Genomic DNA, 57671 nt, shown 5'->3' with positions numbered 1-57671 from the left:
GCTTTATTATATTGCTGAAGCAATGACGCGCTGGATGGCGCCAGTATTATCATTCACAGCTCAAGAGATTTGGGCTGAATTACCAGGTGAACGTGAAGAGTTTGTATTCACTGGTGAGTGGTACAAGGATATTGAAGCCTTCACTGCAGATACTGAATTAGGTGATGAGTACTGGACTCAAGTTCTTGCCATCAAAGAACAAGTTAACCGCGCATTAGAAGTTGCTAAAAAAGACAAGCTTGTCGGAGCATCATTAGCTGCAGAAGTAACGCTGTATGTCAGTGATTCACTAAAATCAATATTAGAGACGTTAGGTGACGAATTGCGCTTTGTATTGATTACATCAGTTGCGAAGATTGCACCTATGACTGATAAACCTGATTCGGCGTTCGATTCAGAGCTTGATGGCTTGTTCGTTAGCATCGCAGCAAGTGATGCAGCTAAGTGTGACCGTTGTTGGCACCATTCTGATACAGTCGGTCAACATGAAGCACATCCAGAGCTATGTACTCGCTGTGTTGAAAACGTTGACGGTGAAGGTGAAGAAAGGAAGTTTGCTTAATGACTGAGTCAGTAAGTTCTCGCAATGGATTGTGGTTTTTACTCTTGAGTTTGTTGGTGATCGTTTTAGATCAAGCCAGCAAACTCTGGATTTTGGCCAATGTTCCACTGTATTACGATATCAATATTTTACCCATTTTTGATATTACTTACGTAAGAAACTATGGCGCTGCATTCAGCTTTTTAAGTGATGCTGGTGGCTGGCAACGCTGGTTTTTTACTGGCATAGCCGCGGTTGTTAGCGTGTTGTTAACCTACTGGATGTATAAGACCGATTGGAAAGAGCAACGTCAGTTGTGGTCATTTGGTCTGATTTTAGGTGGTGCAATTGGTAATGTGGCAGATAGGCTAGTACACGGTTACGTGGTCGATTTTCTCCATTTTTATTATCAAAACTGGCACTTTCCAGCGTTTAACGTAGCGGATATTGCGATCAGTTGTGGCGCGGCCTTACTGTTGCTCGATGGCGTTTTAGATATGAAAAAACAAAAGGTTGTGGCTTAGTGCCAGAACTCAAAGGTGTAATGAGTGAGTAATTCAACTATTCAAATGGGCAGTGAAGTGGTTTTTCACTTCACTATCAAATTGTCAGATGACTCAGTTGCTGACAGTACAAAAGTAAGTAACAAACCCGCTAAGTTAGTCATAGGTGACGGTAGCCTAACTAAAGGCTTTGAGGATTGTTTAATCGGTCTTGAAGCTGGCCAAGAAGCAGCATTTACATTGCCGCCAGAGCAGGCTTTTGGTCAACCTAACCCTGATAATATTTATTATGTAGACAGAACTAAGTTCACTGATGTCACGCCAGAAGTCGGTGCGATCATCGCGTTTACTCAACCAGATGGTAGTGATTTACCTGGGTTAGTGAGAGAGGTCGCTGGACAATCTGTGACTATTGACTTTAATCATCCATTAGCGGGGCAAACGTTAACGTTTGAAGTGGAAATTATAGAAGTTAAATCATTGGCGACAGAGGTCGAATAGGAGATTTTATGGAAATTTTATTAGCGAACCCACGAGGCTTTTGTGCTGGTGTTGACCGAGCTATTTCCATTGTTGAGCGAGCGTTAGAAGTGTTTCAGCCGCCGATTTATGTTCGACACGAAGTTGTGCACAATAAATTCGTTGTTAACGGGTTACGCGATCGCGGTGCCGTGTTTGTCGATGAGTTAGATGAAGTTCCTGATGACAGCATTGTTATCTTTTCTGCGCACGGTGTATCTCAAGCGGTTCGCAACGAAGCAAAGCGTCGAGGTTTGAAAGTGTTTGACGCAACCTGTCCATTGGTAACTAAGGTACATATGGAAGTGACTCGCGCCTCGCGAAAAGGTATCGAATGTATTTTGATCGGTCACGCAGGGCACCCAGAAGTGGAAGGCACGATGGGTCAGTATAGTAGCGAAGAAGGCGGGATTTATTTAGTAGAGTCACCATCTGATGTAGCGACACTTGAAGTCAAAAACCCAAATGAACTTTACTATTGTAGCCAAACAACGCTGTCGGTTGATGACACTGCAGATGTGATCGATGCTTTACGCGAGAAGTTTCCAAACATTGAGGGACCTCGTAAAGACGATATTTGTTATGCAACTCAGAATCGTCAAGATGCTGTTCGACAACTGGCTCAAAAAGTAGATTTAATGTTAGTCGTTGGTGCCAAAAACAGCTCTAACTCGAACCGTTTACGAGAACTGGCTGAAAAAGTCGGCACAAAGGCTTACCTGATTGATGATGCGACCAATATTGAACTTGAATGGTTAGCAGATAAACCAAACGTTGGTGTTACGGCTGGAGCGTCAGCGCCAGACGTATTGGTCCAAGGAGTGATTAGTCGCCTAAAAGAATTAGGCGCCACAAATGTAATGGAAAACCCAGGTAAAGAAGAAGATATCGTCTTTGCAGTGCCTGCCGAATTGAGATAAGCGAATATCGCTTATCTCTTCTTTAACACGTAGGAGATACAAAAGGTATAGAGTTTTTGTTTTAGGGACAGTAAAGTTTGCGAAGAAAAGTTTTTCATTGATAATTGATTATAGTACGATGAAAAATTATACAGAAAAGGTTAAGGGAACTAAGCTTAGTCTGATGGAATTCTGTCTGATTAGGTAGTAGGGCGGGCAATGAATATCTATACAAAAGGTCAAATATGGGCACAACGGGGTGTTGGGCTTATAGAAATTCTCATATCATTAGCCATCATCTCAATCGGTTTGATTGGGCTGGTTGGCCTACAATTTTCTGTTTCTACATCTAATCAAGACGCCTATGTCAAATCACAAGCAACACTCATTATTGAGAGTCTTTCCGACCGGATCAGAATTAACCGCCAATATCAAAATCGCGACGACACAACAGTACCAGCTTTAGACGCGACAGATAATGCTTACACCATTTTAAATAATTATAACTTCAGAAATTTAGATGCGTGTGATGGCAACGACTTCGATTGTTATTGCGAAGAACTTCCGGCTCCCCCAGCTGTTATGAACTGTCGAGATGAAGGAGCCGTCGATGCGGCGCTGTGTACACCTCAACAAGCTGCAGTTTTTGACGCCTATGAAGCCAGCTGCATGGCAGCAAGTATCATGGACAACATGGAGGTAGGGGTTGTGGCACTTAATCCAAACCCTGGTGCTGCTGGCGACCCAGTTGGACCAAATTCTATATTAACTGTTTATACCGCATGGCCTGCCACAATCTGGAAAAACCTAGATAAAGCAGCGAATGACATGTGCCAACAAATTTTAGATGCGCAAGGTATAGTGGGAGATTTTGAATGCGTATATATGGACTTAGTCATAGGTGATGGTCAATGATGAGACGGCAAGTTGCGGGTTTTACCATTGTCGAAGCGCTAATATCTCTAGCCTTAGGGTTGGTCATTGTTTCTGCTTTGTTACGGGTTTATCAAAGTAACAACAAAATGCAAACTTACAACTACGCGCTTTCGACTATCCAAGAAGATGGCCGCTATATTTTGTCTGTGCTTCGCCGTAGTTTGATAACAGCTGGTCATTACAACGAAGTGTCAAGTAACTTAAATAGAGATATCGACGTTGTGGTTGAGAGAGATTACATCAAGGATAATCCAATTGCAGTAGAAGGCGATTTTGTCGGTGATCCAACAGTAGGGTCAATTGACCGTGGCAATACCAATGGCGACGTTTTGACAATTAATATGATGGCCGCAACAGCATGTAATGGATCAAATTTTGATTTCGCTGCTAATGAAGAATTTCACGTTGTAAATCAGTACTTTCTAGACGGTGAAAGGCTCAGGTGTCGTGGTTATGACGGTAGGGGTCTACGCGGTCTTAAAGCGCCTCCTGCAGACCAACAAGCAATAACCTTGTTAAACAACGTTCATGACTTTCAGGTTTTATACGGGGTTTCCCAACCCATTGGTGGTGTGGAAACGGGCGCAGTTACGTCTTGGGTAACCGCCGATAGAATTGATTTATTTGACCGAGCAGACGGCAGTCAAACAGTGGTAGCGATAAAATTAGCTGTACTTATCAAAAATGACGATGACTTTTCAATCGATTCGACGAGACAGGTAAAGCTACTTGGCAACGCGGCGTACGATACACCAGATGATGGACTCTATCGTGTGTTTGAAACAACTATTTTGTTTCGAAATGCATGGTACCACTTAACGGTGGGGGGATAACAAATGACCTTAACTAAAAAACAAAAAGGTATAGCACTTATCATTGCCTTGGTTTTATTAACCTCCATGACGGTGGTTGGTGTAAGCGCAATTTCTTCTGGATTAATGCAAACCAAAATGGCAACAAATCAAAACATGCTATCTATGGCGTTTGATGCGGCTGAAGCCTCGGTCGAAGGCATTATGCATGAAGGGGGCTCAGGTGCGCTTCGCACTGGTGCTGTTGTAGATGGCGATGGCAATCCTAGATACGATGCATTAACGCAAGCCAGGACGGATGGTCAAGTTGGAGTTGATAACCAATTAGACATGAACGCACTTCCGACGTGCGATGAATTGGCTAATGCAATTTGGTCAGAACGAAGAGTCAATGCGGCAGGTTTGCAAGACGATCAAATTCACGATGGAGCAGGCTCCTTAATGAATGTCCCTCCGATAGATGCCTGGTCTAAATCGGCATTTGTAGGTTTAAAGAACTTAACAGACCCTGAGTCTGGCTTGGTTTCAAGTATTGTAGATACGGATGGAGCAAGAAATAGAACTCTCCTAGAGGTATTTGTTGTTAAAGGATGTGGTCACGTAGAAGGTAGTGCAGTAAATGCAACTAACCGCGCAATGCTTTCACGCCAAACAGTAGAAATTGGAGATAATTAAGCATGGTTCGGCATTTTTTCAAAAGACTCAGCGTTCTTCTTTTAGCCTCCGCATATTGCAGTTTCGCTTCATTTTCTGCGTTTGGTGATGACATAGAAATTTATTACGGTATTTCCGATCAAACCCAAGTAGTGAACCCCAATGTCATCTTCATTCTTGATACTTCCGGTAGTATGGGGTGGACAGACGGTGAAACAACTAGTCGTATGTACCGAACAAAAGAAGCCCTCAAAATCGCTTTAAACAATATCTCAGACGTAAACATTTCTTTGATGCGATTCAGTGATACTGGAGGCAGGGTATTGCTCCCAGCGCTGGATATCGACAGTGATTGGGATACTTATGAAGTTGTTCGCTCGATAAAAGGGTTAACTGACTTTGCGCTTCAATCCTCAGGAAATACCATTGTAACGAGTCGAGCAAACATTCCATTGGTTAATGAAGATTATAATTCACACCATGCATTGCGCTTTATAGATATGGATATCCCTAAAGAGGCGATCATCCAAAGTGCTCATATCACTTATTTTACAAATGGCGGCGCATCGACTCGTGATACGACTATTAGATTTATTGCTTCAACCCGAAATGATCCTGAGACCTTCGAAGAAGGACAAACTTTTAGTCGACTAATGTTTAACTTTTTAGGATTGTCTACCACTACGGACAGAGACTGTTCTAACCCTTCTCAAGCAATCTGTTGGACACCTAACGGCGATGGAGATTTGAGTTGGAACCCGGAAGGCTACCCAAATAATACCAATAACCTTGCTCCTTTGATTCAAACCGTTATTGATAATCCATTTTGGCAAACTGGCGATCCTATCGTTCTTTTTGGCCAAGCACTGAGTGACGATGACGATGATTATTTTGCGTGGAGTATTGGCGGTGCCGATGGCAGTGAGCGGAAAATGGCTCCCCAACTTCGAGTCCGTTATACCTTACCGGCAGGAGTTGAGCCAACTTATAAAGTCCGAGATAAATTAATTAGTTTAGTAGAAGAAGTCGTTGCCGAGGGTGGGACGCCAGTGGTGGACTCAATGTTTGAGGCATTTTCTTACATTAATGGTGAGCGAGCACCTTATGCATGGTTCCGAGGAGCTGGTAATAGGCTTGCAACGCTATCTAGACTTAGTCACCCAGATACTCTAAATAGCCCGACAGTTATCAATAATGGTGCTTGTGACACAGAACGATTGACGTCGACCGAGTGTCGATTTAGACAATATCAATCACCAGAATCTCTTACATATCAGTCACCCATTGATCCTGAGTTTGGACAGTGCCAAGCAAACTACATTGTACTGTTTAGTGATGGTCAACCCAATGCGACAACGTTAGATGATGAGATAGAAGATGCCATAGGACGAACCTGTTCAGGGGAAGGTTGTGCAGAAGTACTCGCTGACTATATGAGCGAAGTGCCATCTGAACGTGGTGATAACTTAAACTTTGCTCAGACTTTTACTTATACAGTTGGTTTTGAATCTTCTGGTTTTAATGATACTTATTTAAGAGAGTTAGCCGAAGCGGGTGGTGGGCAATTTTACTCTGGTAGTACGTCAGCCGAACTTGCTGAAGCATTTACAACTATCTTAATTGAAGCTAAAAAAGGCGCGAGCACCTTCGTAGCTCCAGGTATTTCCGTCAATCAGTTCAACCGTTTAACTCACTCAAATGATATTTATTACGCGCTGTTTGACCCCAGAACAAAAGAGTACTGGCCAGGTAACCTCAAAAAATACAAATTAATAGATAGTGTCGTTTTAGACAACACTTCTGCACCGGCAATAGCAACAGATGGCTTCTTTAGAGATGACGCACACGATTGGTGGTCTGATTCTGCAGCCTTGCAAGGTGCTTTTGTTGAGCGCGGCGGTGCCGCTTCGCAGCAAGAAGTTAACAGAACTGTTTATTCTAACTTGGCAAACTCTAGTACTCCAATTGGTAACAATGACTCTCGAATTACAGAAGAGTTATTAGGGATAACAGGGGAGCCAGACTCCACTCAACTTAGACGAGACCTCATCGATTGGATGCGTGGATATGATGTTCAAGATTTGGATAATGATGGTCAGACAAATGATCCTAGATTCCAGATGGCCGATCCACTGCACTCAGAGCCGCTGTTTTATCAATACGGTGACAAGTCTTCGGTGTACATCGGCACAAACGAAGGTTATTTATTATCGATAGATGCAGATACGGGAGAAGAAAACTGGGCATTCATTCCAGAAGACCTGCTAGATAATATTCACGTCTATTACGAAAATAATAATGTCTTTAACTCCAGAACCTATGGCATGGACGGCGCAATCAATGCTTGGTCAGAAGATGACAGAAATTATATCGTCGTAGGTCAAAGACGAGGTGGCAGTAATTATTATGTATTGGACGTAACAAACAGACTAAATCCTATCTTTAAATATTCGATTAAAGGCGGGATTGGGGATTTTGCTAATCTAGGTCAGTCTTGGTCAAAGCCAACAGTGACTGAAATCGATATCAATGGTACTAAATCCAAAGTGTTGATTTTTGGTGGTGGTTACGACACTAATCAAGATAGTAATACAGTAAGAGAGCAGGACAGCATAGGTAATTCTATCTTTATCGTCGAAGCTAAGACAGGTGCTAAACTTGCGGAAATTTCTGGTAAATCCGGTGCGACTAAAGTAATACCAGAAATGCAAAATAGTATCCCTAGCCGTATTGCTGTTATAGATCGGAATTTTGACGGTACGGTCGACCATATGTACTTTGGCGATACCGGTGGCCATTTATTCCGGGTAGATATTTACAACGGTAAAAGCAAGCCTAATTTATTTGAAGGTCAACGTATTTACACGACTTCTGAGCCAAATTCTGAAGTGAAAAACCGTCGTTTTTATTATGCCCCTGACGTTGCTGAAATTGTGTATAAAGGTGAGCATTATTATGCGGTTTCAATTGGTTCGGGTTATCGAGCACACCCTTTAAATGAGGAGATTCAAGACTCTGTATTAATGCTGAAAGATCATGGTGTTTTTACCATTGATGAAGGCAAGTACACGTTCCCAGAGTTTACAAATATTGCCCAAATTTCACCAACCACCTCATCAGTGACGAACATAAATTCGTATGATGGTTATGAGTTTAATTTTGTCGCTGGCGAAAAAGTCATAACAGGTGTGTCGATTATCAATAGTAAGTTGATCTTTTCAACGTATGACCCTAGTACCGCGGGATTGGTTGAAAATAGTTGTTCTGCAGCACAAGGTGGTGGGCGAGTTTACGCAATGACACTACTCGATGGTCAAGCCCTATTAGATAATAATAACGACGGCGTAATCGACTACAAAGATACTTATGTTGAGCTTGAAAAATCTGGTATTCCGGCGGAGCCTAGACTTATTATTACCGACCCAGACGCTCCGACTCTATGTATAGGTACGGAGTGCGCAGACACTATTCAGTCGGACGATGACGCCAATAGCTTTGAGCGCCTACTTGGCAGAATTACAGGGCCTAGAAGCCGATTAAATCAAATATTTACCAATTCATGGACCAGTGAAGTTGAGCCTTCAACTCAGGATGATAACTAATGCAGTACTTAAATAAACACAAACGCAAGCCAAACATTGGACTTAAACCAGGTAAAGCCTCTGGTTTTACACTAATTGAAGCCTTGATAACCTTGGCTATTGTCGGGATTTTATCTGCGGTTATTTACCCGTCTTATACTAGTTATATTGAGCGCTCCTATCGAATCCAAGCCCAAGCTGACCTACTCGATTTTGCCAGTGCAATGGAACGTCACAAAGCGACCACTTTCAGTTATACAGGTGCTGCAGGAAGCCAAGGCGCACCTCAAGATACTGGTAGTCCTTGGGTTTATCCTTCGCACTCACCTGCGGATGGTCCTGCGGCCGATAAACGATATGATTTAACAATTGAAGATATTGATAACAATGGCCGTTTTTATGAAATTAGGGCGACTTATTCAGGCCCAGATGCGTTAAATGGTAATGCGTCGGGTATGTTGAGTATTTTTTCTGATGGCCGCAAAGCCTATGATCAGAACAAAGATGGCAATTATCAAGCCGATGAATTTTGCTGGAACTGCTAGTATGAACCAACGTGGTTTTACGCTTATAGAAGTGTTAGTGACTTTGGCGCTGTTCGCAATGATCACTACTTCAGTTGCACCTTCTTTAGGGAATTTTTTTACTCGAAATAAGGTAGCTGCGACGGTCAATCACGTGAGTTCTGCATTACAATTGGCTCGCCATACGGCAATAAATGAAAATCGGTTTGTTGTTGTATGTCCAACGGTAGACATGGAGACATGTACAGGCCAAACGGATTGGAGTTTGACGAAAATGATCTTCGTTGATGAAAACGGAGATGGCGCGTTAAATGCTAACGAAGAGATTATTGGTACTGCCGATTTGGTAAAGGATTTTCATATAAAGTCGACGAGGAGTTCAGTTGTTTTTGCGCCAATTAGTACGGCCGGGGCAACGACTGCGACAATTTCGATATGCCAAAAAGAAGATATGCAAAGCTTTGCGAGGGCATTGTCGGTGTCTAACGTGGGGCGGGTTAGAGTCGAAAAAGACTCCGCTTTGATTGATTGTAGTTAACTAAAAAGACCGACATATAGTCGGTCTTTTTACATCTAAATATGATTTAGTCGAGGTTAATCGTAAACAGTAGGAATAGGCTGGCGCTTGTGTTGAGTCGCATTAAAAATCGCCACTAGCTTTTGCTCTACTTCAGCTGATACTGGTTTTCCTTCGAGGAAGTCATCGATTTGGTCATAGCTTAAACCCAACGCGTCTTCATCTTTTTTGCCAGGCGCCAAGTCTTCTAAATCCGCAGTCGGTGCCTTTTCAACTAACAGCTTTGGTGCACCAAGGTAGTTTGCGATAGCTCTTACTTGACGCTTACTAAGGCCAAATAGCGGAATTAAATCACACGCGCCATCACCCCATTTGGTATAAAACCCGGTAATGTTTTCGGCTGAGTGGTCGGTACCAAGTACTAGGCCACCTAAAAGGCCGGCAATTTCATATTGAGCGACCATACGAGCACGGGCTTTTACATTCCCTTTTACAAAGTCAACTTTGGCTTCTGCTAATTCAGCCTTTAAATCATCCGGTAATGCACCAAGTACTTCACTGTGAATTGCATCTGCACCGGCTTTTACATTTACAGTGACCACTTTAGTTGGCTGAATGAAGCTAAGTGCTAATTGAGCCTCATCTTCATCGGCTTGCACACCGTAAGGGAGTCGCACAGCGATAAATTGGTAATTACCAGGTTGCTGCTCGTTGAGTTCATTTACCGCTAATTGTGCCAAACGTCCACAGGTCGAAGAGTCTACACCACCACTAATACCTAACACTAAAGTTTTGGCTCCAGAGTTGAGTAGGGTTTGTTTGATAAAAGAGACGCGACGGGCAACTTCTGCTGCCGGATCAATCTCAGCTAACACTTTCATTTCTTCACGAATTTGTTTGGCATCCATAGATTTAACACTTCTAAAGTTAGATTAGTCAGCGTATTCTATGCGATTAAAGTCTAACCCTCTAGTTGAAATTTTAAATTGAGAGTCTGCCATGAAAAAAATCACCGCCATTATTAAACCATTCAAACTCGACGATGTCCGTGAAGCTCTATCTGATTTGGGCGTAAATGGTATGACAGTGACCGAAGTTAAAGGCTTTGGCCGTCAGAAAGGCCACACAGAGTTATATCGCGGTGCTGAGTATATGGTCGACTTCCTTCCTAAGATGAGAATAGAGATCGTCGTTGTCGATGACATGTTAGACCAAGTCGTAGAGTCTATTTTAGAAACTGCGCAGACAGGTAAAATTGGCGATGGTAAAATTTTTGTTGAACCAGTTGAGCGAGTGATCCGAATTCGAACGGGTGAAGAGAACGACGCTGCGATTTAAGTTGTTTTACGCCTCTGAAAATTACGCCTCTTAATATAAAGAAAAGCCCAACTACATATAGTTGGGCTTTTTTGTTCTAGTTTTCCTCTATTTATTTAGCACTAGACCAGGGAGTTGTCATTGGCTAACTAACGAGGATAAACCTTAATTACTGCTTTAGGATTACCACTTATTCAGTGAGTAACTTTTGACCTATGGAAATGGTTCGCGGTTTAAGAGCTTCTGGTACTTCACGTTCTAAGTTGATGTGCAACAACCCATTTTCCATTTGTGCATCAACGACTTTGATGTAATCACCAAGTTGGAAACGGCGCTCAAAGTTACGTTCCGCAATACCTTGGTACAGGTACTTCTTAGGCTCACTGTCATTGGCTTCAGGTTTAGTACCTTTGACAATTAGCGTATTGTGCTCTGATTGGATTTCCAATTCACTTTCTTGGAAACCAGCGACGGCCATCGTAATGCGATACTTATCTTCCGCAACAGACTCGATGTTATAAGGAGGGTAACCGGCGCTCTTGTCATTTCGATTAGCAGAGTCTAATAAAGACGCTAAATGATCAAAGCCAATGAATGAACGGTAAAGTGGAGATAGATCTACATTTCTCATAATGTCTTATCCTTTTATTTAAGCAATAAGTTAAAAAACTAAAATTAATAGTGTGGTTTTTCTTTCGAACAAACCTTGAGCCTGTCGGACCCAATTGGCGTCTCATCAGGCTCACTACTTATTTATGTTCAGACATTATTTTTTCAACTAAAAAAAGTGAAAAATTTTTAATAAAATTTTAAATCTATGATTTTATTTGTTTTTATCTTCTTTGGTGTTGTCACTTTCAGTGTCAGGTGTCGACTCTGAATCAATTACATTTTGTTCAGAGATGGCAATTAAAGCAGCCAGTGCCGCGTCGTAATTGGGTTGTTCTGATAGCTCAGACACAATTTCTTTGTAAACCACTTCGTTGTCAGGGCTGATAACAAAAACGGCTCGAGCTAGCAGTCCCATGTCTTTTATCAACAAGCCGTAATTCATACCAAACTCTCGCCAAACAGAGTCAGAATAAGTGGTAATACGTTCAATATTTTCAGCCTGGCAAAAGCGTTTTTGTGCAAATGGCAGATCGGCACTAATAGTGATGATCTCAACGTCCTGTGGTAACTCTTCCATAGCATCATTAAAGCGCTTGGTCTGTAGACTGCAAACTCCAGTGTCTAAACTGGTTACAGCACTTATTAATACAGGTTTCCCAGCGAAGTCGTGTTTGGTTTTTACTCTAAACTTATCGTCAACAACTCTAAAATCTGGCGCTTGTTGACCCACTTTTATTTGATTACCTAGAAGGGCAACAGGTTTGCCATTTGCTTTTACTGTGTCGTAATTTACTGGTAAATTTTTCTGGATGTCGTAGGCAAAAGAGCAAGATGTGAGTAAAATTAACGATGTAGCCAAAAGTTTTTTCATAAATAGACCAACGTAATGAGAAATATATAAATTTACTGGATACTATTGTTAACTAACTGCTATAGTTTTTCTATAAAAGAATTATAAATAAATGAATATCAATTGACTGAAAAAAGGAAGATTTAGTTAATGAGAAGGTCAACGAATCAATTATGAAAACGTCAGTAGTAATATGTGACGACTCGAACCTCGCACGAAAGCAAATGGCACGCTCGTTGCCGGATGAGTGGGACGTCGAAATAACATTTGCCGTTAATGGTGAAGACGCAATGGAAAAATTGCGAAAGGGCATGGGCGACGTGCTGTTTCTTGATTTGAACATGCCAATATTAGACGGTTACGGGGTTTTAGAGGCGATAAAGAACGAAGGGATCCCTGTTCTAACCATTGTCGTTTCTGGCGATATTCAAAAAGAAGCACACGAACGCGTGAAGAGTTTAGGCGCGTTAGATTTTATCAAAAAGCCAATTGATAAAAATAAACTACAAGAGTTGTTAACCAAGTATGGTGTTAACAGCGAGTCGGACCTTACCAAACACAAGCCGACGCTCGACACTATGATGGATGACGAAACGCGTGACGTTTTGCAAGAGGTGACGAACGTTGCAATGGGTCAAGCCGGCAGTCTATTAGCAGAAGTTTTAAAAGTCTTTGTTAAATTACCTATTCCAAATGTAAATGTATTGGAAGTCAGCGAATTGTCTATGGCTTTACAATCGGTTGAGTCCAATACGGCTACCTCTGGTGTGTGTCAGGGCTTTATTAGTGGTGGTGTCGCTGGCGAAGCATTACTAATCCTCAATGACTCTGGTTTTGAAGACATTGCTAAGCTGATGAATTACGAAGGCCAGATGAACGATAAGATAGAGCTTGAGTTGCTCATGGACATTGGCAACATTCTCATCGGTTCGGTTTTGAAAGGTTTGTCGGAACAACTCGATTTAAATTTCAGCCAAGGTCATCCAGTCGTTTTAGGTCAACACGCCAATGTTTCTGAGTTGATTTATACCAATTCAACACATTGGAAAAAAACCTTAACCATAGAAATCAGTTATGGATTGGAAGGCTATGATGTGACGTGTGATTTGTTGTTACTTATCACTGAGGATTCAATTCCGACGTTACAAAACAAACTCAACTTTTTATTTGATGTGTAAGTTATGAGCGAAACAGCGCAAATCGAAGTATCAGAAGTCCACTGGCTTTTAGACATGTTCCAATCGGTCGATGTTGGCCTTATTGTATTAGACAATGAGTATCGCATTCAGGTTTGGAATGGGTTTATGGAAAATCACAGCGGCCGCTCACCTTATGATGTTCGTAACCAGTCATTATTTGAAACCTTTCCTGAGTTAGATGAACCTTGGTTGCGACAAAAGACAGATCCCGTTTTTGTATTAAAAAATAGAGCCTTTACAATCTGGGAACAGACTCCGCATATATTCAAGTTCAAAAACTACCGGCCTATTACAAGTGTCGCGCCCTTTATGTATCAAAACGCGACCTTTATTCCATTGACCAATACCATGGGTAGTGTGACCCATATTTGTATCATTATTTACGATGTAACAGATGTGGCGGTATCTAAACTAGAGCTTGAAGAAGTTAACACTGAACTGAAGCGATTGAGTCAAACGGACAGGCTGACCAACCTTAATAACCGAGGTTACTGGGAAGAGTGCCTTAAAAAAGAATTCCAACGTCAGCGCCGAACACAAAACATCAGCTCGTTGTTGATATTTGATATTGACCACTTCAAGCAAGTGAATGACAACTATGGTCATGCTGCGGGTGACGAAGCAATACTGCACTTAGCGAAGATCTTAAAGAAAAATCTACGAGAGACCGATATCGGTGGTCGTTACGGCGGTGAAGAGTTTGCGGTGATTTTGCCAGAAACCGATGCTAAACACGCGGCAATTTTTGCGGAGCGGGTTCGTCGTAATGTTGAAGCATCAATGGTGGTGTTTAACGAGGTCGAAATTAAGTTTACGGTAAGCTTGGGTATTGCCGAATTTAATCGTGATTTCACCAATCATCAAAAATGGATAGAAGCCGCAGACTCTGCTTTATATGCAGCAAAGAGCAACGGCCGAAATCAGGTTCGCATTTACAAACACAACGGTTAACCGTTGGCTCGCTCTTGCTCCTTTGGAGTAAGAGCGGGGCACTCGCTTAATAACGTCAACTCACCATTCTCATCTTTATTCATTAACTGAACTTTAAAGCCCCATAATCGATGTAAGTGTTTCATCATTTCTTCGACAGACTGGCTCAAAGGTATGTGGTTGTGAGGCACATACTCTAGTGTTAACGAGCGGTCACCGTTGATATCTACATTGGTAATTTGAATATTCGGTTCTAGGTTACTCAAGTTGTATTGTGCAGCGAGTCGCTCACGGACCTCGCGGTAGCCTTGCTCGTTGTGAATTGCGGTCACTTCCAAGTGTTGGTTGGCGCGGTAGTCTTGTAAGTTAAATAATTTTAAATCACGCATCACTTTAGGCGACAAAAATTGCGCGATAAAGCTTTCATCTTTAAAGTTCTCCATCGCGTAATGAAGGGTTTCGAGCCAGTCTTTACCAGCAATATCCGGAAACCATGCGCGGTCTTCGTCGTCGGGTTCTTCACACATTCTTCGTATATCTTTAAACATAGCAAAGCCCAAGGCGTAGGGATTAATACCGCTAAAGCCTGGGTGGTTGTAAGGCGGTTGATACACCACACTGGTATGGCTGTGTAAAAATTCTAAAATAAAGCGCTCTGTAACAAGTCCTTCATCATATAAGTGATTGAGAATAGTGTAATGCCAAAAGCTTGCCCAGCCTTCGTTCATTACTTGGGTTTGCTTTTGTGGATAAAAATATTGAGAAACTTTACGAACAATTCTGATCAGTTCTCTGTGCCAGGGTAAGAGCAATGGAGCGTGTTTTTCGAAGAAATACAGAATGTTTTCTTGAGGTTCTGACGGAAAGTTATTCTGCTTTTTTCTGAGCTCTTTTTGTTGTGATGGGATGGTTCGCCATAATTCATTAACTTGGCTTTGCAGATATTCTTCACGTTCTTGCTGACGCTTTTGCTCTTCAAACATGGAGATCTTTTGTGGTCGTTTGTAGCGGTCGACGCCCAAGTTCATCAGTGCATGACATGAGTCCAAAATAGACTCGACCTCTTCAACGCCATATTTTTGTTCACATTTTTCAATGTAATTTCGAGCAAAAATTAAATAATCAATGATAGAGCTGGCATCCGTCCATGTCTTAAATAAATAGTTGTTTTTAAAAAATGAATTGTGGCCATAACAGGCATGAGCCATGACAAGTGCCTGCATCGTCATGGTGTTTTCTTCCATAAGATAAGAAATACAGGGATCAGAGTTGATGACAATCTCATAAGCCAAACCCATATATCCGCGTTTGTAGTTTTGTTCTGACTCGATAAACTTTTTGCCAAAGGACCAATGGTGATAATTAATTGGCATGCCGACACTCGAGTAGGCATCTAGCATTTGTTCTGAGGTAATGATCTCGATTTGGTTAGGGTATGTGTCGAGTCGGTAGAATTTGGCAACTCGCTCTATTTCATCTTTGTAAGACTGCAGTAATTCAAAGGTCCAATCAGGGCCGTCAGAAAGAGGGGTATCAGTGCGTCGTTTAATGTCTGTCATAACGACTCCTTAACTCGCTTTAGGTGCGAGTTGTTTTTTGAAAAACTCTCGGAAAATAGGGTAAATATCACTGGCTTTTTTAATGTTTTTGATCGCAAAATTCGGAAAGCGCTCCGTTAAGTTTTGATATTCATGCCATAGAGTTTGATGACTTCTGGTGGTGATTTCGATATAAGCGTAATAACGGCAATAACGCAGAATTTTGTTTTCCATTAGTTGTGCGCACTTAGGTGAATCATCAGCCCAGTTGTCTCCGTCTGAAGCTTGTGCTGCATAAATATTCCACTGACTAGGAGGGTATCGTTGCTCGACAATTTCATCCATTAGTGAAAGCGCCGAACTAACAATTGTCCCACCTGTCTCTTGTGAATAAAAAAACGTGTGCTCATCGACCTCTGTTGCCTGAGTATGGTGGCGAATAAAGACCACCTCGATGTTGTCATAACTGCGAGTCAAAAACTGATACAACAAAATATAAAAGCGTTTTGCCATATCTTTAGTTGCTTGATCCATAGAGCCCGAAACGTCCATTAAGCAAAACATTACTGCATTGTTATTGGGTATTGGGCGTTTATCGTAGTTGCGATAACGAAGGTCAAAGGTATCAATAAACGGCACTCGTTTAATTTTGGCTTCGAGCTCCTCAATTTGTTGGTTCAGCAGATTGATTTGTTGTTGATCAGGTGACTTTGAGGCTAGGCACTCTTGCAGTTGCGCCTTTAGCTCCTCCAGTGCTTTTCTTTTACCTCCAGTTAATGCGATGCGTCTTGCTTGAGCACCACGCAAAGACCGAACTATGTCTATGTTAGAAGGAATCCCTTCTGCTTTGTAACCGGCTCTTACCGTCTCGTAGTCGACTTGGGATTGAAGCTGGGTTTCTTTTAAGTTTGGTAATTCCAAATCGTCAAACAAGAGGTTTAAGTATTCGTCCATAGAAATAGAAAAGCTAAACTCATCTTGTCCTTCACCAGAGTCGCTGGCTTCTCCACCGCCACCACCTTGTCCTTGACCTTGAGGTCGAGGGATCTTATCTCCCGGAGAAAATTGATCATTGCCAGGTAAGACTCGATTGCGATCACCCCCTTGGCCTTGATGAAATATAGGCTCTTTGATATCGCGCGACGGAATCGTGATGTTTTCACCACTTTCAGTATCGGTCACGCTGCGCTGACTGATGGAGTCAGCGACTGCTTTTTTTATTTGGCTTTTGTAACGCCTTAAAAAGCGCTGACGATTAACGGCGCTTTTGTTTTTACCATTTAGGCGTCGATCAATAAACTGAGCCATGAACACCTCGTACGTTACCTAGTCCACATGAAGGTAGGTATTCACCTACCATTAACTTCACATGTGGGTATGTTTATTGTGACTTTCTCACTCTCAGGTACCATTCGGACAGCAAGCGAACTTGTTTTGGCGTGTAGCCTTTTTCGACCATACGATTGACAAAGTCATCGTGTTTTTTCTGGTCGTCGACGCTGGATTTGGCGTTGAACGAAATAACCGGCAGCAGGTCTTCCGTATTGGAAAACATCTTTTTCTCAATAACAGTGCGAAGTTTTTCGTAACTGCTCCAAGTTGGGTTTTTCCCTTCGTTATTAGCTCTAGCTCGAAGCACAAAGTTAACAATTTCGTTACGGAAATCTTTGGGGTTACTGATACCTGCGGGTTTTTCGATTTTTTCTAGCTCATCATTAAGAGCGGAGCGGTCAAATAACTGACCGGTCTCGGGGTCACGGTATTCCTGATCCTGAATCCAAAAGTCAGCATAAGTGACGTAGCGATCAAAAATATTTTGACCGTATTCTGAGTAGGACTCTAGATAAGCGGTTTGGATTTCTTTACCAATAAAGTCAACGTACTGAGGGATCAAATAACCTTTTAGGAATTCTAAATATCTGTCCCTATCTTCACTGGGAAACTGCTCGCGTTCTATTTGTTGTTCGAGAACATAAAACAAGTGAACAGGGTTCGCGGCCACTTCGGCGTGATCAAAATTAAACACTCTTGATAAGATCTTAAAGGCGAAACGGGTCGAAAGTCCTGCCATCCCTTCATCAACTCCCGCTGTGTCACGATATTCTTGGAAAGATTTGGCTTTAGGGTCGGTGTCTTTGAGACTCTCACCGTTATAAACTCGCATTTTTGAGTAAATACTGCTGTTTTCGTGCTCTTTAAGTCTCGATAACACACTAAATTGTGCCAGTATGTCTAGTGTGCTCGGTGCACATGGCGCCTCTAGTAGTTCCGAGTGCTCTAGTAACTTTTTATAAATTTTGACTTCTTCAGATATTCTCAAACAATAAGGCACTTTGACTATGTAAACGCGGTCTAAGAAGGCTTCGTTGTTTTTGTTGTTTCTAAAAGATTCCCACTCAGATTCATTACTATGCGCGAGTATCATGCCGTCGAAGGGAAGGGCTGATAACCCCTCGGTACCGTTGTAATTACCTTCTTGTGTAGCGGTCAATAACGGGTGAAGCACCTTAATTGGCGCTTTAAACATTTCGACAAACTCCATCAAGCCTTGATTGGCACGGCACAGTGCACCGCTGTAGCTGTAGGCATCGGGATCGTTTTGTGAATAATCTTCTAGTTTGCGAATGTCGACTTTACCGACTAAAGCTGAGATATCCTGGTTGTTATCGTCACCTGGTTCGGTTTTGGCAATACCAATTTGATGAAGAACCGAAGGATTTTTTCGCACTACTTTAAATTTGGTGATATCTCCGCCGTATTCTTTGAGACGTTTGGCGGCCCACGGCGACATGATGGTTTTAAGGTAGCGCTTAGGGATGCCATACTCGTCTTGTAGTATTTGACCATCTTCTGTGACATCGAATAAACAAAACGGATGGTCGTTTACTGGCGAGTCTTTTAGGCAATAAATAGGTTGGTGCTGCATTAAGCTTTTTAGTTTTTCTGCCAAAGAAGACTTACCGCCACCGACAGGACCCAGTAAATATAAAATTTGTTTCTTCTCTTCCAAGCCTTGCGCTGAATGACGTAAATAAGACACGATTTGTTCAATCGCTTCTTCCATGCCATAAAACTCTTTAAACGCTGGGTAACGAGCGATGATCCGATTTGAAAAGATTCTGCTTAAGACGGGATCTTGTGATGTGTCGACCATTTCTGGTTCGCCAATCGCCATGAGAAGCCGTTCGGCCGCTGACGCATAAGTTGAGCTATCGTCCTTACAGAGTTGTAAAAACTCCTCTATGGTGAACTCTTCTTCTTGTTGCGCTTCAAAGCGTTGTTGATAGTGGTCAAAGATACTCATAACGCCCCCAAATACTCGAAACTTCGAGCAATCATTTATAGTTAATTACAGTACGTATCTAACTTAAGGTTAGTTGATATTTAACAAGGAGAAAGTAAATTTAGTGATATTTTATCGACAAAAAAGGCCGCGAAAGCGACCTTTGGGAAAAATGAGAATTGATTAAAAATCAAAACGTTTATTTTTGATGACGTTGCTTTAACACTTCAATCACGTCATTGAGGCTTAAATCACTTGCCTGTAATAAAACCAGTAAATGATATATCAGATCTGCGCTTTCGTTCTTTAACTCTTCAAGATCTTTAACCGTTGCCGCTAATGCGGTTTCGACGCCTTCTTCACCGACTTTTTGAGCGATGCGTTTGATCCCACTAGCGTATAAAGACGCTGTGTAAGAAGAGTCTGCCGCAGCCCCTTTGCGACTCGCAATGACGCGTTCTAAATCAGCAATGAAACTAATTGATGCCGACGCTTCACTGTCCTGCCAACAGGTTTCTGTCCCAGTGTGGCACGTAGGACCGGCTGGCTCTGCAAGAGCCAACAAGCTGTCATTGTCGCAGTCAACGTGTAATGAAACCAGTTTTAAGACGTTGTCCGAGGTTTCACCCTTGGTCCAAAGTCTTTCTTTGCTGCGACTGTAAAAGGTAACTAAACCTTTTTCTAAAGTAACTTCGGCGGCTTGCTGACTCATGAAGCCTTGCATTAATACCTTACCAGATGTTGCATCTTGAACGATGCATGGAATCAAACCGTCGGTTTTGTTCCACTCCACTTGGGCAAGGTTTTGTTGAGTAATGATCATAATGTTTGTTATCCGTTTATGACTTTACTTGGTTCAAGATAAACTCAAGGGCGTCATCGATATCCAATAATTGTTTTTCGCCTGTGTGGCGGTTTTTGTATTCGATTTGGTTGTTATCTAAGTTGCGCTCACCAATAACGATTTGGTGTGGAATACCGATCAATTCCATGTCATTAAACATTACACCTGGGCGCTCTTTTCGGTCGTCGAACAATACTTCGATACCCGCTTCTTGTAACTTGTTGTACACACCTTCTGCAATCGCAGGGATACGGTGAGACTTGTGCATGTTCATAGGTACAATCGCAACTTGGAATGGCGCTAATGCACTCGGCCACTTAATACCAAACTTATCGTGATTTTGCTCAATAGCCGCGGCAACGATACGAGTAACCCCGATACCGTAACAACCCATTTCAAGGACCTGATGTTTACCAGACTCAGTTAAAACTCCGGCATTCATTGCTTGTGAGTATTTATTACCTAGTTGGAAGATATGGCCTACTTCGATTCCGCGTTTGATAACTAATGTTCCTTTACCACATGGGCTAGGATCACCTTCAACAACGTTACGCAAGTCCGCAACTTGGCCTAGTTCGACATCACGACCCCAGTTTATGCCGAAGAAGTGTTTACCTTCTTCATTGGCACCAGCTGCAAAATCAGAGGTAACCGCTGCAGTGCGGTCAACGATAACAGGAATCGGGCAATTAACTGGACCTAAAGAACCAGGACCGGCACCCATTACGGCTTTGATCTCTTCTTCTGTTGCCATCGTCAGTGGTTCGGCAACTTCAGGAAGATTTTCAGCTTTGATTTCGTTAAGTTCGTGGTCGCCACGGATAATTAACGCAATAAACTCAGCGTCACTTTCTTCAGTTGCTTTAACAACTAATGTTTTTACTGTGTTTTCAATGGCAACATCATAACCTTCAACTAACGCCGCAATAGTTTTGGCGTTAGGCGTATCTACTTTTGTCATTTCAATGGTTGGCGCGTCAGCAGTGTCTTTCAGCGCTAATGCTTCGGCTTTTTCGACGTTGGCTGCATAATCGCTCTCAGTTGAAAATACGATTGCGTCTTCACCCGAGTCGGCTAATACATGAAACTCATGTGACGCATCACCACCGATTGAACCGGTGTCAGCAAGTACTGGTCGATAATCTAATCCCAAGCGTTCGAAGATGTTGCAATACGCTTTGTGCATGCGGTCGTACGTTTCTTGCAAACATTCTTTCGTCATATGAAACGAGTATGCGTCTTTCATGATAAATTCACGTGAACGCATTACACCAAATCGAGGACGAACCTCATCGCGGAACTTGGTTTGAATTTGGTATAGGTTTAAAGGCAGTTGTTTGTAACTGCTGATCTCTTTGCGAACAAACTCAGTGATCACTTCCTCGTGCGTTGGACCAAGGGCAAAGTCACGGTCGTGACGGTCTTTAATACGAAGTAGTTCAGGGCCGTATTCTTGCCAACGACCTGACTCTTCCCATAAATCGGCTGGCTGAACAACTGGCATTAACATTTCGATAGCACCGGCTTTTTCCAGTTCTTCACGGACTACACGTTCTACTTTACGAACCACTTTTAAGCCCGATGGCAGCCAGGTGTACAAGCCTGAAGCTAATTTTCGGATCATACCTGCACGTAACATCAGCTGGTGGCTGATGACTTCCGCATCAGAAGGGGTTTCTTTAAGTGTTGCGATGATGTAGTCACTAGTACGCATTAGATTTTGCTCTCGCTGGTTATTCTCTTGTAATGAAAGCCATAAAAATAGGCTAGAATGGCGACGGATTCTAACAATCAAATGGCTTTGATTAAATAACTAATACAAAAATAAAGGGCTTTTTATGGTCGTCTGCCAATTGAGTTTTGTCTGTCAGCAAGAATTATCGTTAGAAACGGTACAAAATGCCATTTCTCAGCTTTTTGAAGAATATCGATATAACGGTCAGATCTTAGGTAGAGAATTTGGCCTTAGCTTAACCAATGATGCTTTTGTGTGCCGACTTGTATGCCCAGAAGAGACCTCTCTTCAATCCGCTAATGACAGTGAAGAAGTAAAAGACGCAAAGCAGGCACTTGCCGCTCTGCAAGTGGATGGTCCAATTGTTGAGGTAATAGGTTTGGAGAGTCAGTCAGATTTTTCGGATATGTGCGAACAACCACGTGGTTATGTGCTGTATTCGACGTTCGTGCAGTCGTGCTCTCCGGTTAGGTGCAGTGAGCACTTTATGCCAGTACCTCTTTACAAACTGCCCGCTGAAGTTCGATATGACCTGATAAAATGGCAAGAAAACCAAGCGGCTTGCGATCAATTACAAATGAACGCACTAGGCTCACTAGAGTCACGGATGGTGAATCAATTATCTGACCCTCACAGCGATTTAAATCAACAAGGCCGACGTTTAGCCAATGCGATAGAGCACACGACTGAAAAGCCGGTATATCAGTATTTATATCGCGTCGGTGGTGAGTCAAAACAGAAAGAGTTGGAACGTAAATGTCCAAGCTGCGGTGGAGATTGGTCGTTGCAAGCACCACTATTTGAGTTGTTTGATTTCAAATGTGATGCTTGTCGATTAGTGTCTAATTTGAGTTGGGACTTTCAATAAGTTCATTACTAAACGTTTTGTGAACAATAGCATGGCTGATAATTCCCGATTTATTTCGACCACCAAGAGTCATGACCTTGTTTTGAAAGATGAACGCCGATTTGTGATCATAACTTGGTTCGGGTGCGTCTGAAATTTGCCAGGTGCGGTTTGAAGCTTGATAACACCACACTTCGGTTGTGCCTTCTACAGCCGTTCCTTTAGCATTCATGCCGTTCAAATTGTAAAGCTCTGTCGCACCACCAACAAAACAAATTTGGTCGGTGTTTACGTCGCTTATTGCCGCCATTCTAAATCGACCGCTATCCCCTGGGTGCGCCCATTCTTGCCACGTAATCAGCGAAGGATTAGTAACGTCTATCTCGCCGATGAGACAGCGCTGGTTAATCGTCAGTCGCGAGGCAGTTGCAAATTGCTGCTGCATCGAGGCTCCGTCACACATCAAGATTGTATTATCTAAAATTCCCGCGGCATGACCAAACACGCCATTAATGGGCAGTGGACTGGCTTGGAACCATTCGTTTTTAAAGGTATCAAAGACCTGAACAAGATTGACTGCGCCTTCTTTGTGCCAACCAGATAGGGCATAGATATAACGGTCTCGATAGGTCACGAGTGTGGTATCGTCAACGGCAACTGGCAGGTCTTCTAATAGACTGTATTGTTGCGTAGCAGGATCATAAGCATAAAAGTCTGAGCGATTTTGTAAGTTAGGGGTAAATGCGGGCCTTTGTACTTGGTTATTTGAATAACCGCCGAGCAAATATACGATGCCGTTCACTTGTGTTGCCGCTGTAGCGAATCGACCTTTAAATTTATTTAAACTGGGGACGACGGGCAATGGTTGCCAATCTGAGCCCTTAAACTCTTGTTGTTTTAACTCGACTATATCATTCGCAATACTTGCATCATTTGCTTCGACATTGGCAGCGGTGTTTGAGTCTGGTTGGTTTACACTATCTTCAAAATCAGTAGAAATCGACTGCTCTGAAGGAGGTTGAGTACTCAGCTCTGTATCCGGAATAATGTCCAGGTTTAATGTAAATCTCGGTGTGGCGTCTTTTTGTTCTGATGTCTGGTCACTGTTTTTTTCGCGTACGGATTGTGTTGAAACCATAGTCAACTTGGGGAATTGTGCACCAATTTCAACGAGTTCTAGCTTTTTTTCGGAGTTTTCTGTTAATCCCAAAAAAGTTAAAACAGTGGCAGAGGACGATTGCTCTTCTGTGTGATTTGATGGTTCGAGCACCAAGGTAGCGTTGGCCGTAACCGGGAACGGCAAATCAGGCAACACCTTTTGTGTATTGTTCTTTGCACTTACCGAGAGACTCAAGGTTGCGATAACTAAAGTACTAATTACGCTTGATATTGCGATCTTTTTAGGCCTTTTCAATGTCAACTACCTCGCACAGGTTTTGTTTGGTGATTGGAGTATTTTCACTCGACGGATTCGGATCACAATTTATAACCCTCCAGGTAATATTGTACTCGTCGAGTAAAATGCCATAGATTTTGTCATCCACTTTGGTGCGTTTGTACGTAGGGCGAGGGTCTTGTTCTAATACTTTTTTCACCAGCGTTACAAAGGTATCAGATAAGTGATGCGTCTCTACTTTTTGTTCGGCCAAGGGGGACAAAACAACGTTTAACAACGCCTCAGGTGCAGACTCTGCCATTTCCGATGACGCACATTCAATAGAATCGGCATAGGGAATATATGGCTTAATATCCACAATCGGCGTGCCGTCGAGTAAATCAACCCCTTCAACGAGGAGCACAGGCTGGTTATTTTCGGATTCGACTTTGAGTAATCTCACCACAGACATACCAATATTATTGGGTCTAAACGTACTTCTTGTTGCCAGTACCCCCACTTTTTCATTGCCACCTAAACGCGGAGGCCTAACTTGAGGTTTCCAATCTTTATCGAGGTGCTGGTCAAATAAGAACAATAACCACAAATGGCTGTGCTGCTCAATTCCTTTTATCGCATCCCAACTTAACTTAGGGTTTGTAAACCTCAAACGCCCTTGTGCGGCCACTAAATTAGGCTGTCTTGGAATACCAAACTTTTCTTTAAACGGCGTTTGGATTGTCGCTATTGGCGCAATAGTGTGGGTTTGTATCATCTTGGTTTTTTGAACCTTTGTTGATTAAAAACAAGAAAAGTAGGGTAAATTACACAAACGGTTGAATAACTTTGTTTAAAAGCGTTAGTCTAGTATTTGTGAGCGTAACTTAGACGATTGCTCATTCTACTTCTATATTCATAATAATAAAAAAGAAAGTATCAACACTTATGTTTAAAACATTTTTTCGTCCAGCAACCTTGTTAATGAACAAGCTACGGTTTGGGTACAAGTTTACCTTAATCGTGCTTTTGTTTTTTGTACCATTAATTATTTTGGCCATCAATTACGTCAGTTTGGTCAAAAAAGAAATCGTTCACAGTGAAAACGAGCTCGAGGCTGTAGCTTATATTAAAAAAGTTGACGCCAAACAGTTCGAATTAGTTCAATTAATTATTGATGATATGCATTGGCGTTCTGGGCAAACCATTCCTCCAAATCAAACACGTGCAATTGATAATTATATTGAGAGCTTAAATACGTTGATTGTTCCAGAGTTACTTGGCGAGCAAGCAACGAAGCAGTTTAAGGCCCAGCTAGAAGAGTTAAAAACAGTCATAAAAGAAAAAACGAGCACCGTGGGTTCAGCCCAGTGGCGCAGCCCGACTGATAAAATGCAGCACCTCAGTGCAATTATTGAAGAATTTAATAACACTTATCCTTTGTTAGCCAATATCAAGGGCTTAACGAATGACCCTGACATTGACACGGTTTTGTTATCTAGACTTCTTATTGAGAAGCGCTTGCCAACACTGAATGTATTATTACGAGGGTATGGCTTATCAATGTATGCTGTCGGTGAACCTCAAGTATCATCAGGCACTTTTGACAGTTTAAGTTTTATTTCTGACGACCTTGCGGCCGAGCTAAATACCATCCAAGAACTTAACAACGTGGTGAGAGGACAGGACAAGCGTTTGACCACCTTGGTCTCCGCAGATGTGGAGAACCTTACTTTGCTGGTCGATAACGCGCTGATGTACATCGAAGAGCAGTTCTTAATTGCAGATGATATTGTCCTCACTCAAGCGCAGCTAACTGAACACGTTAATAATGAATTAAATGCTTTTTATGCCGGAAAAGCAGCTTTATTTGATGAGTTCGAAACTCGATTGGAACAAAGAGTTTTTGTTAACACTCGTAACTTTTATATATTGATTGCGTTGGTGTCAGTGTCTTTACTGTTGGTGATTTACCTTTTTGTCGGTATGAGTTTGTCCATTTCGATCACAACTAAGAGCCTAACTCGAGTGGCCAGAAGTTTAGCTGACGGCGACACAACAGTCAGCGCCAAAACCTTGACTAAAGATGAGCTCGCTGAGGCAATTGACGCTTTCAATCAGATGGCAATCAATGTTCATAACTTGGTGCAAGCTGTTCAATCAGCATCACAAGGTGTAACTAATCAAGCCCAAGCCGTAGAAGAGTTGTCTCATCAGACGGGGCAAGCTGTCGCATCGCAATTAGGTGATACCGAAGCCATTACTCATGCTATCGAGGAGTTGCTGGAGGCAGTCTCGGTTGTATCAGAAAATACGTCAATCGTAGTGAACTCACTTAACAGTGCGACAGAGCAAACTGAAAAAGGCCGCGAAACACTTGCAGATGCGCGTCAAGCAACCGATGAGTTAGGTAGAGAAATAAAACATTCGGTTGAGGTTATTCATCAATTATCGCAACAAAGCGACAGCATTAACCAAGTGCTAGATGTGATCAAGGGCATCGCTGAACAGACTAATTTGTTGGCATTAAACGCAGCTATCGAAGCGGCACGAGCGGGTGAACAAGGTCGTGGTTTCGCTGTTGTTGCGGATGAAGTGAGAGGACTGGCAAAGCGCACACACGACTCTACGTCTGAAATTCAAAGCACGATTTTGACCCTACAAGACGGTGTGCAAAAAGCAGTACAAGCGATGACACGTTCTGATCAACAAGCGACTCGAACCATAGAAGAGTCAGCAAAACTAGAGGAGGCGTTAGACCACATCAGCGCGTCCGTTGCCCAGATCAATGAGCAAAATACGGCAACAGAACAAGCTACACAGCGTCAACAAGGTTTAGCGTCGAAAATAGAACAGAGCCTAACATCAATTAGTGAGGTGTCTGGGGTTACAGACCAAAACGTAAAAGACTCTATTGAGGCGACCAATCGACTGGGTAAGTTTGTTACTAAACTTGAATCTATGTTGGAGAAATTTAAAACCTAACCGAATGATTAGGTTTTACAGTAGCTAAATATCTAAGAGGAAAAGGGCAGGGCGACTAACGTCCCGCCCTTTTTATTAATTACTAAGGCAGAGCCTTGTTCGTACCAATCACCCACGACCATTCGTTGTGAGCCATTGGCAAGCTTGTGAAGGTTGGGACGGTGTGTGTGACCGTGAATTAACCAGTCACATCCGGTCTCTTTGATCACTCGTTCGACTTCTCGTTGGGCCACGTCCATAATCTCTTCAGACTTGTAAGCTTGGCTCTGTTTGCTTTTTTGACGAATGTCAGCGGCGATTTGACGGCGCTTTTTCAGAGGCAACAGTTGCATAAACGTTTGCCACCACCATGAACGACTTTTCTTTCGAAACTTTTGATAGTCGACATCATCAATACAGAGCTGATCACCGTGCATAAATACAACGGAATGGCCGTAGAGGTTTTGTTGATATAACTCTGGCAATAACGTCATACCAGCGCGCTCACAGTATTTTTTACCTAACAAGAAATCGCGGTTACCTTGACAGAAAAATACTGGCGTCGAACGACTAAACAACTTAATTGCTGTTGCGATCTTGCTAGTAAATTCATTGATGTCGTCATCACCTATCCAAGCCTCGAACAAGTCTCCCAAAATATACAAGGCATCGTGTTTATTTTCGTTTTCATTTAAAAACCCAATAAAACAATTGGTTATATCTGGGCGATCGTCCGATAAGTGTAAATCGGCTATGACCAAGGTAGATGACATAAAAGTAACTCTATTTTTGGCAATTAAAATTGAATGCTAAACCTGAGTGAATTACTCGACGATTTCTGCTTTTTCAATCACGATGTCTTCAACAGGAACATCTTGATGCATACCAAAACGACCTGTTTTTACTTCTGAGATCTTGTCAACCACTTCCATGCCTTCAACAACTTTGCCGAATACGCAGTAGCCCCAGCCTTGTGAGCTTTCGCTAGTGAAGTTTAAGAAGCCATTGTCTACGCTATTGATGAAAAACTGTGAGCTTGCTGAATGAGGATCCATTGTACGAGCCATTGCTAAGGTGCCACGTTCGTTTTTAAGACCGTTGTTGGCTTCGTTTTGGATTGGTGCATTGCCGTCTTTTTCTTCCATACCAGGAGCCATACCGCCACCTTGAACCATGAAGCAAGGAATCACACGGTGAAAAATAGTGTTGTTATAAAAACCAGACTCAACGTAATTTAAGAAGTTTTGTGCTGTTACAGGCGCTTCTTCTTTAAATAATTCAATTTTGATTTGACCAAAGTTTGTTGTAAATAAAACCATGATAGTTCCTAAGTTTGTGATTGAAGAAAAGTTGTATGCGATTGCTTTTGAGCATTAACAACTTCAAAGATGAGTTAATTTTACCTATTTTTTTGGATAAAGACCGCAACAAATTTAAAAAGCAGCGGGGTATGCTGCTTTTTGTGCTCAAACTTGGTTATTTAAAGAGTGTTACCAAGGTAGGGGTTCGCCATTACTGTGCCAAAATCCACCAGTATTCTCTAAGTTTAACTCTTCTATACGTTGTAGCAGGCCTTCTGCAGCCTCGTCTGGCGTAATATGACCACCAAAGTTAACCATTCGAGTTTGTACATAACCAGGGTGAAGTAGGGCGACGGCAATACCTTGGTCTTTTAGGTCTAAAGCCAATGACTTACCGATGGCATTGAGCGCGGCTTTAGAGGCGCGATAGCCGTAGCGACCACCTGAGCCATTGTCTTCGATAGAGCCCATACGACTAGTAATGTGGGCGACTTTGCTACCCGAAGTTAAATTATCTAGTAATGCCTCTGTGACCATTAAAGGGGCTAGTGTGTTGATTTCGAATTGAGCTCGAATCGAATCATAATCAATACTGCCAAGTTGTTCGTCTTGCAACAGTCCTGCGTTATTAATGAGTAGATCTACTTTTGTGTCACCAAGGATCTTTTTAACTTGCTCGATGTGCTCAGCATCAGTCACATCGATACCACTGATCACCATACCTGCGACTTCCTCTAATTCTTCTGAGTCAGTCCGGCAAACGCCAATAACATCCCAACCTTTTGCGGCAAGTTGTTGAGCCATGGCCAAACCGATACCGCGATTGGCGCCTGTGATCACTGCTGTTTTCATAATGTGGTCCTTAGTCTTATTTGTGACAAATCATTTGTAATGCGTGCTTGTAGTGTGGGTACGACTTAGGTGTTTTTCAATATTTTTGGCGATATTAGGCGTTTAACCCATCCACACAAAAAGGTAGAATAACGCCCATTATTACTAGATTGGAGAGCCGACGTGGCGATCAATTGGTTTCCTGGCCATATGCACAAGGCCAGAAAAGAGATTGCGGAAATCATGCCGCAAGTGGACGTGATCATTGAAATACTGGACGCGCGAATTCCATTTTCAAGTGAAAACCCTCTTATTCCCAACTTGCGTGGCGATACACCTGTTTTAAAAGTACTGAATAAATCAGACCTAGCTGATCCGGTACAGACTGAGATTTGGTTAAATCATTTTAAGTCACAACGAGATATTGATGCGATTGCGGTAACTCAGCACGATCCTAAATCCATTAAAGACTTAATCCCTCGATTGCAAGAGCTCGTGCCGCACCGCGTTGGTCAAGATAAGCTGTTAAGAGCCTTGATTTGTGGTATTCCAAATGTAGGTAAGTCGACCACTATTAATATCTTAGCTGACCGCGTAATTGCCAAAACCGGCAATGAAGCGGGTGTAACCAAAGCACAACAGCGTATCCGTTTAGAAAATAACGTGGTACTGCATGACACGCCTGGATTTTTGTGGCCAAAGTTAGAGCCAGAAGATTGTGGTTATCGTTTGGCGATCACAGGTGGCATCAAAGACACAGTAACCGAAAAAGAAGACATCGCTTATTACGCTATCGAGTACATCATGGAGCATTATCCGCAATTGTTGATGGAGCGTTATCAAATCGAAGAAATGCCTCAGCAACCAATTGATGTTATGGACCTAATTGCCCAAAACCGCAGTTGTGTTCGAAAAGGCGGTATTGCTGACTTGTATAAGGTGTCGGAGATCATCCTCAACGAATACCGCTCGGGAACCATGGGGCGAATTACTCTAGAAACGGTCGAGCTTGCTGAGCAAGCTAAAGCATTCATCGCCGAAAAAGAAGCCGAGCGCGAAGCAAACAAAGATAATGAAGGCGCTAAAAAGAAAAAGCGTCGCAAAAGAAAATAAGTCACAAAGACAAAAGGAAGTTCAATGAATAAAACGAGTTTGATAAAAGTGCGCGGATACCACTTAGACGTATATCAACACGTCAACAATGCGCGTTATCTTGAGTTTTTGGAAGAAGCACGTTGGCAGTATCTTGAAGAGAGTGGTGATATTGAATACTTTAGCTCTTTGGGATTTGCATGGGTAATCGTTAATATCAACATTAACTATCGAGCCAGTGCATATATGGGAGATACGTTGGAGTTAACTACAACGTTGTCTAAAATTGGCAACAAAAGTGCGGTGTTTCACCAAGTGATCACCAAAGCGGGAACCGACAAAGTTGTTGTCGATGCAGACATTACCTTCGTAGTTATAGATCAAAAGTCTGGTAAAGCAGTACCGATAGAAGGTGACTTACTTGCGCGTATGCAAGCCCACTTAGACTAACATTCAAAGACATTACAAATATTGAAAAATAAGCGCCGGAAGTAGAAGGCGCAATAATCAACAGGAAAAATCATGTCAGCAACAAAGTTAAGTGAAACCGAACTGCAACAAGCATTATCTGAAATCAATGGTGAATTGGCTGCAGATAAACAATGGGAAATCGTAGAGGGTAAGTTACACAAAGAGTTTGTGTTCAAAAACTTTATTCAAGCTTTTGGATTTATGACTCAAGTGGCAATTCATGCTGAAAAACTGATTCATCACCCAGAGTGGTCAAACGTATGGAACAAGGTCGTGATTGATTTGGTAACGCACGATGTTGATGGCATCAGTGACCTAGATATAAAAATGATCAAGCGTATTGAAAAGCTGGTGGCTTAACTTAGCTTTTGATTTCAATATAGAAAACGGTGGCTGAGGCCACCGTTTTTGTATTCGTATTATTGTTACAAAAGGCTATGCATGATGAAACCAATGAGGCCACCAAAAACACCACCCCAAATGACCAGCCACCCTAAGTGAGATTTAATCATTTCTTGGACAAGCGTTTTAACCATCGCCGGGGTCAACTCATCGAGTCGTTGCTGAACTATGTGGTCTACTTTTTCACTAACATTCGACATCGAACCACTGCTGCCCAACTGAGCCTTGAGCTTTTCAGCGAACTCGTCAGATTGAGTGATCTCAACCATTGATGACTTTAAGTTTTCTACGAACGGTTCACGTAATGGTATTAACGCGTCGGTACCACCAAACATATTCAACATTCCACCAAACGAACTTTGTTGTATTGTTGATACTAACGAGTCAAACGCTGGCGACATGTCTGTTTCATTAATCAGTGGTGCCAAATCAAAATGATGTGCTTCACCAGATTGTTCGGTTAAAAATTTGTCTATGTTTTCCTGAGTAAAAAACTGCTCCATGATCAAGGTGCGAATGGCGGTTTTAAACTCTTCAAACTTGAGTTGAACGATACCAGAACCATACAGACCAGGTACTTTTTCAAACAGCATATGTACCGCGATCCAGTTGGTTAAAGCGCCAGATAGCGCAAACATACCGATATAAAACAGCCAATCTAATTTAGCTAAGTGACCTGCAATACATAATGCTGCAGCAATAACGTTAGTAATTAGGCTTTTGTTCAATTAAGTTCTCCTTGGATTGATTTAGGCTTCAACATAGGTCAAAGCCTATTGTATCCATAGACTTAATTTTTGTTAATTAGGCTGCGTCATCTTTTTCAATGACAAAATCAATAAGGTTGTCCTCTATGTCATCAGAGTGAACGTCGGACTCGGATTCACTCTGGATCTTTTTTGTCGAAACCTCATCATTGATATCTAATTGAGCCTGGTTTTCACTTTTGGCTTTTGAAGATTTACTTTTGTTAGCTTTGCTAACGGGTTTCTTTTTGGCCTGCAGTGCTATCAGAACCTCTTCACGTTGCTTGGCAAGGAAGATACTTAACGCTTCGCATTGTTCATCGGCGAGTTTAAGTTCGCCCTGAAGTTCATTAGATTGCAACAATTCAAACATGCCATCTGCCATGTCTAACATCTTGTCATATTCATCAGCCGCGCGTTTGTCAGTAAATGTCATGACTTCTTGTTCCTTATTGCTTTTGTCGGTACGTATAACGACATAACGAGTTTCAACCGCCATAGCTATCTCCTAGTGATACAAGCTTACTGTGGACTTTATTTTTATACTGTATGAATAAACAGTAATCTAGAATTAAATAAAGTACAAGCATTAAAATAAAAAAGCCCCCAATTAAATTGGAGGCTTAACCGAATAAACTACTGTAGCTCTTTATTTGGTGCTTTCACCGCCATAAAAAGCCTTATCTGGATTAGTGAAGCAGTCTGGCTTTAACTGTACCTGGAATAGATTTAAGCTCATCTAACGCCGTTTCACTGTCGTCAGTATCGACGTCAATAACGACATAACCAATCTTTTCATCGGTTTGAAGGTATTGAGCGGCAATGTTGATGTTGTGCTTAGCAAAAGCTTCGTTAATTTTGGTCAACATACCAGGTTGGTTTTTGTGGATGTGTAGCAAGCGACTGCGGCCTGTGTGCTCTGGAAGTGACACTTCAGGGAAGTTAACGGCAGAAAGTGTAGAGCCATTGTCAGAATACTTAGCTAATTTACCCGCTACTTCGATACCGATATTTTCTTGTGCTTCTTGTGTTGAACCACCAACATGCGGGGTCAGGATGACATTATCTAGGCCACGAAGAGGTGAAATAAATTCTTCATCGTTTGATTTAGGCTCAACAGGAAACACGTCGATAGCTGCACCGGCTAAATGGTCGCTTTTAAGTGCCTCGGTGAGTGCCTCAATGTCGACAACGGTACCGCGAGAAGCATTGATTAAAATGGCTCCTTTTTTCATCTTGGCTAGTTGTTTAGCTGACATTAAGTCTTTGGTTTGTGGGGTTTCGGGTACGTGTAAAGAAATAACATCAGAGGTAGCTAACAAGTTGTCTAAAGAGAGGTCTTGTTCTGCGTTGCCAAGTGTCAGTTTGTTTTCGATGTCATAAAAGCGAACTTTCATTCCGATGTTTTCAGCCATGATACCCAACTGAGTACCTATGTGGCCGTATCCGATGATGCCTAGGGTTTTGCCTCTAGCTTCAAATGAGCCTACTGCTGATTTTTGCCAAACACCGCGATGGGCTAGGGCGCTTTTAGCAGGAATGCCACGGATAAGAAGTAAAATTTCACCTAGGACTAGTTCCGCAACAGAACGGGTATTAGAAAACGGCGCATTAAAGACAACGGTGCCTTTTTCTCTCGCTGCCTCTAGGTCAACCTGATTAGTACCAATACAGAAGCAACCAATAGCAACAAGCTTGTTAGCATGGGCTAATACTTCTCTTGATAAATGGGTGCGCGAACGTATACCAATAAAGTGAACGTCTTTGATTTTTTCAATCAATTCCTGTTCAGGAAGGGACGTTTTTAAGTATTCGATGTTGTCATAGCCTTGGCTTTTGAGAGTGTCTACCGCACTTTGGTGTAGACCTTCAAGCAGTAAAATTTTGATTTTGTGTTTTGCTAGTGACACGTTTTCCATTAAGTCGTCCAATGTTTCTGTTGGGTTAAAGTTAGAATTAATACTCTATTTACAGGTTAAAAAAAAGGCCGAACCTAAGTTTAGCCTAATTTTTCTAATGGGTTTATCGCTTCGTCACACCAGACTTTGAGCCGATAATGACGTGGTCTGCACCGCGGTGAGCAAACAAACCGTTGGTCACGACACCCACAATATTATTCAACATTTGTTCTAGGTGGCGAGGCTGGGCGATCTTCATATCGTAGACATCGAGGATGACATTACCATTGTCTGTAACGACTCCTTCTCGGTACACGGGACTACCACCGAGCTTAACGATTTCTCTTGCCACATAGCTGCGCGCCATCGGAATAACTTCGACAGGCAACGGAAACTCACCCAAAAAATGAACCAGTTTGGTCTCATCGACAATACATACAAACTTTTTGGCAACCGCAGCAACAATTTTTTCGCGAGTTAACGCTGCGCCACCGCCTTTGATCATTGCGTTATCTTCGTTGATTTCGTCGGCACCATCAACGTAGACATCAAGATCCGGCACACTGTTTAAATCAAACACTTCTATACCGTGTTGCTTTAAGCGTTCGGTTGACGCTTCTGAACTAGACACAGCTCCTATAATTTTGTGTTTTATGGTCGCTAACCCATCGATAAAGTGATTGACGGTAGAACCTGTTCCTACGCCGACAATCGTCTCTGCTTCGATGTAATCAAGTGCTGCCAAAGCGGCTGCTTTTTTCATTTCGTCTTGTGTCATAGTTTTCTCTATTCGCGAAGTTATAGGTTCAATAGGGTTACTGGTTGTATTTGATAATTCGAGTTGGGGTAATAATAACGTCAATGGGGACATCCCAAGCTTCAGTAGGTAACTTTTTAACTTCTTGACAGTCGTGGGCTAAACCTACCAATAACGGTCGGACTGCTTTATCACTAATAGGTTGAAGCTGTGCAAGGGTGCGGTCGTAATAGCCGCCTCCCATTCCCAATCGATTACCTTGAGCATCAAAGGCTACGAGGGGCATAAATATCACATCAATAGTGCTAATTGGTCCAACACTACTGGCTTCTGGCTTAGGCTCTTGGATACCGTATTTATTATTGTGCCATTGAGTATGTCGATTAACGGACTGAAAATTCAGATACCCTTTTGTAAATGGGTGCAAAACAGGGAGTAAAAGATCAAACTCGCGCTCTTTTAATTGTTCGATTAAAGGCCCAGTATCAATTTCACCATCGTTAGTTAAATAGAGCGCAACACGGTGAGGGGCATTGTGCATTTCATCAAATAGTTTATTGACTTGAAGCAACAACTGAATTGATGCAACTTTTTGCTGGGCTAGCGTCAACGAATTACGGCGTTGACGGATCTCAGAGCGTAATTGTTGACGAGATTCCATACTGACTAAATCTTACTGGCCGAGTAGCTTTTAATAACTAGGTCGTACTGCTCGACGCCTTTTTTCATTCGCCACAAGCGAGCCAGCACATAGTCTAACTCAGGAATGAACCAAGCGTGTTGAGCATAAAACTTGCGATCTTCATAAACACGGGCCACTTTTATCGCTTTGAATCGACCCATCCCTGTGCTGATCAGCTCTTCGCCGACGACTTCGAATTGATACTCTCGAAGCTCACCACTGTTAGAAACCATGGTGTAAGATAAGTCTTTCTTGCCATTCATAAGATCTAATTGGATCTGCATGTGCATGGTCATTTCGTCTAACCAACCTGGCTGGCCTTGCTCTGGTGCCGCGTCTCGTTTTGGACGAGGTTCGATGATCACCTTGTTATCGGCTTGAAATTCAATGGAGAGTTTTTTGTCCGAGCCTGTACCACTGCGTTCATATTTGTATGACAAAGGTGATACTTGCCCGTTTTCCATTTTAAAAATACTGACTTCTTCTCGTTTGTCAGAAAAGATCAACCACTCTAGTTCACTCTCTAAACTCAAAGAGTATTGGTTCTCAGCTAACTGACTAAATTTTCGCTCACCTTGTCCTAACAAGTCACCTTGTCGGTACATGTCGTACACGGCATAAAAAGAAACGATATCTAATTCTTTTGGCGAGTTTGCCAAAGTAGCCGCTGGTAACAAACACGCAGTCGCTGTGAGAAAAACTAAAGTGGCTTTTTTTAGTCTTGTCAGCTGAGACATTTTAATCATCGTTAGCATAACCTTGTTCAGGTAGAAGTAAGTCGTCTAAATATACGCCATCTGATTGTAAACGTAATCTTTTTTCACACAACCATTTTACGACTAATGGGTAGATCATGTGTTCTTGAACGTGAACGCGTTCTGCCAAAGTGTCAGCGGTATCGTCTTCAAAAACCGGCACCTTAGCCTGAAGAATAACTGGGCCACCATCTAGTTGCTCGTTTACGTAGTGAACGCTACACCCGTGCTCGGTATCGCCGGCGTCAATGGCACGTTGATGAGTATTAAGGCCTTGGTATTTTGGTAAAAGTGAAGGATGAATATTGATTAAACGCCCGGTGAACTGATCGACAAAACCAGCCGTTAATATCCGCATAAAACCAGCGAGGACAACGACATCGGGTTTGTACTGCTCGATAGTGTTGGCAAGTTCGGCATCATAGCTTTCACGTGAATCGTATTGAGTATGGTCAACGATATGGGTAGCAATGTTGTGATTTGAGGCACGTTGCAAGCCAAATGCAGATGACTTGTTGGAGATTACAGCAACGACGTCTCCCGCAATTTTACCGGTTTCGGTTGAGTCGATAATCGCTTGTAAGTTTGAGCCATTGCCTGAAATTAAAACGACAATTTTAGCCATGGTAACCCTTTTTTAATTTTGTTAGGACAACAGAGTAAAGTACTCTGTTGTCATTGATCGCCATTTGGTGAAGTCAATTCGAAAACAATTAAATGATTTCGACTTGTTCTTCATCGCCTTTAGACGCTTTGATTTCACCAATGTGCCAAGCATTTTCACCAGCGTCTTTCAAAATCTTTAAGCTCTTATCTAGATCTTCGGCAGCGACGGCTAAAATCATTCCTACACCACAGTTAAAGGTGCGGTACATTTCATGACGGTCGATATTGCCATTTTGTTGTAGCCAATTAAATACCGCAGGCCATTGCCATGATTGTTCATTAACTACAGCTTTTGTTGCTTCCGGTAATACGCGTGGGATGTTTTCCCAGAAGCCACCACCAGTGATGTGGGACAAGGCGTGTACGTCAACTTGTTTTAATAGCTCTAAGGTTGATTTAACATAGATTTGTGTCGGTGCCATTAAGTGGTCCGCTAGAGGCTTACCTTCGTAATCAGCGTTCAAATCGGCGCCAGAAACTTCAATGACTTTGCGAATTAGAGAATAACCATTTGAATGAGGGCCCGATGAGCCTAAGGCAATAAGTTGATCGCCAGGTTGAACTTTAGAGCCATCAATGACTTTGGATTTTTCTACAACACCAACACAAAAACCTGCCATATCGTAGTCGTCACCTTCGTACATACCTGGCATTTCTGCAGTTTCACCACCGATAAGTGCACAACCTGACAGTTCACAACCATCTGCAATACCGCTCACAACATCTGCAGCTACATCAACGTTTAGTTTGCCTGTTGCGTAATAATCTAAGAAGAATAATGGTTCAGCACCTTGAACAATTAGGTCATTCACACACATTGCAACTAAATCGATACCAACTGTGTCGTGTTTTTTAAGGTCAATTGCCAAGCGCAATTTGGTACCAACGCCATCGGTTCCTGCGACTAATAGTGGCTCCTTATAACCCGTCGGCAATTGGCATAATGCGCCAAAGCCACCCAAGCCACCCATAACTTCAGGGCGAGTAGTACGTTTTACTGCGCCTTTAATGCGTTCAACTAATGCGTTGCCCGCATCGATATCTACACCAGCGTCTTTGTAGCTTAAAGATTGATTGTTGCTCAATGTTTTGTCCTCAAAAGTGGGGTGGTTACTTCGTATGTCCATTCTATTTGGTAAATCATACTCAGCTGTTATTCATCGTATTGTTGTAAAATTAAATCACGTAACAAAGTTGCGCCTGGACCCAATTGGTTTGGTCTTGGTACAACTAAGTTGATTAACACTTCACGATTTCGAAGTGCACTTAAATTAAGTTCGACTAATTCATCGCCGGCATTTGAACTGGCCACAATGTGTCTGGGTATCCAACAAAAGCCTGTTCCTCTGCGTAAAATATCAATCGCCTGATGAAAAGTACTTACGGTCCAACGTTGTTCTGCTTTTAACCAGCCCTGGCTTTCCTGTGGAGACTGACTAGTATCGCTAATGACGATTTGTAATTCGTGCGTGAGTTCTTCAATGTCTAATGGAATATCGGTACCAGCACGCTCAGCGAGCGGGTGATTGACACCACAATAGGCAGAAAACCCAACACTTTCTAAACTTGTACCGGGAAAGCCTTTTGGTACTTCGCCACCGACAAAAACCAAGTCGGCCGAATGGTCGATTATGCGCTCTTTGGTCCCAGTTAAAACTTCGTCTTCAATGCGGACACGAGTTCCTCTTGCCTGCGGGTAAAACTGCTCAAGGGCATTGTAAAGCTTGTCTTTGGGGTAGATGGTTTCGGTTGCGACAACAATTTCTGACTCCCAGCCAGATGTGATGTTCTCTGCTAGTTGTTCTAGTTCTTCGACGTTTTGAGTAAGCAGTCGAGAGCGGCGAAGCATTACTTCACCTTCTTTTGTTAGATAGGCTTTGCGTCCGCGCACTTGAAGTAATTGTACTCCGAGCGTGTGTTGTAATTTAGCGACGGCATGGTTGAGGCTAGACTGGCTCTTATTGAGCGCTTCCCCTGCTTGTGCGTATCCGCCAAAGTCGACTACAGCTTGTAAAATTCTCCATTGCTCAATTGTCGATTTAGGGCGGTACAGGGGCATTTTCGTTCCTTATGCGTTCGCGATGAAAATAGCGCGAAGAGGAGCCGGGTACCCCTCTATTGTTTTGTTGGGGTCGTTGGGATCCAAAAAGTCTTCTAGCGACTCAGTGTCAATCCAATCTGTTTTGCGCTGTTCTTCTAGCGTTGTTTGGTCGATATTGACGAGTCGTATGTTAGTAAAACCGACTTTTTTCAGCCAACCCTCGAGTGCTTTAGCACTGGGAATAAACCAGACGTTGCGCATTTTGGCATATCTGTCTTCTGGGACGAGTACTGTGTTTTCGTCGCCGTCAATAATGAGCGTTTCTAAAATTAGCTCACCACCTTTGGTCAATTGAGCTTTGAGCTGTTGCAGGAAGTCCATAGGCGATTTGCGATGATATAGAACGCCCATTGAAAAAACCGTATCAAACGAACGCAAAGGAGGTAAATCATCAATACCAAGGGGAAGCAGGTTAACCGCAGGATCTTGAATAAAGTGTTGAACAGCCATGAATTGCGCAAAAAACAACTGAGTAGGGTCAATTCCAACGACAAACTTTGCGCCTGCTCCACGCATGCGCCATAAGTGATAACCACTACCACAGCCAACATCCAAGACATAGCGATCTGACAAGTCTGAAATGTGCGGTGCTAAGCGCTCCCATTTAAAGTCTGAGCGCCATTCAGTATCAACGTGAATACCGTGAAGGTGATAAGGACCTTTACGCCAAGGCTTAAGCTGCATTAAGTGATGAATGGTTTTCTTTTGTAACCCTTGAGGCATAGGTTCAAATGACGTGACCTGAACCTTGTCTTTTAGGTTGACTCGGTCGGCCTTCATTTGAGGAAGCAATTCGATATTTTTCATCCATTGCTTATATTCACCATGCAAATTACCTGAATGCCAATCATTCAGTTGCTTTGGCAAAGACTCTAGCCAATGTGACAATCGATTTTGCGCGATTTGCGCGTAAAACGGGTTAAAAATGTCAGTCATAATATGGGCAGTTAAATCACAATTTTCGTTGAATGAATAAAACGCTAACTTTTGATCGCAATAAACGACCCAAAGTTAAAACACTGGTACCAACACGATACGCTGTTAAAGCCGACGTCATTCAATCTTTGTATATGGGCGTCATGATAATCTATTTTCATCACGTTTTCGATGGCACTTCGCTTTTGACTGATTTCTAATTCGCTATAACCATTTGCTCGTTTAAAATCGAGATGTAAATCATTGAGCGCATTGTTGATGTTTTCGTCTTGCCATCGAAACTTTTCTGACAAAATAAACACACCACCTGGCTTTAAACCGTCAAAGATTTTTTGCACTAACGCTTGTCGTTGTTCTGGGGCAATGAATTGTAGAGTAAAGTTCATAACGACTACCGAGGCGTTTTTAATCTTAATGTTATTGATATCATTACATTGAATCTCGACAGGAATGTCTGACTTAAAGGCGTTTACATGTAATCGACAGCGCTCAACCATAGCTTCGCTGTTGTCGACTCCGATGATTTTACAATTATCTGCATCAACAAACTTGCGCATAGAAATCGTCGCGGCACCTAGGCTACAACCTAAATCGTAAATGTTGGAGTTTGATTGTTGGAATTGTTTAGCGAGCTTGCCAATAGAGCTTACAATTGTTGTATAGCCTGGGACACTGCGCTGAATCATATCGGGAAACACTTCGACAACAGAACGGTCAAAGGTGAAGTCTTCTACTTTATCTTGTGGCGTAGCGTATATGTTGTCGCGCATTACTAACCCAATGAATAAATTGATGATCGTCAATAACTATTTTTTCACGCTATCTAAACAAGAAGGGAATCTGAGTGATAACTGCAGTCCTTGGTGAAAAATTAAACTTGGCGATACTGAAATTTTTTGTTACAACTGTCGTGTTAGGGAACAATTATAAATATAACTCGGGAAGATTCCTATCCTTATGATGTCGTTTTTAATCAGGATGAATAAAAATCTACTGCTTTTTAGCTTACTCTTGGCCTCATTTTTCGCGGTAGCAGATCAAACATCTTCTCAATCTAATCAACCCCAACCCATAAAAGTCGCTGTATCTGATGCGATGATTCCTTACTTCTTTATCGATAAAGGTCAACCTACTGGCTATGTGGTCGATGTATGGAAACTATGGAGTGAGGTAAATAACCATCCGGTAGAGTTTATTGTTTCCGATTGGGCTACATCGATTAGTAATGTCGAACAAGGTATTGCAGACGTACATGGCGCTCTTGAACAAGTAGAAGTCAGAACCAAAACATTGGATTTTGGAGGTCGAGTTTATGCTACCCCAATTAATTTGTATTTACACCGCGACACGGCTTTTAGTTCGACCGTAGAAGAAGCGCTTCCTTACCTAATTGGTTATAGCGAAGAACGAGAATTAGACGAAGTATTACTCTCAAAATTACCTGATGCAACCTTAAAGCCGTACCAAGGCTGGACTAGCTTATTCGAAGCTGCTGTACAGGGTAAAATAAAGGCATTCGTTGCTAATGACTTTTTTGCATTTAGGTATCAAGGATATGAGAACCTCAAAGATTTATTCCCTCCATACAAAGCTATTAAAATCGGTGAGAGTGTTACTCAGTTTGCAGTTAAAAAGGGCAATCGCACTGCATTAAAACTATTTGAACGAGGTTTTGGTAAATTATCGGAACAACAATGGCGCGAGGTCTACGACAAGTGGTTTGGCCGAGATGTTGCCGATGATACGTTACTTTTGAGTTTTACTGTGGGCGCTGAGCCTTTTATGGGAGTAAACTCAGACGGAAAACCAGAAGGGTTATTCATCGACCTTTGGCAGCAGTGGGCAGAAGAAACGGGTAAAAAAATTCGCTTCATGCCAAATACTATGGAGCTTGCACTACAAGCCGTTCGCAACGGTCAAACTGACATCCACATTGGCTTTCCAGAAAGTCTTGCCGTTAACACTGGGTTGCCTAGAGCTCGTCACTTATATTCCACTTATTCCAGTTTGTTTGTTTACGATCGTTATGATTTTAGTCAAGGCGTCAACCAACTCGATGGAGAAACCATTGGGATGTACTTGGCCGCTCCTTATCAAAAGCGCTTTCAGGCTAAATACCCCAAAATCAATATCAAGCATTATGTCAGTTTGGATGAAGCAATTAACGCTTCTATTACAGGCGAGATAAAAGGCTTTGTAACGTCCACTCAAATGACTCAACAACGTCTAGAAGAAAACAACATAGAACACAGATTTCACCAGGTTTTAGACGTAAATTACGAGGCCAAGGTTTATGCGTTGGTTTCACCTGATTCAAAGTCATTGATTAAAGATATTAACGATGGGTTTGATTCGATGGACAAAGAGACGTTTATCGAGCTTGAGTCTAAATGGGTAAAGGATAGCCGCTCGCGTTATTTCAGTTCGATGAAAAAAGAGTTTCGACTCGATGCACGAGAGGCTAATTGGATCAATGAAAACCCTGTAATGGACGTCGCAATCGTACAGGATTGGAAGCCGTATGAATTTGTAAATGACGATGGCGAAATTGCAGGTATCAGTCGAGATATGTTTGCCATCGCAGAGAGTCTGACAGGACAAAAGTATAACTTTGTGGTTTATCCAACATGGGATGAGTTATACCAGGACTTTGTTACAGGCCAAGTCGATATCGTAGCTAATATTACTGCGTCGGAACAACGTCGCTCATTCGCGAACTTCACATCAGCCTACTGGCGTACACCGTGGTCAGTGATTACTCACAAATCCACGGATAATATTGCTTCGATTAACCAACTTTATGGCAAGCGAGTCGCAATTATCCAAGGCTACCAAATCATTAAAGAAATCCATGACAAACATCCACAAATCATTATTCATGTTGTGAAGGATTTTGATGAAGCACATGAGTTGTTAAAGGCAGGCATTATTGATGGGATATTGGACTTGATGAGCGTGTCTGCTCAGTACATACAAGATAATTCTTTATATCAATTTAAGATTCATGTTTTGGAAGAAATGGGATCTGACAATGCTCATATTGGTGTTAGAAAAGAATTGGTCATTCAATCTCGTATTTTAGAAAAAGTCGTTAATTCATTATCCGAATCTGACATAGAAGAGATCCTTAAAAAATGGCATAAAGTAGATGTTGTTGCAGGTATAAAAGCCGAAGTTTATTTCCGTAACATTACAATTGTCATTGCCCTTGGCGGATTGATTTGTGGTGTCATTCTGATGTGGAATCGCAAACTAAAAAATGAAATATTGCGTCGTGAACGGGCGGAGAAAAAGTTAAAACACCTTGCCACGCATGACGTATTAACGGGTCTACCGAATCGAGCACTTCTATCTGATCGACTTAAACACGCGATCGAAATTCACGCTAGAAATCACAAACAATTAGCGCTGCTGTTTTTGGATTTAGATGGATTTAAACACGTCAACGACACTTATGGTCATGACCTAGGGGATGAGCTGTTAATAGAAGTAGGCAAGCGTCTAAGTAAAATAAGCCGTAGCTCAGATACTGTCGCAAGGTTTGGTGGCGATGAGTTTGTGGTACTGGTTACCAACTTAGCCGATACTCAATTGGCTGCAAAAATCAGTGAAAAAATCATTACTGATTTGTGTGAGCCGTTTGAACTTTCTAATGCGACGGTAACAATAGGCTGCTCTATAGGAATCGGTTGTTTCCCAATGTCGGGACACAATATAAATCGATTGATTAAGAGCGCCGACGACGCCATGTATAAAGTCAAAGCTAATGGCAAAAACAGCTATGCATTTGCTTAACAAATATACAGTTAAAACCAGACTTTAAATCAATTGTCACTGGGCGCAAATCAAGCGGTGACATTGACCGTCAAATCCTTATAATAATCCGCAATTTTTTGATTCAAACAGCAAGGTCGACAAATAGCTCGACCAATATGCAATGCTAAATAGGAATATTATGCGCACTCATTATTGTGGCCAGCTAAATAAAAGCTTGGTTGATCAAGAAGTCACATTGTGTGGCTGGGTAAACAAACGCCGTGATTTAGGTGGTTTGATCTTTTTAGATATCCGTGACCGTGAAGGTTTAGTACAAGCGGTTGTTGACCCAGATGAAACAGCGATATTTGGTACTGCTGAAAAACTTCGAAATGAATTTTGTATCAAAGTCTCAGGCGTTGTCCGCGCCCGCCCTGAAAGCCAAATCAACAAAGATATGGCGACAGGTGAAGTTGAGTTATACATCAAAGGGTTAGAAATCCTAAATAGCTCAGCGCCACTACCACTTGATTTTAATCAAGAAAACTCTGAAGAAGCTCGTTTGCGCTATCGTTACTTAGACCTACGTCGTCCTGTAATGAACCAACGCTTACAGTTCCGTTCTAAGGTAACAAGTGCGGTTCGTCGTTTCTTAGACGACAATGGTTTCTTGGATATGGAAACGCCAATTCTTACGAAAGCGACACCAGAAGGTGCACGTGACTATCTAGTTCCAAGCCGTACACACAAAGGTGAGTTTTTTGCCTTGCCTCAGTCTCCTCAGCTATTCAAACAGCTACTAATGGTTGCCGGCTTTGACCGTTACTACCAAATCGTTAAGTGTTTCCGTGACGAAGATTTACGTGCCGACCGTCAGCCTGAATTCACTCAAATCGATATTGAGACGACATTCATGGACGGTAAGCAAGTAATGGCCATGACTGAAAAAATGGTTCGCAATGTGTTCAATGAATTATTGGATGTTGACTTAGGCGATTTCCCGTCAATGACTTATGCAGAGGCGATGCGTCGCTTTGGTTCTGATAAGCCAGACTTGCGTAACCCTCTTGAGCTAGTTGATGTTGCTGACATTCTTAAAGACGTTGAATTTAAAGTATTCAGCGGTCCTGCTAACGATGCCAAGGGTCGAGTTGCAGTAATCAAGGTTCCAGGTGGTGCTTCAATGACTCGTAAGAGTATTGATGGCTACACAGAGTTCGTTGGTAAATACGGCGCAAAGGGCATGGCGTGGATTAAGGTTAACGATGTTGCTGCCGGTATTGAAGGTTTGCAATCGCCAATCGTTAAGTTCTTAAACGAAGATGTTGCGGCACAATTAATCGAACGCACAGAAGCAAAAGACGGTGACATCTTGCTATTTGGTTCTGACACTAAAAATGTGGTTACAGACGCATTAGGTGCGCTTCGCCTTAAGCTTGGTGAAGACTTTGGCCTGGTTGAAGACAAGTGGGCGCCACTTTGGGTTGTTGACTTCCCAATGTTTGAAGAGCTAGAAGACGGTGCATTAACGCCGCTTCACCACCCGTTTACTGCACCAAGTAACATGACGCCAGCAGAACTGTCAGCTAATCCGGCAGAGGCATTGTCTGACGCATACGACATGGTCCTGAACGGTTGTGAATTAGGTGGTGGTTCGGTTCGTATCCACAACCAAGATATGCAAGCAGAGGTCTTCAAGATCTTAGGTATCAGTGATGAAGAAGCTGAAGAGAAGTTTGGCTTCTTACTAGACGCACTTCAGTACGGTGCTCCTCCGCACGCTGGTTTAGCGTTTGGTCTTGACCGTATGGTGATGTTAATGGTTGGTGCAGACTCGATTCGTGATGTTATGGCATTCCCTAAAACGTCAACTGCTGCGTGTCCGTTAACTTCGGCACCTGGTGTAGCAAACCCTGATGCGTTAGTTGAGCTAGGTATTCAAGTAATTCCAGCTGCAAACAACTCAGAAGAAGCATAAGCCAATCATGCCAGTTATTTTAGGGATCGATCCCGGCTCCAGAATAACTGGCTATGGTATTGTTCGCCAGCAGGGGAGCAAATTCAGCTACATAGGTAGTGGCTGTATTCGCACCCCTGAAGCGGATTTATCTATCAAACTCAATACTATCTTCGATGGTCTTAGAGAAATCATTCAACAATACCAACCAGAAACGTTTGCGATTGAACAAGTGTTTTTGGCTCATAATCCAGATTCCGCTTTAAAGCTAGGCCAAGCTCGTGGCGCAGCCATTATTGCAGCAACCCAAGCTGAGCTTCCTGTATTTGAATATTCCGCACGACAAATAAAACAAGCCGTTGTTGGCTCTGGTGGTGCTGATAAGACGCAGGTGCAGCATATGGTTCAACACATTCTAAAACTCACTGGCCGCCCGCAAGCTGATGCCGCCGACGCACTAGCCGTTGCGATTTGTCATGGTCACACTAACCAAAGCCTAATTAATATGGCTGGAGTTGCTAAAAAAACTGTCCGAGGTCGTTTACGCCGTTAAAATAACTGGGTATATTTACAGTTATTATTTTAATAACATTTAAGCGCGTTATGATTGGACGATTACTCGGCACCTTGGTCGACAAACAAGCCCCAGATATTTTAATTGACGTTAATGGCGTTGGTTATGAAGTACAACTTCCCCTCACTAGTTTTTATGAGTTACCTGAAGTAGGTCAGCAAGCGACAGTGTTTACTCACTTTGTGGTACGTGAAGATGCGCAGTTATTATATGGTTTTAACAGTAAACAAGAGCGAAGCTTATTTCGCCTTCTTATCAAGGCCAATGGCGTCGGTCCTAAGTTGGCCTTGACTATTTTATCAGGCTTAACCGCAGAGCAATTTGTACAATGTGTTCAACACGATGATGTGACAACCTTAGTTAAACTACCTGGTGTTGGTAAAAAGACCGCAGAACGTTTATTAATAGAAATGCGCGACCGAATCAAAGAGCTCAACATGGCGCCAGCTGAGCTGACAGCTCCACAAAATGTGGGGGCTTCACCTTTGATTACCAATAATGGTATGGACGATGCTATCGCAGCACTTATTTCATTAGGGTATAGTGCTCATCAAGCAAACAAAGCTGTAAAAGCGGTTTACAAAGATGGCGATGATAGTGAAGTCGTGATCCGTAATGCCCTAAAAAGCATGTTGTAATAAAGGAACAAGAGAATGATTGAAGCAGACCGCTTAGTAGGCGCTGAGTCGTTTGGTGAAGATGAGGTCATAGACCGCGCCATACGTCCAAAAATGTTGGCGGATTACCAAGGTCAACCTACGGTAAAGTCGCAGATGGAAATCTTTATTCAAGCGGCAAAAAATCGCAGCGAAGCGCTCGATCACCTGCTAATCTTTGGTCCTCCTGGGTTGGGTAAAACGACACTTGCAAACATTGTCGCTAACGAAATGGACGTCAGTATAAAGACAACCTCAGGCCCAGTCTTAGAAAAGGCCGGCGATCTCGCTGCCTTGCTAACTAACCTAGAAGAAAACGATGTTCTCTTCATTGATGAAATTCACCGACTTAGCCCAGTAGTAGAAGAAGTTCTTTACCCAGCGATGGAAGACTATCAGTTGGATATTATGATAGGCGAGGGCCCCGCAGCTCGTTCAATAAAACTCGATTTGCCCCCTTTTACCTTAATCGGTGCGACAACCCGTGCGGGCGCACTGACTTCGCCACTTCGCGACCGCTTTGGTATTGTACAAAGGTTAGAGTTTTATAAAGTCGCGGACTTGGCCAACATCATTCAGCGAAGTGCCAGCTGTCTAAACATGGAGATGACTGAGGATGCGGCGGTTGAAGTTGCTAAGCGTTCTCGCGGAACACCGCGAATTGCAAACAGATTATTAAGGCGAGTTCGCGATTATGCCGATGTGAAAAGCGATGGCAATGTTGATAGTCAAGTAGCCAAACAAGCATTAGATATGATTAATGTGGACAGTGAAGGGTTTGACTACATGGACAAAAAGCTACTGTCGACCATGATTGAAAAGTTTGATGGTGGTCCAGTTGGACTTGATAATATTGCCGCAGCAATTGGGGAAGAGAGGGATACGATTGAAGATGTCATTGAGCCGTACTTAATTCAACAAGGCTTTTTACAACGAACTCCAAGAGGACGAATTGCTTCGCCAAGAGCATATCAACATTTAGGATTTGATTTACCGACGGACTGACGTCGGTTTTTTTATTAAATTTTAGGCAAAAAAAAGCCCATTCATTGAATGGGCAAAAAACATATAAGGAATAAATTCCAGGGAACATGAATAGGAGAAGATAACTAATTCGTCTCTTCCGCTTCGAGCAAGTTGTGCTCAGAAGATGCGTGCATTCTATGGATGTAGAGTAAATACTTCAAACTAGAATAATTGCTCTTTTGCATTAGTTTTTCTAATTTTGAATATGTAGTTAAATTACATATTAGTGCTAATTAATTGATCATAAATGCTTGAATGTACCACATAGACTGATTTTCCGAGGTTTGTTTTAATTTTAAACAAATTAAAAATTACTAATGGTTGGATAAAAATTTAGATTTCAGTCAATATTTATGCATAAAAATTTAATTGAACGAATATAAAAAGCATTTGTCATTTATTTCAACGGTGACAAAAAGCAAAATTCACAACTGAAAAGGAACCCAATTTTGTTCACATTTCCGGTAAAAGTGTATTACGAAGACACGGATGCAGGTGGGATCGTCTATCACGCAAACTACTTAAAGTTTTGTGAACGAGCAAGAACTGAGCTTTTACTTGCATTAGGTATTGAACAAGACCGCTATCTTAAGCAGAATATAGGCTTTGTTGTTACTAAGATGGCCATTGAGTTTAAAGCGACCGCTAAGTTACATGAGTCGCTATCTGTGTACACAGAAATAAAACGATTAAAAAAAGTGTCTATCGAATTTGAACAGACAATAAAAAATCAACATCAGACAACCGTATTTAGCGCTAATGTCACGGTTGCCTGCATTAATCCTGAGAGTGGGAAGCCACAGGCTATTCCACCGGAAATTTTAGGGGAATTAAAAGGTGCAAGCTGAAATTAGTTTTTGGGGATTGTTTTTAGAGGCGAGTTTCATTGTTCAGCTAGTCATGCTGACTCTACTCGGCTTATCTATCTCATCATGGGCGATTATTTTTCAACGCCGCAAAGTACTTGCTGAAGCAGAAAACAAAACCAAAAAGTTTGAAGATCGCTTTTGGTCTGGTGTAGACCTTAGTCGCTTGTACAGTGAAATTACTGCGCGTCAAACGGTAGACGGTTTAGAGGCGCTATTTAAAGACGGATTTAAAGAGTTCGCACGATTAAAGAAAAACAGCATCGGTACTGCTCAAGTATACCTTGAGGGAACACACCGTGCGATGCGCGTCCGTATGTCGCGAGAAGTTGAAGATCTAGAGCGTCACTTGAGCTTCTTAGCTTCGGTAGGCTCAATTAGCCCTTATATTGGTTTGTTCGGAACTGTATGGGGTATTATGAATGCGTTTTTGGCTTTGGGCGAAGTTCAACAGGCTACCCTTAACATGGTCGCTCCTGGTATTGCAGAAGCGCTTATCGCAACGGCAATGGGATTATTTGCCGCTATTCCTTCGGTTCTTGCTTACAACAGTTTTGCTCATCGCGTTGAAAAGCTAGAGGGCAGCTACATTAATTTTACCGAAGAATTTTCAAATATTTTACACCGCCAAGTTACGGCAAATGTAAATACTTCTAACGTAAATACCTCAGCATAAGGTCCACTATGAACGTAACTAGACGTCGCAGAAAACCCGTTGCTGAGATAAACGTAGTACCATACATAGATGTTATGTTGGTACTTCTTATCATCTTTATGGTAACTGCACCTTTGGTCACTCAAGGCGTTAAAGTTGACTTACCGCAGGCCAATGCCGAACCACTAGACGATGAAAGCAAGTCACCGATTGTTGCGTCAATCGATGAGCAAGGCCAGTACTTCGTTTCAACAGGTGAGCACAATGGTGACGAAGCAATGTCAGCACAAGATGTTGCAGTGATCGTTGCCGCACAATTGCAAATAGACCCTGAGACGCCGGTGGTGGTTAAAGCCGACCGCCGCATTCCTTATAACAATGTCATTGAGCTGATGGTGTTATTGCAACGTGCTGGCGCGCCATCTGTCGGTCTGATGACGGAGCCTAAGCAGTAATGATCAAGGCAAGTTACAAACCTTTCATTTTAAAATCACTTGGCTTACACGCCATATTTGGTGTCGTTTTGGTGTTGAGTTTTAATTTCACCCCGCCGATGAAAAAGCCAGAAAAGTCACCAGAGATTTCTGCTATTGATGCTGTGGTCATTGATGCAGCCGCATTAGAGCAGCAAGTTAATAAAATAAAGCAAGAAAAGGCCGCTCAAAAGGCCGCTGAAGAAAAGCGTGTGAGAGAGTTAGAAGAGCGTGCTAATAAGGCCAAAAATGAAATCAGCGCGTTGAGCAAAGAGCAAGAGCGTAACAAAAAAGCCGCCGAAGAGGCAAAACGAAAAGCCGCCGCAGAAAAGCGTAAAGCAGAGCAAGCTCGTCAAGAGCGATTAAAGCGTGAACAAGAAGCCGAACGAGCGAAAGCTGCAGCTAAAAAAGCCCAAGAGAAGAAAAAGGCTGAAGAGCGTGCTGCACTAGAAGCAAAGCGCAAAAAAGAAGCCGAAGAAAAAGCCGCTCTTGAAGCAAAACGCAAAAAAGAAGCTGAAATTGCCGCCGCTAGAAAAGCGGAAGCAGAGCGCAAAGCTCGAGAAAAAGCGGAGCGTGAAGCTGCAGAGCGTGCCAAAGCCGAACAATTGAGAAAAGAGCAGGAAGCCAAAGAAAAAGCGTTACAAGAAAAGATGCTTCAAGAACAACTTGCTCGCGAGCAAGATATCCGTCGTAAAGCCCGTCAAAAGGTAGTATTGACAGAAGTTCAAAAATACAAGGCTTTGATTACCTCTAAAATCCAACAAAATCTCATTGTTGATTCAAGCATGAAAGGTACATCTTGTCGTTTGAATATAAAATTAGCATCCAATGGATTTGTGACACAAGTGTCGGTACTATCCGGCCAAAATAATATTTGTAAAGCAGCTGAACGTGCCGTATTAAAAGCAGAAACGTTGCCGGTATCAAAAGAACAAGATGTATATCTACAATTGCGTGATATTAACCTAACCGTGGAGCCAGACCTCTAATGATTCGTAAATTTACCTTGCTGTTAGCCTTGGTCAGTCTGTTTTTCAGCTCGACCTCTCGTTCGGCATTAGAAATCGTCATCACTGAGGGCATTGATAGTGCTAGGCCGATTGCTATTGTTCCGTTTAAGTATGAAGGAACACGTGTTTTACCTTTAAATATCGCCGAAATTGTCGCTGCAGACTTAATGCGTAGTGGTAAGTTTAAGCCACTCAAAGTAGAAGAAATGCCTCAGTTGCCAAACAGTGACGATGAGGTTGACTATGCATCATGGGCATCGGTTGGTGCCGAGGCCGTGTTAGTCGGAACCATTAAAGATCACTCTGTTGATCGTTTTTTGGTGAGCTTTGAGCTTATTGATGTTCTGCGTGGTCAAATTACCGGCGGTACAGTTCAAGTATTGGTGGAAGGTAAATTAGTTGAAACTAAAGATCACATCTTAGACAACCGCCAAGTAGTCATTGGCGAGAGCCAGTTTAGACGTTACGCACATCGCATCAGTGATTTAGCATATGAAAAACTGACCGGTGAGCGCGGTGCGTTTTTAACAAAAATTGCATATGTGACGATCAACCACGGTGAAGAATATCCATACAAGCTCATTGTTGCTGATTATGATGGTGCTAATGAACAAGTCTTATTGCGTTCACGTGAACCTTTGATGTCGCCATCTTGGTCACCTGATGGGACAAAACTAAGTTATGTCACCTTCGAAAACAGCCGTTCGCAAATTTATGTGCAAGATATTTACACAGGTACGCGTCAATTACTTACATCATATGAAGGTATTAACGGTGCGCCTCAATGGTCACCAGATGGCAAAAAGTTAGCGCTTGTGCTATCTAAAGATGGTAACCCTGAGCTTTACGTTCTTGAGCTAACCAACAAGACATTGACTCGTCTTACACGCCATCGCGCTATTGACACCGAGCCAAGTTGGTCACCTGACGGCAAATTTATTGTGTTCAGCTCAGAACGGGGTGGTAATGCACAACTTTATAGCGTAAATTTAGACACTAAGCGTATAAAACGATTGACTTTTGATGGTGAAATGAACTTAGGAGGATCAATTACTCCTGATAATAATCACCTAATTATGGTAAATCGTACGCAAGGTAAGTATCACATAGCCAAAAAAGAGCTAGAGTCTGGAAACTTCCAAATCTTGACTAAAACAAGATTAGACGAAAGCCCAAGCATAGCTCCAAATGGCTCAATGATTATTTACAGTACTATGCACGGTAGTGGTCAGGTACTCGCTTTGGTTTCAATAGATGGTCGTTTTAAAGCGCGACTACCGGCTGCCAAAGGACAAGTTAAGTCACCGGCATGGTCGCCGTTCTTAAATTAAGAACAAATAAAGTTTAAAAAGCGTTGACCTTTCAGAGTGGTTTGCGCTTTTATATGTTTTACAACAACGTTTTGTGGAAAAAGGAAACTTAGAATGCAATTTAGCAAAATTAAAAAAGGTCTTCTGATCGCTATCCCAGCATTAGCTTTAACAGCTTGTGGCTCTAGCTCAGTTGTTAATGACGAGAGTGCAGCGGCAGCAACTAATTCTGCAACATCTGCAGAGACTTCAGGTGCGGCTCAAAATGCAGCGGCGGTTGAAGTAGCAACAGTTGAAAAAGCACAGACTGTTGAAGAAATGCAACAAGCTAAATTTGAAGCATTACGCCAAGAACAAACTGTTTACTTTGACTTTGATAAGTCAAAAGTTGACGCTAAGTACTTAGAGCTTCTTCAAGCACACGCTGACTACCTAATCAAAAACCCTAACCAAACAGTTATGGTTGAAGGTCACTGTGACGAGCGTGGTACGCCTGAGTACAACATCGCACTAGGTGAGCGTCGAGCTAAAGCTGTAGCACAATACCTACAAAACCTAGGTGTTATGCAAAGCCAAATCTCTACTGTTTCATACGGTGAAGAGAAGCCAGTAGATTTATCTCGCACTCAAGATGGTTTTGCTAAAAACCGTCGTGCGGTATTAGTTTACTAATAAAATATAAGAGACAGTCTATGAGATTATCTCTATTGGCCGTCTTATTCGTAGCGGGTGCCTCTAATGCAGATGCACCCGTTACTGATTTAAGCACTACAGGCCAGTTAAACGAACAAGTCACGCAGCTAAAGCGCCTTATTCAAGCCCGCGGTGCAGCCCAAGTTAACCTTCAGCAACAAATAAACGACCTTCAAGAGGAAGTTAGTGAGTTGCGAGGTGTAACTGAAGAGCACTCTTATAAGTTGGACCAAATTGTTGACCGCCAACGCGAACTCTATATTGAAATAGAGCGACGTCTTAGCAACCTTCAACAAGCTCCGGCACCAACTCAACCAGAAATCACTGAACAGCCGCTAGTACAAGAGTATGGTGGGTCACTAGGTGAAAACGAAGCGTACGACCAGGCCGTAAACCTGATCTTAAAGGAACGTCGTTATGACGACGCTATTCCAGCGTTTCAAAAGTTCATTGAGCAATTTCCAAGTTCAATCTATATTCCAAATGCCCATTATTGGTTAGGACAGTTGCAATTTAATAAAGCAAATTACAACGAAGCCAAAAAGCATTTTGGTGAAGTGATCAGTTCGTACCCGGACTCCACTAAACGCAGTGATGCATTATTAAAACAAGGGACCGTTTTACAAAAGTTGGGTGATACTGCCGCAGCGAAAAAATTGTTCCAACAAGTTATCGCTGAGTTTCCAGAATCCAACTCTGCAACATTAGCTAAGTCTAGATTGGTGAATTTAGGCTAGAAAAGTATGTTTTTTAACGCTTTTGTCTGTTTTTTGGGCGAAAGCGTTTATTTTTAAATTTTTTTAAAAATATGCTTGCACACAGAATTTAAATAAGTATTATATGCGCCCGCAGCAACGGAACGGCAAACGAACCGAAGCTGTGTGTAAAAGGTTTAAAGTGGGTCATTAGCTCAGTTGGTAGAGCAGTTGACTTTTAATCAATTGGTCGCTGGTTCGAATCCAGCATGACCCACCACTTTTACCTTCGATGTCTAACATCAGTTTTGTTTGATGGGTCATTAGCTCAGTTGGTAGAGCAGTTGACTTTTAATCAATTGGTCGCTGGTTCGAATCCAGCATGACCCACCATCAAACAAACGCTCCAATTTAAAGTGGGTCATTAGCTCAGTTGGTAGAGCAGTTGACTTTTAATCAATTGGTCGCTGGTTCGAATCCAGCATGACCCACCACTTTACTTTCTTCGTATATCTTATTCAATCTTACTATCATGACATTTGCGTTACATTTAACGTTTATTCACGTATAATCTCGCGCATTGAATTAACCTGTATTATTAGGCCTATGAACAGCATAGAACCCGTAATTAACACTGTTTCTACAGAATATCCGTTTCCGCCAAAGCCAGCGGTTTTGAGCGAACAAGAAAAGACTGAATACAAGCAGCGCATTAAGCAGCTGTTAAAAGAAAAAAACGCCGTATTGGTCGCTCACTATTACACAGATCCTGAAATTCAAGCATTGGCTGAAGAGACCGGTGGATGTGTTGCTGACTCATTAGAAATGGCGCGCTTTGGCAATCAACACGAAGCAGACACGTTGATCGTTGCAGGCGTTAAATTTATGGGTGAGACAGCAAAGATTCTCACTCCTGAAAAAACGGTCCTAATGCCAACTTTAGAAGCGACGTGTTCGTTAGATTTGGGTTGTCCGGCGGAAGAATTTACTAAATTCTGTGATCAGTACCCAGATCACAATGTCGTTGTTTACGCCAACACCTCTGCAGCGGTAAAAGCAAGAGCAGACTGGGTTGTGACGTCGAGTATCGCCCTTGAGGTTGTTGAGCATTTAGAAGCTGAAGGTAAACCTATCATTTGGGGTCCAGATCGTCACTTAGGTAGCTATATTCAAAAGCAAACAGGCGTCGACATGATCCTTTGGCAAGGTGAGTGTATCGTTCATGATGAATTTAGTGCAAAAGCCTTAAAAGACCTAAAAAATGTATATCCAAATGCAGCAGTTTTAGTCCATCCAGAGTCGCCAGCGTCAGTTGTCGAACTAGCAGATGCGGTAGGCTCTACTTCACAGTTAATTAATGCAGCCAACGAAATGGAAAACGATACGTTTATCGTTGCCACTGACCGCGGTATTTTTTACAAGATGCAACAATCAAACCCGGACAAGACCTTTATCGAAGCTCCAACGGCAGGTAACGGTGCAACCTGTAAGAGTTGTGCTCATTGCCCGTGGATGGCAATGAATGGCTTAAAGGCGATTGAGGAGGCTCTGACAGATGCAACGGGTCATGAGATCTTTGTTGACGAGACTTTAGCGGCTGAAGCGATGAAGCCTTTAACTAAGATGCTTAACTTTGCGGCACAAAACAAAGTTGCACTTAAAGGAAACGCGTAAACACTATGAGAACCGTTGAAATCGCAAAACAGCCTATTGAGTTACACAAGTTTCTTAAGTTTGAGGCCTTGGTAGGCAGTGGTGGCGAAGCAAAAATGGTGATCAGCGATGGTTTGGTCAAAGTAAATGGCCAAACCGAAACTCAACGTGGCAAAAAGCTAGTGACCGGTGACATCGTCGAGTTTATGGATGAGTCCTTTCAAATTGTTGAGCCTATCTTAGAGTAAAAGACGTAGGTAGATAGTACACTGAGCTAACTGAGTGCTCTGGTATACCCTGTTAACGCAATGGGGCTGCCAATATCACCGCTGAATGATGCATTAATAACAGATGGCATATTAATGTGACGCCCTTGATTAAAAGTGAGTTGATACTCACTTTTTTTGTTTGTAGTTATCCCCATAGACAGTGAGCTTTGTGAGTCTCTAATATAGCCAGCGTAAGCTGCTGCTGCCGCACCTGTTGCGGGATCTTCAATGACGCCTCCCGAAGCAAAAGCATTTCTAATATCGATAAACACCTGATTGTTTTTATCTTGTCGTGGTAAGGCAAGAATGATGGTGACTAAATCGTGTTCAAGCATTCGTTGTTTAACTGCATCAAAGTCATAATTCATGTTGTCCAGAGTGGCTTGATTTTTTAGCGTCAGCGCTAGGTGTTTTGAACCTCCATCAACAATTGCAGGTGCTAATGTGTGCCAATCTAAATCGTCGATACTGATGTTAAAGTCCTCTAGTATATTAATTAAGAGCTTGGGGAAGACACTTGGAGCTGTATTTTCTGTAGTTACGTCTTTAACCATACCAAAGAGCTCGTCTTGGCTTTTGGCGATAACTTGATGAGAAGTGGGCGGTGAAATTAGCGTGACAACTGTATCAGATTCTTTTTTGTCGAGGCGCAATCCAACTTGAGCGTGATTTAAGGTCAGTTGAAAAGTGACTTCTGTTGTACTGTTTTGACTCCAATACTTATCACCTAATGCAGCACCAAGTGCAATGGTTGCATGACCACAGAAGGGGACTTCACCTTCAGGACTAAAATACCGAACTCGATAAGCATTGGTTTGAGTCGCAATTGGAACTGCAAAGACGGTTTCTGAATAACCGACTTCTGCAGCAATGGCAATCATCTCATCGTCACTCGGAAACTCTTTGATTAATACAACACCCGCCGGGTTTCCCCCTTGGTAGCCATTTTCTGTAGGACTTGCAAATGCCGCTATTTTTTGAATATTCATTATGACCCTTTGATTTAATTACTGGTTTAATTACTGGGTTAGTTCCTCGTTTAATACGAGGTGGTTATCGCCATTTAACTGCTGCGGCATTGTGCTTCGTATTTTGTGCTATTTACTGCTGTAATTAAGTCAATATGTTGGTAGTATTTCCGATAAATCAAACTGGTAGGATGAGTTAAATGTCACAAGCAAACCCGGCACAATCAAAGCCAACTAAAACAATGGCTATATACAACAAGTTAAAAAATTGGCCGATGGGTAAAAAAATCTTTTCGAAACTAATTTGTAATATGGCGCCATATTTTGGAACCATCAAACCTATCGTCGAAGAAGTAAAACTTAATGAATGCAGCGTATTGATTAAAAAAGGTAAACGCGTCCACAACCATATCAAAACAGTCCATGTGATTGCGATTGCTAATGGCCTTGAAATGGCGATGGGCGTTATGGCTGAAGCATCTATTCCAAGCCACTTACGTTGGATCCCAAAAGGCATGACGCTAGATTACACGGCCAAAGCAGGTACCGACATTCGTTGTGTGGCTAAAGTTGATCCATTAGCGTGGAAACCTGGAGACATGCCTGTTGAAGTAAAGGCCTATGACACCCAAGGTACGGTAGTAGTAGAGGGTTTTATCAACTTGTGGATTTCGGAAAAGCCTGCACGTAAATAATACATAGTTTAGGTAGCGCTCAATTATCAGACACTTGATTTGGGTTTGATTAGCTTGCGCTTGCCTAACTCCTACAAAATGAATAGACTAGCAGCGCTTTTGACGATAATTCCAAAAGCATTTGCGGAGAGGTGGCTGAGTGGCTGAAGGCGCACGCCTGGAAAGTGTGTTTAGGTTAACCCCTAACGAGGGTTCGAATCCCTCTCTCTCCGCCAGCATTGAACAAACCCAGCACTTGTGCTGGGTTTTTTAATGCTCGGAGATTAGGAGGGTGAGAAGCCTCGTCCAGGGTTCGACTAAAACGTCGGGAACGTTTTAGAACGCCTTTAGGCGGCCCGAAGGGTGGAGGGCAGGAGCCCGACATAATCCCTCTCTCTCCGCCAGCATATTTCTTGTTACAAGAGAAAAACCCAGCACTTGTGCCGGGTTTTTTAATGCTCGCTTCAAATAGCCCCAACTTCGGTCATTGCTTAAACCCCTTAAGTGTCGTATAAAATATGAACAGTTACATACTGGCACACTGATAAACGCAGACACGGATCCAAAGAGATTAAACCAAACACAATAGGGCAAAAGCACAAAATGATCGGCATTGAAGAGCATATAGGTCCATGTCATAGCGAACACTCTCCAGAAACATGCGTGTGTGGTCGTCCTAGTCGTGCGGTGCAAGTGACTAAGTTTGCAACCATTTTTTCGTTTTCTCTTTTTATTACAGAGCGAAAGCTTGCGTATCGATGTTTTAGCTGTAATAGGCTCAAACAAACAGACATGTCTATATCGGGAATAAATGATGGGCT

At 42.4% G+C, this 57671-nt stretch carries 59 protein-coding genes, 4 tRNA genes and 1 other RNA gene (2 of these 64 running past the window's edge); 39 read left to right on the top strand and 25 right to left on the bottom strand.

Annotation, left to right across the window (positions count from 1 at the left end):
* From ileS to J1N51_RS04535, 10 genes are all read left to right on the top strand, one after another.
* Window positions 1-562: the end of an isoleucine--tRNA ligase gene (gene ileS, locus J1N51_RS04580; protein WP_208832798.1), read on the top strand. It extends 2276 nt beyond the left edge of the window; 562 of the gene's 2838 nt are visible here — the last part of the coding sequence; the start codon falls outside the window, past its left edge; the stop codon is at window positions 560-562.
* On the top strand, window positions 562-1065 hold the full coding sequence (lspA, locus tag J1N51_RS04575; RefSeq protein ID WP_208832797.1) for a signal peptidase II: 504 nt from the start codon (window positions 562-564) through the stop codon (window positions 1063-1065). The genes ileS and lspA overlap by 1 nt, the downstream gene beginning before the upstream one ends.
* A gap of 45 nt (window positions 1066-1110) precedes the next feature.
* The gene (gene fkpB, locus J1N51_RS04570) at window positions 1111-1545 is read left to right on the top strand and encodes an FKBP-type peptidyl-prolyl cis-trans isomerase (RefSeq protein ID WP_208833319.1); all 435 of its coding nucleotides are present in this window, start codon (window positions 1111-1113) and stop codon (window positions 1543-1545) included.
* An 8-nt stretch (window positions 1546-1553) separates the two neighbouring features.
* A complete protein-coding gene (gene ispH, locus J1N51_RS04565) occupies window positions 1554-2483 on the top strand; it encodes a 4-hydroxy-3-methylbut-2-enyl diphosphate reductase (protein ID WP_208832796.1) in 930 nt (309 codons plus the stop codon).
* Between the two features lie 198 nt (window positions 2484-2681).
* A complete protein-coding gene (gene pilV, locus J1N51_RS04560) occupies window positions 2682-3377 on the top strand; it encodes a type IV pilus modification protein PilV (RefSeq protein ID WP_208832795.1) in 696 nt (231 codons plus the stop codon).
* Window positions 3374-4231, top strand: coding sequence for a PilW family protein (locus tag J1N51_RS04555; RefSeq protein WP_208832794.1), 858 nt, complete (start codon window positions 3374-3376; stop codon window positions 4229-4231). The genes pilV and J1N51_RS04555 overlap by 4 nt, the downstream gene beginning before the upstream one ends.
* A 3-nt stretch (window positions 4232-4234) precedes the next feature.
* Complete coding sequence (locus J1N51_RS04550; RefSeq protein ID WP_208832793.1) at window positions 4235-4885, top strand: pilus assembly PilX family protein; 651 nt, start codon at window positions 4235-4237, stop codon at window positions 4883-4885.
* A 2-nt stretch (window positions 4886-4887) separates the two neighbouring features.
* Window positions 4888-8466: a PilC/PilY family type IV pilus protein gene (locus J1N51_RS04545; protein WP_208832792.1), complete on the top strand. Its 3579-nt coding sequence runs from the start codon at window positions 4888-4890 to the stop codon at window positions 8464-8466.
* Complete coding sequence (locus J1N51_RS04540; protein ID WP_208832791.1) at window positions 8466-8990, top strand: type IV pilin protein; 525 nt, start codon at window positions 8466-8468, stop codon at window positions 8988-8990. The genes J1N51_RS04545 and J1N51_RS04540 overlap by 1 nt, the downstream gene beginning before the upstream one ends.
* Window position 8991: 1 nt before the next feature.
* Window positions 8992-9507, top strand: a complete 516-nt coding sequence (locus tag J1N51_RS04535; RefSeq protein ID WP_208832790.1) for a GspH/FimT family pseudopilin — start codon at window positions 8992-8994, stop codon at window positions 9505-9507.
* Window positions 9508-9563: 56 nt separating this feature from the next.
* Here the strand turns inward: J1N51_RS04535 and nadE are convergent, their stop codons facing one another.
* Complete coding sequence (nadE, locus tag J1N51_RS04530) at window positions 9564-10394, bottom strand: ammonia-dependent NAD(+) synthetase (protein ID WP_208832789.1); 831 nt, start codon at window positions 10392-10394, stop codon at window positions 9564-9566.
* A 91-nt stretch (window positions 10395-10485) separates the two neighbouring features.
* Here nadE and J1N51_RS04525 point away from each other — a divergent pair, with 91 nt between their 5' ends.
* On the top strand, window positions 10486-10824 hold the full coding sequence (locus tag J1N51_RS04525; RefSeq protein WP_208832788.1) for a P-II family nitrogen regulator: 339 nt from the start codon (window positions 10486-10488) through the stop codon (window positions 10822-10824).
* A gap of 169 nt (window positions 10825-10993) precedes the next feature.
* On the opposite strand, the gene J1N51_RS04520 is transcribed toward J1N51_RS04525, so the two are convergent.
* Window positions 10994-11434, bottom strand: a complete 441-nt coding sequence (locus J1N51_RS04520) for an Hsp20 family protein (RefSeq protein ID WP_208832787.1) — start codon at window positions 11432-11434, stop codon at window positions 10994-10996.
* Window positions 11435-11626: 192 nt separating this feature from the next.
* The gene (tpx, locus tag J1N51_RS04515; RefSeq protein WP_208832786.1) at window positions 11627-12286 is read right to left on the bottom strand and encodes a thiol peroxidase; all 660 of its coding nucleotides are present in this window, start codon (window positions 12284-12286) and stop codon (window positions 11627-11629) included.
* Between the two features lie 152 nt (window positions 12287-12438).
* Here tpx and J1N51_RS04510 point away from each other — a divergent pair, with 152 nt between their 5' ends.
* Complete coding sequence (locus tag J1N51_RS04510; protein ID WP_208832785.1) at window positions 12439-13443, top strand: response regulator; 1005 nt, start codon at window positions 12439-12441, stop codon at window positions 13441-13443.
* A 3-nt stretch (window positions 13444-13446) separates the two neighbouring features.
* Window positions 13447-14415, top strand: a complete 969-nt coding sequence (locus tag J1N51_RS04505; RefSeq protein WP_208832784.1) for a sensor domain-containing diguanylate cyclase — start codon at window positions 13447-13449, stop codon at window positions 14413-14415.
* Here J1N51_RS04505 and J1N51_RS04500 read toward each other — a convergent pair.
* The 5 genes from J1N51_RS04500 to J1N51_RS04480 all read right to left on the bottom strand — a co-directional run bounded on the left by J1N51_RS04500 (window position 14412) and on the right by J1N51_RS04480 (window position 21773).
* Window positions 14412-15953, bottom strand: coding sequence for a SpoVR family protein (locus tag J1N51_RS04500; protein ID WP_208832783.1), 1542 nt, complete (start codon window positions 15951-15953; stop codon window positions 14412-14414). The two genes, J1N51_RS04505 and J1N51_RS04500, sit on opposite strands and share 4 nt — an antisense overlap.
* A 9-nt stretch (window positions 15954-15962) precedes the next feature.
* Entirely contained in the window at window positions 15963-17240 is a 1278-nt protein-coding gene (locus J1N51_RS04495) for a YeaH/YhbH family protein (protein ID WP_208832782.1), read from the bottom strand.
* 73 nt (window positions 17241-17313) lie between these two features.
* Complete coding sequence (locus tag J1N51_RS04490; RefSeq protein ID WP_208832781.1) at window positions 17314-19236, bottom strand: PrkA family serine protein kinase; 1923 nt, start codon at window positions 19234-19236, stop codon at window positions 17314-17316.
* Between the two features lie 178 nt (window positions 19237-19414).
* Window positions 19415-20038 carry a bifunctional phosphoribosyl-AMP cyclohydrolase/phosphoribosyl-ATP diphosphatase HisIE gene (gene hisIE / locus J1N51_RS04485; protein WP_208832780.1) on the bottom strand — a complete coding sequence of 208 codons (624 nt, stop codon included), beginning with the start codon at window positions 20036-20038 and terminating at the stop codon, window positions 19415-19417.
* A gap of 16 nt (window positions 20039-20054) precedes the next feature.
* Window positions 20055-21773, bottom strand: a complete 1719-nt coding sequence (locus J1N51_RS04480) for a proline--tRNA ligase (protein ID WP_208832779.1) — start codon at window positions 21771-21773, stop codon at window positions 20055-20057.
* Window positions 21774-21897: 124 nt separating this feature from the next.
* Between J1N51_RS04480 and J1N51_RS04475 the strand changes: the two genes are divergently transcribed.
* Window positions 21898-22662 (top strand): Zn-ribbon-containing protein, encoded by a 765-nt coding sequence (locus J1N51_RS04475; protein ID WP_208832778.1) that lies wholly within the window; start codon window positions 21898-21900, stop codon window positions 22660-22662.
* Here the strand turns inward: J1N51_RS04475 and J1N51_RS04470 are convergent.
* Both J1N51_RS04470 and tsaA read right to left on the bottom strand, forming a co-directional pair.
* Window positions 22637-24055, bottom strand: coding sequence for a Kelch repeat-containing protein (locus J1N51_RS04470; protein WP_208832777.1), 1419 nt, complete (start codon window positions 24053-24055; stop codon window positions 22637-22639). The genes J1N51_RS04475 and J1N51_RS04470 overlap by 26 nt on opposite strands.
* Window positions 24042-24791, bottom strand: coding sequence for a tRNA (N6-threonylcarbamoyladenosine(37)-N6)-methyltransferase TrmO (gene tsaA / locus J1N51_RS04465; protein ID WP_208832776.1), 750 nt, complete (start codon window positions 24789-24791; stop codon window positions 24042-24044). The genes J1N51_RS04470 and tsaA overlap by 14 nt, the downstream gene beginning before the upstream one ends.
* Before the next feature lie 170 nt (window positions 24792-24961).
* Between tsaA and J1N51_RS04460 the strand changes: the two genes are divergently transcribed.
* Window positions 24962-26998, top strand: coding sequence for a methyl-accepting chemotaxis protein (locus J1N51_RS04460; protein WP_208832775.1), 2037 nt, complete (start codon window positions 24962-24964; stop codon window positions 26996-26998).
* A 32-nt stretch (window positions 26999-27030) separates the two neighbouring features.
* On the opposite strand, the gene J1N51_RS04455 is transcribed toward J1N51_RS04460, so the two are convergent.
* From J1N51_RS04455 to J1N51_RS04445, 3 genes are all read right to left on the bottom strand, one after another.
* Window positions 27031-27750, bottom strand: a complete 720-nt coding sequence (locus tag J1N51_RS04455; protein ID WP_208832774.1) for a UDP-2,3-diacylglucosamine diphosphatase — start codon at window positions 27748-27750, stop codon at window positions 27031-27033.
* A 51-nt stretch (window positions 27751-27801) separates the two neighbouring features.
* Entirely contained in the window at window positions 27802-28296 is a 495-nt protein-coding gene (locus J1N51_RS04450) for a peptidylprolyl isomerase (RefSeq protein ID WP_208832773.1), read from the bottom strand.
* 171 nt (window positions 28297-28467) lie between these two features.
* On the bottom strand, window positions 28468-29130 hold the full coding sequence (locus J1N51_RS04445) for an SDR family oxidoreductase (protein ID WP_208832772.1): 663 nt from the start codon (window positions 29128-29130) through the stop codon (window positions 28468-28470).
* Window positions 29131-29292: 162 nt separating this feature from the next.
* Here J1N51_RS04445 and ylqF point away from each other — a divergent pair, with 162 nt between their 5' ends.
* The 3 genes from ylqF (at window position 29293) to J1N51_RS04430 (ending at window position 31032) form a co-directional block, all read left to right on the top strand.
* Complete coding sequence (gene ylqF, locus J1N51_RS04440; RefSeq protein ID WP_208832771.1) at window positions 29293-30222, top strand: ribosome biogenesis GTPase YlqF; 930 nt, start codon at window positions 29293-29295, stop codon at window positions 30220-30222.
* A 24-nt stretch (window positions 30223-30246) separates the two neighbouring features.
* On the top strand, window positions 30247-30651 hold the full coding sequence (locus J1N51_RS04435) for an acyl-CoA thioesterase (protein WP_208832770.1): 405 nt from the start codon (window positions 30247-30249) through the stop codon (window positions 30649-30651).
* A gap of 72 nt (window positions 30652-30723) precedes the next feature.
* The gene (locus J1N51_RS04430; RefSeq protein WP_208832769.1) at window positions 30724-31032 is read left to right on the top strand and encodes a 4a-hydroxytetrahydrobiopterin dehydratase; all 309 of its coding nucleotides are present in this window, start codon (window positions 30724-30726) and stop codon (window positions 31030-31032) included.
* A gap of 65 nt (window positions 31033-31097) precedes the next feature.
* Here the strand turns inward: J1N51_RS04430 and J1N51_RS04425 are convergent, their stop codons facing one another.
* From J1N51_RS04425 to cmoA, 11 genes are all read right to left on the bottom strand, one after another.
* Window positions 31098-31802: a DUF445 domain-containing protein gene (locus J1N51_RS04425; RefSeq protein ID WP_208832768.1), complete on the bottom strand. Its 705-nt coding sequence runs from the start codon at window positions 31800-31802 to the stop codon at window positions 31098-31100.
* 76 nt (window positions 31803-31878) lie between these two features.
* Window positions 31879-32319 (bottom strand): YebG family protein, encoded by a 441-nt coding sequence (locus J1N51_RS04420; RefSeq protein ID WP_208832767.1) that lies wholly within the window; start codon window positions 32317-32319, stop codon window positions 31879-31881.
* Window positions 32320-32509: 190 nt separating this feature from the next.
* Window positions 32510-33739 (bottom strand): phosphoglycerate dehydrogenase, encoded by a 1230-nt coding sequence (gene serA, locus J1N51_RS04415; RefSeq protein ID WP_208832766.1) that lies wholly within the window; start codon window positions 33737-33739, stop codon window positions 32510-32512.
* 103 nt (window positions 33740-33842) lie between these two features.
* Entirely contained in the window at window positions 33843-34496 is a 654-nt protein-coding gene (gene rpiA, locus J1N51_RS04410) for a ribose-5-phosphate isomerase RpiA (protein WP_208832765.1), read from the bottom strand.
* A 37-nt stretch (window positions 34497-34533) separates the two neighbouring features.
* Entirely contained in the window at window positions 34534-35136 is a 603-nt protein-coding gene (locus J1N51_RS04405) for a 5-formyltetrahydrofolate cyclo-ligase (protein ID WP_208832764.1), read from the bottom strand.
* A gap of 5 nt (window positions 35137-35141) precedes the next feature.
* Window positions 35142-35903: a DUF3108 domain-containing protein gene (locus tag J1N51_RS04400; protein ID WP_208832763.1), complete on the bottom strand. Its 762-nt coding sequence runs from the start codon at window positions 35901-35903 to the stop codon at window positions 35142-35144.
* Complete coding sequence (gene purN, locus J1N51_RS04395) at window positions 35896-36537, bottom strand: phosphoribosylglycinamide formyltransferase (protein ID WP_208832762.1); 642 nt, start codon at window positions 36535-36537, stop codon at window positions 35896-35898. Before purN ends, J1N51_RS04400 begins: the two co-directional genes overlap by 8 nt.
* 88 nt (window positions 36538-36625) lie before the next feature.
* The gene (purM, locus tag J1N51_RS04390) at window positions 36626-37663 is read right to left on the bottom strand and encodes a phosphoribosylformylglycinamidine cyclo-ligase (RefSeq protein ID WP_232842858.1); all 1038 of its coding nucleotides are present in this window, start codon (window positions 37661-37663) and stop codon (window positions 36626-36628) included.
* Window positions 37664-37731: 68 nt separating this feature from the next.
* Complete coding sequence (locus J1N51_RS04385) at window positions 37732-38631, bottom strand: LysR family transcriptional regulator (protein WP_208833318.1); 900 nt, start codon at window positions 38629-38631, stop codon at window positions 37732-37734.
* 15 nt (window positions 38632-38646) lie between these two features.
* Window positions 38647-39615: a tRNA 5-methoxyuridine(34)/uridine 5-oxyacetic acid(34) synthase CmoB gene (gene cmoB / locus J1N51_RS04380; protein ID WP_208832760.1), complete on the bottom strand. Its 969-nt coding sequence runs from the start codon at window positions 39613-39615 to the stop codon at window positions 38647-38649.
* Between the two features lie 44 nt (window positions 39616-39659).
* Window positions 39660-40385, bottom strand: a complete 726-nt coding sequence (cmoA, locus tag J1N51_RS04375) for a carboxy-S-adenosyl-L-methionine synthase CmoA (RefSeq protein ID WP_208832759.1) — start codon at window positions 40383-40385, stop codon at window positions 39660-39662.
* A 241-nt stretch (window positions 40386-40626) separates the two neighbouring features.
* Here cmoA and J1N51_RS04370 point away from each other — a divergent pair, with 241 nt between their 5' ends.
* The 17 genes from J1N51_RS04370 to J1N51_RS04290 all read left to right on the top strand — a co-directional run bounded on the left by J1N51_RS04370 (window position 40627) and on the right by J1N51_RS04290 (window position 55187).
* Window positions 40627-43410 carry a diguanylate cyclase domain-containing protein gene (locus J1N51_RS04370; RefSeq protein ID WP_208832758.1) on the top strand — a complete coding sequence of 928 codons (2784 nt, stop codon included), beginning with the start codon at window positions 40627-40629 and terminating at the stop codon, window positions 43408-43410.
* A 160-nt stretch (window positions 43411-43570) separates the two neighbouring features.
* Window positions 43571-45349, top strand: a complete 1779-nt coding sequence (gene aspS, locus J1N51_RS04365) for an aspartate--tRNA ligase (protein ID WP_208832757.1) — start codon at window positions 43571-43573, stop codon at window positions 45347-45349.
* 7 nt (window positions 45350-45356) lie between these two features.
* Window positions 45357-45881, top strand: coding sequence for a crossover junction endodeoxyribonuclease RuvC (gene ruvC, locus J1N51_RS04360; RefSeq protein WP_208832756.1), 525 nt, complete (start codon window positions 45357-45359; stop codon window positions 45879-45881).
* A gap of 50 nt (window positions 45882-45931) precedes the next feature.
* The gene (gene ruvA, locus J1N51_RS04355; RefSeq protein ID WP_208832755.1) at window positions 45932-46540 is read left to right on the top strand and encodes a Holliday junction branch migration protein RuvA; all 609 of its coding nucleotides are present in this window, start codon (window positions 45932-45934) and stop codon (window positions 46538-46540) included.
* A 15-nt stretch (window positions 46541-46555) separates the two neighbouring features.
* Complete coding sequence (gene ruvB, locus J1N51_RS04350) at window positions 46556-47563, top strand: Holliday junction branch migration DNA helicase RuvB (protein WP_208832754.1); 1008 nt, start codon at window positions 46556-46558, stop codon at window positions 47561-47563.
* Window positions 47564-48033: 470 nt separating this feature from the next.
* Entirely contained in the window at window positions 48034-48432 is a 399-nt protein-coding gene (ybgC, locus tag J1N51_RS04345) for a tol-pal system-associated acyl-CoA thioesterase (RefSeq protein WP_232842857.1), read from the top strand.
* On the top strand, window positions 48422-49126 hold the full coding sequence (gene tolQ, locus J1N51_RS04340; protein WP_208832753.1) for a protein TolQ: 705 nt from the start codon (window positions 48422-48424) through the stop codon (window positions 49124-49126). Before ybgC ends, tolQ begins: the two co-directional genes overlap by 11 nt.
* 8 nt (window positions 49127-49134) lie before the next feature.
* Window positions 49135-49560: a protein TolR gene (gene tolR / locus J1N51_RS04335; RefSeq protein ID WP_208832752.1), complete on the top strand. Its 426-nt coding sequence runs from the start codon at window positions 49135-49137 to the stop codon at window positions 49558-49560.
* Window positions 49560-50567: a cell envelope integrity protein TolA gene (gene tolA / locus J1N51_RS04330; protein WP_208832751.1), complete on the top strand. Its 1008-nt coding sequence runs from the start codon at window positions 49560-49562 to the stop codon at window positions 50565-50567. Before tolR ends, tolA begins: the two co-directional genes overlap by 1 nt.
* Complete coding sequence (gene tolB / locus J1N51_RS04325; RefSeq protein WP_208832750.1) at window positions 50567-51919, top strand: Tol-Pal system beta propeller repeat protein TolB; 1353 nt, start codon at window positions 50567-50569, stop codon at window positions 51917-51919. The genes tolA and tolB overlap by 1 nt, the downstream gene beginning before the upstream one ends.
* Before the next feature lie 93 nt (window positions 51920-52012).
* Window positions 52013-52570 (top strand): peptidoglycan-associated lipoprotein Pal, encoded by a 558-nt coding sequence (pal, locus tag J1N51_RS04320; RefSeq protein ID WP_208832749.1) that lies wholly within the window; start codon window positions 52013-52015, stop codon window positions 52568-52570.
* Between the two features lie 20 nt (window positions 52571-52590).
* Window positions 52591-53328, top strand: a complete 738-nt coding sequence (gene ybgF, locus J1N51_RS04315) for a tol-pal system protein YbgF (protein ID WP_208832748.1) — start codon at window positions 52591-52593, stop codon at window positions 53326-53328.
* A gap of 162 nt (window positions 53329-53490) precedes the next feature.
* Window positions 53491-53566: transfer RNA gene (locus J1N51_RS04310), tRNA-Lys, on the top strand.
* 37 nt (window positions 53567-53603) lie between these two features.
* A tRNA-Lys gene (locus J1N51_RS04305) sits at window positions 53604-53679 on the top strand.
* Between the two features lie 25 nt (window positions 53680-53704).
* Window positions 53705-53780, top strand: a tRNA-Lys gene (locus tag J1N51_RS04300).
* Window positions 53781-53892: 112 nt separating this feature from the next.
* Complete coding sequence (gene nadA, locus J1N51_RS04295; protein WP_208832747.1) at window positions 53893-54960, top strand: quinolinate synthase NadA; 1068 nt, start codon at window positions 53893-53895, stop codon at window positions 54958-54960.
* Window positions 54961-54965: 5 nt separating this feature from the next.
* Entirely contained in the window at window positions 54966-55187 is a 222-nt protein-coding gene (locus J1N51_RS04290; protein WP_208832746.1) for an RNA-binding S4 domain-containing protein, read from the top strand.
* 26 nt (window positions 55188-55213) lie between these two features.
* Here J1N51_RS04290 and J1N51_RS04285 read toward each other — a convergent pair whose 3' ends face one another.
* Window positions 55214-56197 carry a PhzF family phenazine biosynthesis protein gene (locus tag J1N51_RS04285; protein WP_208832745.1) on the bottom strand — a complete coding sequence of 328 codons (984 nt, stop codon included), beginning with the start codon at window positions 56195-56197 and terminating at the stop codon, window positions 55214-55216.
* A gap of 179 nt (window positions 56198-56376) precedes the next feature.
* Between J1N51_RS04285 and J1N51_RS04280 the strand changes: the two genes are divergently transcribed.
* The 4 genes from J1N51_RS04280 to J1N51_RS04265 form a co-directional block, all read left to right on the top strand.
* A complete protein-coding gene (locus J1N51_RS04280; RefSeq protein ID WP_208832744.1) occupies window positions 56377-56871 on the top strand; it encodes a hotdog fold domain-containing protein in 495 nt (164 codons plus the stop codon).
* A 125-nt stretch (window positions 56872-56996) separates the two neighbouring features.
* Window positions 56997-57086, top strand: a tRNA-Ser gene (locus J1N51_RS04275).
* Window positions 57087-57122: 36 nt separating this feature from the next.
* Window positions 57123-57254, top strand: a non-coding RNA gene (locus J1N51_RS04270) — RtT sRNA.
* 199 nt (window positions 57255-57453) lie between these two features.
* A protein-coding gene (locus J1N51_RS04265; RefSeq protein ID WP_208832743.1) for a hypothetical protein crosses the window boundary here: on the top strand, window positions 57454-57671 show its start. The gene runs 460 nt beyond the window's last position; only the first 218 of its 678 coding nucleotides appear in the window; its start codon is at window positions 57454-57456; its stop codon lies off the right edge, out of view.

This window comes from Psychrosphaera ytuae (assembly GCF_017638545.1).
Classification (GTDB): Bacteria; Pseudomonadota; Gammaproteobacteria; order Enterobacterales; family Alteromonadaceae; genus Psychrosphaera; species Psychrosphaera ytuae.
Note: the sequence above shows the minus strand (reverse complement) of the source record. Positions and strands in the feature narration are given on the sequence as shown.

What these genes read in the sequence shown, in the direction of transcription:
- cmoB (WP_208832760.1), bottom strand. Translation starts at nt 39,615, where the DNA reads ATGACTGACATTTTTAACCCGTTTTACGCGCAAATCGCGCAAAATCGA.
- J1N51_RS04400 (WP_208832763.1), bottom strand. Translation starts at nt 35,903, where the DNA reads ATGATTAAAATGTCTCAGCTGACAAGACTAAAAAAAGCCACTTTAGTT.
- ruvA (WP_208832755.1), top strand. Translation starts at nt 45,932, where the DNA reads ATGATTGGACGATTACTCGGCACCTTGGTCGACAAACAAGCCCCAGAT.
- ruvC (WP_208832756.1), top strand. Translation starts at nt 45,357, where the DNA reads ATGCCAGTTATTTTAGGGATCGATCCCGGCTCCAGAATAACTGGCTAT.
- J1N51_RS04435 (WP_208832770.1), top strand. Translation starts at nt 30,247, where the DNA reads ATGAATAAAACGAGTTTGATAAAAGTGCGCGGATACCACTTAGACGTA.
- fkpB (WP_208833319.1), top strand. Translation starts at nt 1,111, where the DNA reads ATGGGCAGTGAAGTGGTTTTTCACTTCACTATCAAATTGTCAGATGAC.
- J1N51_RS04525 (WP_208832788.1), top strand. Translation starts at nt 10,486, where the DNA reads ATGAAAAAAATCACCGCCATTATTAAACCATTCAAACTCGACGATGTC.
- J1N51_RS04490 (WP_208832781.1), bottom strand. Translation starts at nt 19,236, where the DNA reads ATGAGTATCTTTGACCACTATCAACAACGCTTTGAAGCGCAACAAGAA.
- J1N51_RS04460 (WP_208832775.1), top strand. Translation starts at nt 24,962, where the DNA reads ATGTTTAAAACATTTTTTCGTCCAGCAACCTTGTTAATGAACAAGCTA.
- pal (WP_208832749.1), top strand. Translation starts at nt 52,013, where the DNA reads ATGCAATTTAGCAAAATTAAAAAAGGTCTTCTGATCGCTATCCCAGCA.
- ruvB (WP_208832754.1), top strand. Translation starts at nt 46,556, where the DNA reads ATGATTGAAGCAGACCGCTTAGTAGGCGCTGAGTCGTTTGGTGAAGAT.
- J1N51_RS04500 (WP_208832783.1), bottom strand. Translation starts at nt 15,953, where the DNA reads ATGACAGACATTAAACGACGCACTGATACCCCTCTTTCTGACGGCCCT.
- J1N51_RS04450 (WP_208832773.1), bottom strand. Translation starts at nt 28,296, where the DNA reads ATGGTTTTATTTACAACAAACTTTGGTCAAATCAAAATTGAATTATTT.
- J1N51_RS04510 (WP_208832785.1), top strand. Translation starts at nt 12,439, where the DNA reads ATGAAAACGTCAGTAGTAATATGTGACGACTCGAACCTCGCACGAAAG.
- J1N51_RS04550 (WP_208832793.1), top strand. Translation starts at nt 4,235, where the DNA reads ATGACCTTAACTAAAAAACAAAAAGGTATAGCACTTATCATTGCCTTG.
- J1N51_RS04445 (WP_208832772.1), bottom strand. Translation starts at nt 29,130, where the DNA reads ATGAAAACAGCAGTGATCACAGGCGCCAATCGCGGTATCGGTTTGGCC.
- hisIE (WP_208832780.1), bottom strand. Translation starts at nt 20,038, where the DNA reads ATGATCATTACTCAACAAAACCTTGCCCAAGTGGAGTGGAACAAAACC.
- nadE (WP_208832789.1), bottom strand. Translation starts at nt 10,394, where the DNA reads ATGGATGCCAAACAAATTCGTGAAGAAATGAAAGTGTTAGCTGAGATT.
- rpiA (WP_208832765.1), bottom strand. Translation starts at nt 34,496, where the DNA reads ATGACACAAGACGAAATGAAAAAAGCAGCCGCTTTGGCAGCACTTGAT.
- J1N51_RS04455 (WP_208832774.1), bottom strand. Translation starts at nt 27,750, where the DNA reads ATGTCATCTACCTTGGTCATAGCCGATTTACACTTATCGGACGATCGC.
- purN (WP_208832762.1), bottom strand. Translation starts at nt 36,537, where the DNA reads ATGGCTAAAATTGTCGTTTTAATTTCAGGCAATGGCTCAAACTTACAA.
- cmoA (WP_208832759.1), bottom strand. Translation starts at nt 40,385, where the DNA reads ATGCGCGACAACATATACGCTACGCCACAAGATAAAGTAGAAGACTTC.
- ybgF (WP_208832748.1), top strand. Translation starts at nt 52,591, where the DNA reads ATGAGATTATCTCTATTGGCCGTCTTATTCGTAGCGGGTGCCTCTAAT.
- J1N51_RS04520 (WP_208832787.1), bottom strand. Translation starts at nt 11,434, where the DNA reads ATGAGAAATGTAGATCTATCTCCACTTTACCGTTCATTCATTGGCTTT.
- J1N51_RS04540 (WP_208832791.1), top strand. Translation starts at nt 8,466, where the DNA reads ATGCAGTACTTAAATAAACACAAACGCAAGCCAAACATTGGACTTAAA.
- J1N51_RS04430 (WP_208832769.1), top strand. Translation starts at nt 30,724, where the DNA reads ATGTCAGCAACAAAGTTAAGTGAAACCGAACTGCAACAAGCATTATCT.
- J1N51_RS04480 (WP_208832779.1), bottom strand. Translation starts at nt 21,773, where the DNA reads ATGCGTACTAGTGACTACATCATCGCAACACTTAAAGAAACCCCTTCT.
- tsaA (WP_208832776.1), bottom strand. Translation starts at nt 24,791, where the DNA reads ATGATACAAACCCACACTATTGCGCCAATAGCGACAATCCAAACGCCG.
- tpx (WP_208832786.1), bottom strand. Translation starts at nt 12,286, where the DNA reads ATGAAAAAACTTTTGGCTACATCGTTAATTTTACTCACATCTTGCTCT.
- aspS (WP_208832757.1), top strand. Translation starts at nt 43,571, where the DNA reads ATGCGCACTCATTATTGTGGCCAGCTAAATAAAAGCTTGGTTGATCAA.
- nadA (WP_208832747.1), top strand. Translation starts at nt 53,893, where the DNA reads ATGAACAGCATAGAACCCGTAATTAACACTGTTTCTACAGAATATCCG.
- J1N51_RS04420 (WP_208832767.1), bottom strand. Translation starts at nt 32,319, where the DNA reads ATGGCGGTTGAAACTCGTTATGTCGTTATACGTACCGACAAAAGCAAT.
- lspA (WP_208832797.1), top strand. Translation starts at nt 562, where the DNA reads ATGACTGAGTCAGTAAGTTCTCGCAATGGATTGTGGTTTTTACTCTTG.
- J1N51_RS04290 (WP_208832746.1), top strand. Translation starts at nt 54,966, where the DNA reads ATGAGAACCGTTGAAATCGCAAAACAGCCTATTGAGTTACACAAGTTT.
- J1N51_RS04555 (WP_208832794.1), top strand. Translation starts at nt 3,374, where the DNA reads ATGATGAGACGGCAAGTTGCGGGTTTTACCATTGTCGAAGCGCTAATA.
- pilV (WP_208832795.1), top strand. Translation starts at nt 2,682, where the DNA reads ATGAATATCTATACAAAAGGTCAAATATGGGCACAACGGGGTGTTGGG.
- J1N51_RS04475 (WP_208832778.1), top strand. Translation starts at nt 21,898, where the DNA reads ATGGTCGTCTGCCAATTGAGTTTTGTCTGTCAGCAAGAATTATCGTTA.
- tolR (WP_208832752.1), top strand. Translation starts at nt 49,135, where the DNA reads ATGAACGTAACTAGACGTCGCAGAAAACCCGTTGCTGAGATAAACGTA.
- J1N51_RS04405 (WP_208832764.1), bottom strand. Translation starts at nt 35,136, where the DNA reads ATGGAATCTCGTCAACAATTACGCTCTGAGATCCGTCAACGCCGTAAT.
- serA (WP_208832766.1), bottom strand. Translation starts at nt 33,739, where the DNA reads ATGGAAAACGTGTCACTAGCAAAACACAAAATCAAAATTTTACTGCTT.
- J1N51_RS04545 (WP_208832792.1), top strand. Translation starts at nt 4,888, where the DNA reads ATGGTTCGGCATTTTTTCAAAAGACTCAGCGTTCTTCTTTTAGCCTCC.
- J1N51_RS04285 (WP_208832745.1), bottom strand. Translation starts at nt 56,197, where the DNA reads ATGAATATTCAAAAAATAGCGGCATTTGCAAGTCCTACAGAAAATGGC.
- ispH (WP_208832796.1), top strand. Translation starts at nt 1,554, where the DNA reads ATGGAAATTTTATTAGCGAACCCACGAGGCTTTTGTGCTGGTGTTGAC.
- J1N51_RS04280 (WP_208832744.1), top strand. Translation starts at nt 56,377, where the DNA reads ATGTCACAAGCAAACCCGGCACAATCAAAGCCAACTAAAACAATGGCT.
- tolA (WP_208832751.1), top strand. Translation starts at nt 49,560, where the DNA reads ATGATCAAGGCAAGTTACAAACCTTTCATTTTAAAATCACTTGGCTTA.
- J1N51_RS04505 (WP_208832784.1), top strand. Translation starts at nt 13,447, where the DNA reads ATGAGCGAAACAGCGCAAATCGAAGTATCAGAAGTCCACTGGCTTTTA.
- tolB (WP_208832750.1), top strand. Translation starts at nt 50,567, where the DNA reads ATGATTCGTAAATTTACCTTGCTGTTAGCCTTGGTCAGTCTGTTTTTC.
- J1N51_RS04495 (WP_208832782.1), bottom strand. Translation starts at nt 17,240, where the DNA reads ATGGCTCAGTTTATTGATCGACGCCTAAATGGTAAAAACAAAAGCGCC.
- J1N51_RS04535 (WP_208832790.1), top strand. Translation starts at nt 8,992, where the DNA reads ATGAACCAACGTGGTTTTACGCTTATAGAAGTGTTAGTGACTTTGGCG.